Raw genomic sequence first — 57,671 nt, forward strand, 5'->3', positions numbered from 1 at the left:
GACCAACGTTCAAGTAAGGTAAAGTAACGCTATCGATACGCCCCTTATTCAAACCAGGGTGTGTTTTTTCTAAGCCTGGATTACGTGGAAGACGCCCAACTAAAGCCGCAAATCCAGGAATCTTATCTTCATTATCCACTAAATACTGTGCATCTAAAGATTGAATCGTATCTCTTTGCTTAATGCCGAACCAGTCAATCGACGCGGTTAAATCTTTAATTGGTTGCAGAACCAATCCAAAAGAGTAGTTGTTTGCTTTTTCAGCTTTCAGATTTGGATTGCCTTGCAAATACGCTTTCGGGCCATATGAGCACTGCGCACCAACATAACCGAGAGGTCCGCAACGTGCCCAGTCTGCTACGGTTACATACGCTGTCGTAGTAGCGCCAATCTCAGGCAAGGTAGGTGCTTTGAATGAAGTCGTGGCAGAACCACGCACCAATATCTTATCTGAAGGACGCCATGCAAATGCGAGCTTAGGATTGACTGAGTTACCAAAATCACTGTAATGATCACCGCGTAATGCCGCCTGCATTTCTACATCTTTCAACACAGGAACATTGAATTCGCCATAAGCGGAGAACACAGAACGGCTAGCCTTGGCGGCCGTAGCTCCGTAGTTTGCAATATTTCCCGCTGCCATTACCGGATCTGGTACATCATCAATCGACTCATGGCTAAATTGCGTTCCCCAAGCGAAACCGACTGGTCCGTTTGCAATAGAAAATACATCCGCCTTAGACATTTTCCATTCTGCAGTTTCCAGTCGCGAAGTAGCGCGACGCAATGTAGTGGTCAACATAGGGTTAACTACGCTGGCAGGATTTTGGTATATGAAAGGATCATAACCAGTTTTGCCTAACAAACCGGCTTGCAAAGAAGCAGAGGAGACGTCTTTTAATACTTGATTCGTCGTAAAGTCATCAATGTGGTTTTGATTCAGGCTAATTGCCGCTTCACTATCCCATTGACCAACCGTACCGCGCCAGCCACCGACAAGGCGAATCGTGTCACTATTGATGGTCTCGATTTTGTTGCCTGCTTCATAGATAGCGCGGAAGACGCGGAGGCGATCACCAGGTGTAAAGCCTTGCAAGCTACCATCTGCACTTGGACCAGGTAAATTGTTCAAACCTGGATTTGTTGATCCATTGGTGTTACCAATAAAACTGCTAGAGAAACCAGGCAAACCTTGCTGAATTGTAGTTTTGCTGCTGGTAACACCAGCTTCTGCGAATAATTCGTCAGTACTATTCAGTTTTTTCGTAAAAATAGAAGAAACACCAATACGTTCTATTCTTGGAGACTGTTGCGTAGCTGGATTAGTGAAACATACTTGATCTTTCGTGCCATCACTAATTCCAATAGTTCCACGGCAGCCTGGTATTGCATAGCCTGGTTCGCCATTGTCGTAATCTTGTACGCTACCTAAATACAAGTTGGTTTTACGCTGGTCAGTGCCGCCAAAACGACGGTAGTCTGGATTAGCATAGAAGTCGTGTTTATCGCTCCACAACGGATTACGTAAATAGGCGTCCACAGTGAGTAAAATGTTGTGTCCATCAACATCAATGTCACCAAAACCTGCTGTAATACTTGTGTTGTAAGTGCCGCCGTCACCTTTTTGGTTGGAGCCGACATTGGCGGTTGCTTCTACGCCCTGATAATTTTTACGAGTTTTAAAGTTAATTACACCTGCGACCGCATCGGAACCATAGATAGCAGAAGCGCCATCACGTAAAATTTCAACCGAATCAATTGCCGCCAAAGGTAGGCTATTCAAATCAACGAAGGAGTTTTCTGCACCATCGGCAAAACCGTAACTCGCCAAACGTCGACCATTCAATAAAATCAACACATACTTAGCATCCAGTCCACGCAATTGGGCTGAAGCTGCACCACTGGCAAATGAATCTTTCGAGGTTCCATCCAAGGAGATTGCCATAGATGGCAATTTGCTCAGCAATTCAACTACTGTGCTTGCACCGGTTTTTTCAATCGCTTCACGTTTAATTACTTCAACAGGAGTAGGTCCCTCCACATCAATACGTGAAATATTAGAACCAGTGATAACCACACGTTGCGCTTTAGCATCTGATGCTGTGGTCGTTTCCTGTGCATGTGCGACCATCATTGCACTACTTGCCACTACTGTGAGCGCCACGCGTACAGCGTTTACTCCAATCTTTTCTCTAAATTCCATTCCCGCTCCCGGTTTATTTAATCGATTTATTTTTTCGTTTTGAATAGTGGAATATGAACAATGCTTTCAGCAAAAATAAATAATGCATTCAACATTTTCAATAAAATTATTTATATGAAAATTTTCTCCCTATTTATTTAGATTATTAAATAGTTCGTTACAACCGTGTTGCAAGTTGTAGTACCTGACACAACACTTTTCTTATATTTATTTATAAACAGAGAAACTTCGGCTTTAACACTTTTTAACAAAATATTTTTAAAGAAATTGATTTTTTAAACTAATTTTTAATGAAATAAAACTGTGCCCAACCTATTTACCCAGTCATTATCAATGTTGATTTTGAAATATTGTTGTTTTAAATATATTTGTAACAGGCTTTGAAGAGTTTGCGTTATGAGCTTATGAAGAATCAATCTTAATCAAATCAGTTTTGAAACAACCGTGGTGTGGAAAGCCACAATAGCCGTACAGGGCTTAATTTTTGATAATGAATTCACCGACGGAACAATATTCCGCGTCAGGGTTGCCAGAATCAGCTAAGGCGACACCTTCCTACATAACGGAGACAATATGCAGCCGCAACCAATCTACAAATCCCTGTACTTTCAGGTGATCGTCGCCATCATTTTGGGCGTCGCACTTGGCCACTTCTACCCCGAATCTGGCGCCGCCATGAAACCGCTCGGTGATGGCTTCATCAAACTAATCAAAATGATGATTGCACCAATTATTTTTTGTACGGTAGTCATCGGTATTGCGGGTATGGAGGACATGAAAAAAGTCGGAAAAACCGGCGGTATGGCCTTACTGTATTTTGAAATTGTCAGTACCTTAGCGCTGGTTGTGGGCTTATTCATGGTCAACATTCTGCAACCTGGCGTAGGTATGCATATTGATGTGCATTCCCTCGATACCAAAGGCATTACCGCTTATACAGGGCCAGGTAAGATGCAAACCACGGTGGAATTCCTGATGGCGATCATTCCTTCAACTATCGTCGACGCCTTTGCGAAAGGCGAGATCTTGCAGGTATTATTGATCGCGGTTTTCTTCGGCTTCGCCTTGCACCGTTTTGGTGGTCGCGGCACGCTGGTGTTTGATTTCATCGAAAAAATCTCTCAAGTCTTATTTGCGATTGTCGGCTACATCATGAAAGTCGCGCCGATTGGTGCTTTTGGTGCGATGGCATTTACGATTGGTAAGTTTGGTGTCGGCTCCATCGTGAAATTGATTTACCTGATGGGAACCTTTTATGGCACTTGTCTGATTTTTGTTTTCGTCATTCTTGGTGCAATTGCACGCTTCCATGGTTTTAGCATCTGGAAATTTGTCAAATACATCAAAGAAGAACTGCTAATTGTGCTTGGTACGTCTTCTTCCGAATCCGCATTGCCGGGGATCATTGGCAAGTTGGAAAAACTCGGTGTTAAAAAGTCAGTGGTGGGTCTGGTGATCCCAACGGGCTACTCATTTAACCTCGATGGCACTTCGATTTATCTGACGATGGCTGCGGTATTTATTGCACAAGCGACAGATACGCCGATGAGCTTGTTGCAACAACTCACTTTACTCGCGGTCCTGTTGCTGACGTCCAAAGGCGCTGCTGGCATCACGGGAAGCGGCTTTATCGTATTGGCGGCGACCTTGTCAGCTGCCAGTGATGTACCAGTTGCGGGCCTGGCATTGATCCTTGGGATTGATCGCTTTATGTCAGAAGCCCGTGCGTTGACAAATCTGGTCGGCAATGGTGTGGCAACGATCGTGGTTGGTAAATGGGGTAACGATGTTGATATGCAGCGCCTCAATCAGGTCTTAAACAATCAACCAGTCGCTGAACTTGAACATCAGGACGAACACGAAGCGATGATTTCAACGTCCAAGCATATGTAATTCTCTGACGTAATTTTCTGATTATGAGTTGAAAAAAAATAGCGAACTTCGGGTTCGCTATTTTTTTATTCATTAAATTTTCATTCAGTCTTTCAATGTGGACTGCTTCGTTTTTCGCATATGTAGAAAAGCCAAAATTAAAGCCATGAATTGAACTGACGCAGCCATAAAAAACGGTGCTCCGAGAAGAAGGCTACCACGCGGCGCATGACTGACCTGCGCCAGCAAACTGGTACCAGCTAAGGTCGCAGCAACACTCATGATACTTGCCAGCGCACTAAGTGAACCCATCGCAACACCTTGAGAACGCGCATCGACAGCTCGTGAGAAAAACGCCTGCAAAGCCGGTCCTGCAGCAAAGGCCAACACATTACACAAAATCAGCACGTACATCATCCAGCCTTGCGTGGCCAAGCCGTACAAGGTCAATGCGGCGCAAGAAGAAATCAGACCAAACAGGATTGCATTCGCATCACCCACCAATTTGATATAGCGACCAAGGAACACGCCCTGCATCACGACGCTGGAAATACCCACCATAAATAAGGAAAGACCATTCTGCATAGGCGTCCAGCCAAAGCGCAATTCAGTCGATAAAACCCAAGTGGTTTGTAATGTGAATTGGGCAAACATGGTTAAACCGTAGACCCAGACCAAAGAACCTACGCCGCGTAAATGGGCAAGACCACTCAGCCCTGCGAACGGATTCGCTGATCCGATCGAGAAGGTTTTACGATTTTCTAGCGGCAAGGATTCTGGTAAAGAAAAATAACCATAAACCACGTTAGATAAGGACACAGCAGCGGCCAGGTAAAACGGATAATGTATATTCGCCTCACCCAACAGACCACCAGTAACAGGACCACAAATAAATCCTAAGCCAAACATCGCCCCAATTTTACCTAAAGCTTTACTGCGATTTTCAGGACTTGATACATCGGCAATATACGCATTAGCAACGGACAGATTTCCCGCCGTTACGCCGCCTAAAGCACGTATGATTAGTAGCCAATAAATGCTGGTTGCTTGTGTCAACATTAAAAAATTGAGCCCTAGACCAAACACACAAGTCAGTAAGACGGGGCGGCGGCCAAAACGGTCACTCAAGGCGCCAATAACCGGCGCAAAGAAAAATTGCATCACACCGTAAATGGCGACGATCGCTCCATACCAATGCGCTTGCGCATCGGCTTGTTGGGTAAAAGCACCAACCAGACGTGGCAGTACCGGAATAATCAAACCGATTCCTAAAATATCCAGAAATACAGTGATCAGAACAAAACGAACGTTCGTCGGGACTATCGGAGCTTCTGATGCGGCTAAGCTAGAGGGGGAGTGAGGTTGGTCTGGCGTAGTCATCCGTGCGGGCTTTCAGTTGAGGTCAGCGTTTAGTACATAAACGCATAGCATGCAGCAATGAAACAACACTACGGCGGTTTGCTGTCATTTCCATGCAATCGCAATAGTATATGATTCAAATCATAGAACTTACGCAAAATTATTGTTTGCCAAAAAGTCATTACTCTACCCTTGACGCATATTGCACAGGGTAAACCAGCTTATAAGTATTCAGGAGCACTTATGCCCTTATTTGATCACTTTTTGGTGATTGCATTGTTAGTCGCCATCAGTGCGTTTTTTTCAATGTCAGAAATTTCTTTGGCAGCGGCACGTAAGGTGAAATTGCAAGTGTTGGAGTCCGAAGGCGAATTACGCGCTGCCAAAGTATTGGAGTTACAACAAGAGCCCGGACACTTTTTTACGGTAGTCCAAATTGGACTGAATGGTGTAGCGATACTCGGCGGTATCTTGGGTGAGCAAGCTTTAACGCCCTATTTTGCCAAGGCATTTCACACCTTTCTGGGAGACTTCGCGTGGGTTGATACGCTGAGTTTCCTGACTTCATTTTTATTCGTCACCTCAATTTTTATTCTCTTTGCTGATTTGATGCCCAAGAAAATGGCGATGATCGCACCCGAAGCAGTGGCAATTTTTGTTGTCACGCCGATGTTGTTATGCGTTCGTGTGTTTAAGCCTTTAGTGTGGGTGTTTAACGGGCTGTCGAATCTGATTTTCGGGCTATTAAGTTTGCCAACAGAAAGAAACGAGCAGATTACATCTGACGAAATTTATGCAATGGTCGATGCCGGTGCCGAAGCCGGTGTCCTGCAAGCACGTGAACATCACATGATAGGCAATGTGTTTGAACTGGAAAGCCGGACGGTTCCGAGTGCTATGTCGCAACGTGACAGCATCGTCTATTTCAGCTTGCAGGACAGCGATGTCGTCATCAGGCAAAAAATTGCCGAGCATCCACATACCAAATTTTTGGTCTGTGATGGACATATTGACAACGTCGTTGGCTATGTTGAGTCTAAGGATATTTTAAAGAGGGTATTAACCAATCAAGCGTTCTCAAAAGTCCAGGAATTGTCAATACGTACCGCCTTAGCAGTACCGGATTCTTTAACTTTATCTGAGATGCTGGAGCAATTTAAAGGTACGCGTGAAGATTTTGCAGTAATTTTGAATGAATATGCACTGGTGGTCGGTGTGATCACCTTGAATGATGTATTAAGTACCTTGATGGGCAATCTGGTGCATCCTTTCCTTGAAGATCAGATCGTACAGCGCGATAGTAATTCATGGCTCATTGATGGAGCGACAACAATTGAAGATGTCTGCCGGGCGCTTGATATTGATTCCTTGCCCGAGCAGGGCAGCTATGAGACTATTGCAGGCTTCATGATGACGATGCTCAAAAAAATACCGAAACGTACTGACTACGTCATGGTGGGTGCGTACAAATTTGAAGTCGTCGATATTGACCATTATCGTATCGATCAATTGCTGGTGGTTCGTGTCGACGAGGCACCAGCGTCTTAAAAATAATTTGCAGAATTTCAACGCCGCCAGCATCAGGTTGACGGCGTTTTCGTTTTTTATCAGGAAAGTTTCATGTCTCAAGCTTGCGGAGTAGATTTTGGTACCTCAAATTCAACAGTGGGTTGGCATCAAGCCAATCAGCCAGCACTGTTAACACTGGAGCAAGATAAAGTCACCTTGCCATCGGTGGTGTTTTTTAATGCCGAAGATGATGAAGTAAGCTATGGTCGCGCTGCGCTGACGAATTATCTGGCAGGTTATGAAGGGCGCCTGATGCGCTCAATGAAAAGCTTGCTAGGCACCAGTTTGATGGATGGTCAGACCGAGGTACTTGGTAAATCTGTACCTTTCCGTGGTTTATTGGCGCAATTTATCGGTGAATTGAAACGACGCGCAGAAACGTCCGCCGGACTTGCGTTTGACTACGCCGTGTTAGGTCGCCCGGTGCATTTTATTGATGACAACCGAAATGCCGACCGTATTGCGCAAAACACCTTGGAAGATATTGCGCTTGCCGTTGGTTTTAAGGAAGTCCATTTCCAATTTGAGCCAATTGCTGCTGCCTTCGATTACGAGTCGCGTATTGCCAAAGAAGAATTGGTGTTGATTGCCGATATTGGCGGCGGTACCTCGGACTTCTCACTGGTACGTTTGTCACCCGAACGTTCACACGTGCTGGATCGGAGTGCCGATATTTTAGGCAATGGCGGTATCCATATCGGTGGTACAGACTTTGATAAGTATCTGAGCCTGGCGCAAATCATGCCTTTACTTGGACTTGGTGGAAGATTGTCAAATCAGACGGATATCCCATCGAGTTATTACTTTAATCTTGCCACTTGGCATACAATTAATCAGGTATACACGCAAAAAGTAGGACGCGAGTTGTTGGATGTATATCGTGATATTCAGAATCCGGAATACCGCATGCGCTTTGAACGCTTGCTCAATCTGGTCGAAGACCGTGATGGACATTGGTTGGCAATTAAATCTGAAGAAGCCAAGATTTTGCTGTCGGATGTCGATAGCATCGATCTGAGATTAGAACGCTTACGCAGCAAGCAAGCGTCCGCAAGCTGCTCACTGGTCATGGAGCAAAAAGACTTACAATCAGCAGTTGGACATCTGAGCGCAAGTATTGCTGGCGCTGTATCTCAGGTGATACAAGACGCCGGAATACGCGCAGACCAGGTTGATACTGTGTTTTTTACTGGTGGCTCTAGCGGTGTGCGTGGTTTGCGCCAGCAAATCGCCGCAATTGTTCCAGATGCACGTAAAGTGGAAGGTGATTTATTTGGAAGTATTGGTGCCGGGCTAGGCTTGGATGCAGCACGCCGATTTACTTAACCCCGGTCTTTTCGTTTGCAGTCTATAGGATATACTTATCGAAGTAATCCTATCGATTTTCCCAACCCGGGGGTAGCATGCCTATCGACGACGATGCTTTGTTCATTGAAGACGATTCAAATGAAGGCTCATTATCAGGATCTGCCGCACCAGTTCGCAGCTGGAAAATTGCCATTGTCGACGACGACGAAGATGTACACAAAACAACTTGTTTTGCACTGCAATACACACAAATCCTGAATCGCCCCCTGGAATTCATCCATACCTATTCCAAAGAAGAAACCCGTCGGGTCTTTGCCACCGAATCAGATATCGCGGTGATCCTGCTTGATGTCGTCATGGAAACCGAGCAGGCCGGACTGGAGTTGGTCAGCTACATACGGGATGAATTGCAATGGCGTGACACCCGCATTATTTTGCGCACCGGTCAACCTGGCTACGCTCCTGAAGAAGATGCCATCCGCGATTTCGATATTAACGATTACAAGACCAAGAATGAACTGACGCGCAAAAAGCTGCTGACGTCATTGACAGCGGCGATTCGCTCCTACGAGCAAATTTGTACCATTAATGCCAGCCGGCGTGGTTTGCACCAAATCATCCTTTCCAGCGCTTCATTCACGTTTGATCATGGTATCCAGGCATTTGCTGCGGGTGTCATCACGCAAATTGCAGCACTTTGCGGCGTGCCACCAGAAGGTTTGCTGTGCGCGCAAGGTGAATTAAACGAAGGTGAAACTGGCCAGCAATTCAATGTCATTGCCTCGGCTGGTCACTATAGTAATCTCATGAATTGTGCTATCGACGATATCGATAATATGAAGGTCAGGGATGCACTCAAACACGTTCTGACCAACCGTGAATCACTGTTCAGCGAAAATAATATGACCTTGTATTTTGCTGGCAGAGGCAATCGCCCGCTGGCAGCATATATTGATTTGCCCTATGCACTGTCTGAGATCAATCACAATTTATTAGAAGTGTTTTGTTCTAATCTTGGTGTTTGTATCGATAATCTCAGCCTCGTCAATCAACTTAAAAATCATGCGTATCGCGATCAATTACTCAAACTTCCAAATCGTCTGAAGTTTATTGATGAGATCAATGACATTATCAAAAATAAAACTGCGCATCAGGTGCTGGCGTTGATAGACATTGATGACTTCGCAGAAATTAACGATGTACTAGGCCATCACTACGGAGACTTATTACTCAAGGCTGTTGCAGATCGTTTGCGCTCAGATCTTGGCCAAAATATTTTTTTGGCGCGCATTTCAGGTGATGTGTTTGGTCTGCTTGGCCATGAGTCACAATTGCGTCCAGAGTTATTAAAAGCACTGTTTATTTCACCTTTTGTTTTTGATGACACCGCACATGCAGTCTCCACCTCTATTGGCATGGTCGAATTATCCGGTTATGAGAGTGATGGAGCTGAAGCGTTAAAAGATGCCAGCATCGCCTTAAAACGCTGCAAAACCTACCAGCGTGGCAGCTACACCTTATTTACCCGGAAAATGGGACTGGAGATCCGTGAACGTGCAACCCTGATGCAACATCTGCACGAAGCCTTTGATGCCGAGCGCCTCTTTTTAATGTACCAGCCACAAATTGAATTAAGTACCAAGCGTTTTATCGGTCTGGAAGCATTGATACGTTGGCGTACAGATGATGGACAATTGATTCCGCCGACCGAATTTATTCCACTGGCGGAGTATTCTGGTCTGATTGTCAGCCTTGGTGCCTGGGTGTTACGTACTGCCTGTTTTTTAATGGTAAGACTGCAAAAAGCAGGAATAGCACCTGAGCGTATAGCCGTCAATGTCTCAGTAGTGCAATTCCGCCAGGATGATTTTGTCGACAACGTGCGTAAGGCATTGAAGGATAGCGGCTTACCGCCAAATCATTTGGAATTAGAAATTACTGAATCCGTCACAATGGCCAGTGCCAGCATGTTTGAAGCACGTTTGCACGAACTGAAAAACATGGGTATTCATATCGCAATCGATGATTTTGGTACCGGTTTTTCATCCTTAAGTTATCTCGATAAATTACCTGTGGACAGGCTCAAAATTGATCGTGCATTTGTACAGCAAATTGATACCCCCGAAGGTCCAAGGATTGCTGAACTCATCACGCAATTAGGCAAAAAACTAGGATTAACGGTGATTGCCGAAGGTATAGAAACACAAACCCATTGGGACGTTTTGAGTGCGATGGGTTGTCATGAAGGACAAGGTTTTTTAATGGGGCGACCAATGCCAGAAGATTTATTACTGGAATGGATTAAAGAGTTCGGCATGGCGAGTAAATAATTCGCAAAAAAAAATGGGCTGCGGCACCTGCCATAGCCCATTTTTTATAAAAGGATTACACCCTATTTACCATCTCTTTCCATTTGTTTTGCCATACGCTCTTGCATATCTTTTCTCATCCGGCTATGGCTTTCATCGAAGGTTTTTTGCTGTTCCGGCGTTAATATCGCGTATAAGCTTTTTACGGCTTTCAAACGCGTTTGCATCAAGGCCTCGTGCTGCTTCATGCGCTCAAGCGCGAGTGTCATACGATCTGGCGTACTGAGTTTTTCAATATCCTTCTCTTGTGGGCGTTCAGGCATATTGGTCGGTATCATCGCTTGCGTGAAGCTCGCCCAGGCTGGTTCCTGAGCGCTGGTGATTTTTAATTTATCATGCATTTCGGCCTGATGCTTTGCCATATGCTCCTTCATTTTTTCGGCATTTTCAGCCGAATGTGGCCTCATCATATCTGGGTTTGAAGGTCCCATTGAAGCAGATGCAGACATTTGCGCGTATGCCATTGAGGTTGCAGTAGATGCAGAAAAAATCAGACCCATTAACAAAGTTTGCGGAATATTTTTCATCATTTCTCTTTTTCCGATACTAAAAAAGCCCAAACTTTGCAGAAATTCATTGGTAAAAAAATTGACCTGCGATTGAGCAACATGAATTGAGTTGGCCATTTTTAAAGCCACCTCAATTTGGAGGTATAGTGTTCCTTTCTTGTATCCTCACAATATCAATTATGCGCTGGTTTGTATCCCTGAGTAACATATCGGAATTAAATAGCGCTTTTGATGTTTCTAAGTTTCTACACTTGGGTTTATCATAACAAGCTGATACAAAATCACTATTTTTTTCCTGGGAACCGAGCACATAATGGGACATATGGATACATCAAACAAAATTCTTATCGTCGACGATGATCGCGAAATCCGCACTTTACTGGCGGAATATCTTGACCATAATGGCTATTCCACAGTGATGGCTGCTGATGGGCCTGGCATGTGGGCAGCTTTATTAGAACATCAATTTGAGCTAGTCGTACTGGATTTAAATCTTCCCGGTGATGATGGACTCACTTTGTGTCGCAACTTACGCGGCAAATCGAATGTTCCGGTCATCATGCTCACTGCACGCGGCGAACCCTTGGATAGAATTATCGGTCTGGAAATGGGAGCCGATGATTATTTGCCAAAACCTTTTGAACCACGCGAATTATTGGCACGTATTCGCAGCGTACTACGCCGCACTCAACATACGCATTCAAATTCTGGCAATGAGAGTTTGCAAAAAATTAAATTTGCTGGCTGGACGCTGGATATGACAGCACGTCATCTGATCAGCCCCGACGATATGGTGGTTTCTCTGTCAGGCGCAGAATTCCGGATGCTCAATATTTTCCTTGAACACCCGAACCGCATCCTGAATCGTGACCAGTTATTGAACATGACACATGGACGTGATGCCGATCCGTTTGATCGTTCGATTGATATTCAAATTAGCCGGTTACGACAAAAACTGCGTGAAGATGCGCGCACCCCACAAATCATTAAAACCGTTCGCAACGGTGGCTACGTATTAGCGGTCAGCGTAGTTACCGAAAAGAATACATGAAGATCTTGTCGTCAATGTGGGGGCGGGTATTCGCCGTATTGATGATAGGTATGCTTTCATCGACCGCATTGACTGGCTGGCTGGCATTTGGTGAGCGTGAAAAAACGCTCATGGACTATCGGGTCACGCACTATATTGAACGTACCGAACAAATGGCGCGTGCTTTAGATGTATTGCCTACTGCCAGCCGGGAAAGTTTTCTGGCAACCGCACCGCCTATGGGTTTGCAGGTTGCGTCAACGGCAGCGGAAACCAATAATATTTATCCTGAATCCGACTATGCTAAGGCGGTGAGTGAAAAATTAGGTAAGAGTTTTCACGTTACCTCCATACCTACTGATCCCAATAAGTGTCCGCGCCAATCAAAAGACAACAATGTTATTCGTCTGCCTTGTGAGACATTGGGCATTGTGCTGCATGATGGCACCGCTTTACGGCTGGTAGTGACACCGCCAAGATTAGTTCAACCACCTCTAAACAGTGATTTTATCCAGTATATAGCCCTGTTTCTTGTCAGTATTGCGGTGTTGGCATATGCGATCGCCAAAATGGCAATGCGTCCCTTGCAACAAATGGCAGAAGCCGCAACAGCCCTTGGTCAGGACATCAATAGCCCGGCATTGCCAGAAACTGGTACCAGCGAAATTGTGCAGGCCACATGTGCTTTCAACGCAATGCAAGGCCGCATTCGCCACCATATTTCTCAACGCACTCACATGTTGGCTGCAATTACGCATGACTTGCAAACACCGTTGACACGTTTGCGCTTAAGGTTAGAAAAAGTCAACGACTCCGAACTGCGCGATAAATTAATTGGCGATTTGTCAGCCATGCAAATGATGATCAGGGAAGGCTTGGATTTGGCTCGTAGTATGGATAGTAGCGAAGCGCTGCGACCTTTAGATATTGATTCGCTGCTAGACAGTGTTTGTAGCGATGCCATTGAAGCCGGACAAAATGTCACCTTTACGGGTATTCCGGGAATCACCGTTTTGGCGCGACCTCAGGCTTTAAGACGCTGTCTTACCAATTTAATCGACAATGCTGTGAAGTATGGGCAATATGCAAAAGTCAGCATGTCTATGGCAAAAGATGATTCTGAGGATGTCTTAAAGGTATCGATCTGTGATGGTGGTCCGGGAATTCCAGTTGAATTTCAGAAAAAGGTGTTTGAACCATTTTTTCGCATGGAGACTTCACGCTCACGCGAATCAGGCGGCACAGGCCTGGGGCTAACCATTGCGCAAAATATCGCTCAACAGCATGGTGGAAAATTACAACTCGCGAATTTGCCCGAGAGCGGTCTGGAAGTGAGCTTGATACTCCCGATTCAAGCTACCTCATCCAAAGTCTGACATCCATCAGGAATCGATGAGCAGATGATGGCGACCGATACACAAGGCTAAGACACCATCATAGCGGAGCAACGCCGCTACACACACGCCAGATTCCCCCTAAGGACTAACTTACCGCGCTTTCTGCGCGGAAGCTTTTGGCCGCATGCGTGAAAATAATAATGCGATTTTGCGTTAGTTTGTGGTATTGAGTACCATAGCTAAGATTCGGCTTCCGGCTGATAATGAGGCATGTTGCAAGCTCACTCACCCGATGACAATCGGATACCCGAATGGTTTACCATCAACGGTGCTGTCGTATCATTGACAGCGCTGCCTCGCCTCTAAAAATAAGAAAGGAAATTACTATGATCAGTCTGCAACTTGGCGACGTTGGTCACACTATCCAACTTGCAATTGCACCAGTATTTTTATTGACTGGTGTAGGAACCAAATTATCCGTTTTAACCAGCCGTCTGGCCCGTATCATTGATAGGGCAAGAGCGGTCGAACAATTATTGCGTACAGAGGAAGGCAAGCGAATCGAACTGGAGGCAGAATTAGAAGAGGAGCTGGATGAACTTTATCAACGTTCGCATCTGATCAACCGTGCAATCACCCTCAGTACGACAACCGGCTTGCTCATTTGTCTGGTGATTGCGGCTTTATTTCTGGGTGACGCTACTGGGCTTACACTCGACAAATTGATTGCAGCCTTATTCGTCGGTGGGATTTTATCGCTGATTGGTAGTTTTATTTACTTTATGCGGGAAATCTTTGTAGCAACACTGACGCTCTCACGTCAACATCAGCGCGACAAAATTCGACGTTTGCCGCGCTAAATAAAACACAGGTTTTGAATACTTGATTCAAGCTTTTTTACGGGCTGACAGATACAAGTGCGTTCGATGTATAGCTACCCGGACCAGGGCACACAACTGGCGTCTGATAGGAAGCGCACACCGTAAATGTAAAATTCTGCGGGATTGTTCCAGAAGGGAATGACGGCGCAATAAACCCTGTTGAAGCCGAGGAGAGATTAATCAACCCGACATTTGACGGTCCACCGATCTGAATCCAGCTATAGTAAATCGGCGGCAAAGTACCACCGCTCGTCGATGTACCAGATGTATTCGCCGCCAGAGTCACGATAGAACCACTGTTCACCTGCTGAATCGGATTGGTAATCGTCAACACAATAGGCGGCAAAGCGCTGACATAAAACACAACAGGGTATTGTTTCAGTGCACTCAGGTTAGTCGGATCTATCGCTGAACTCGATGCATACAAAGTAAACGTGTAGGTCGTCGGGGTTGTGACCACAGTAGGAAAAACAATGCTGGCAACGGCATTATTTGGATTGATCACGGTAATCGGCGACGACGTCGTGGGATTCGCCGATGTGTATTTCCACAAATAATAAATGGAGCCGGTAGTTACTTTCCCGTTCGCATCATAGAGCTTGCTTGCAGTGCCATCCAGTTGCTGGGTTGCACCTGGTAATACATTGCCACCACTCGTTGAAATTGGCACTGCTGTAGGTAACACGATAGGATTAATCGTCACAGTCTGAATCGCTGTGCCGGTTTTTTGGTTACTGTCTGTCACGCGACATTGCAATTTGACGGTCGTCGCTTGCGTCACGACCGGTGCTACAAAACTACCAGTCGCTGTCGTTGAATTGATCAGATTAAAGGTCAAACCAGCGCCATCATTGATCACCCACTGATAAGCGAAAGTCACACCGCTCGGCGCCGTCGATCCCGCTACAGCAGAGCAAGTTAAAGGCACTGTATCACCCGACGTAACGATGGCATTTGCTCCTGCAGTGACTACTGGGTTACCGGTACTCGATGCCGATTGCAAAACTTTAAGCGTCGTTGAAGAGCTGTTAGTATTGCCTTTTGCATCCGTCGCAAAAAAAGTAATTTGGTAGGTATTATCAGCGGTGAGTAAGGTAGGTGGAGACAAAGTTAAGGTGCAATTGACACCATTGCCACTAGTATCCGCCTGCGTTGTCGCACAGTTGCTGTTACCTACTGCCGTGACGGGATTTGCACCAAGAGTCAGCGTATTGACCTGCCAGTACATATTGGAGATACCTCCAGCACTGCTACTTGCATGTCCAACAAAGCTTAGTGGATCCCCTGTCGAAACTGTCATCGGTGCCGGGACAGAGACAGAGACTACGCCATTGCTTGTAATGGATCCGCTACTGCTACCACCGCTAGTGGCACCACCACCTCCGCATGCTGATAAGACAAATGCTAAGCTGACGATCAGTGCGCGACGAACAAATCTGATGTTGGAATACACTATGGCTCCGGGATGAACAATGGTGAGAAAGAGGTGAATTGATTTCATTGTAGCCTCATCTACCGCCTTCGTACGTTGCCAAAATCATAAAATTCAAGATTTTTATATATTCATTTTTACAAAGACTAGTGCAAATAGATCGCAATTGTGGCAATCTGGAATTTCAGTTTTCCTGCTCTGGAGACGCTTTATGAATACCAAGCATTACGCGCATTGGCCACCTGGTTTGCCGTATCAATTGATCGCCCCGGCGACCAGTGTGTATCAGAACTTACACATATCGACATTGCGTTATCCAGATAAGCCTGCGCTTATTTTTTATGACTCCATTCTCACGTACCGGCAATTAAATGACGAAGTGCTAGCTTTGGCAGGCTACCTGCAACAGGTTTGCGGTGTAAAAAAAGGCGATCGCGTTCTACTCAATATGCAAAATAGCGTGCAATTCGTCATCAGCTTTTATGCCATTCTGAGAGCAGATGCGATGGTAGTTCCTGTCAATCCGATGTTGATGAAGGACGAGTTGGCCCATTATGTGGATGACAGTGGGGCAAAAGCAGCGATCGTGGCACAAGAAGTATTGCCGAGATTGATAGGCTTACTCAAACCGTCACATCTGCAACACATCATTGTCAGTACTTATTCTGATTATCTGATCAGTGAGACCAGCCTCACAGTTCCTGAATTTGTCAGAGCGCCAGCAGATGTTCCTCAGCACGCAGGGGTTGTTGCCTGGAAAAATGCCTTAGCAGCACATTTAGCACCCGCGGAGCATGGCGCTGGACCCGACGATCTGGCGTGTATGCCATACACCTCTGGCACGACAGGCCATCCCAAAGGTTGTATCCATACGCATAGCAGCGTCATGTTCAATATCGCTGCCAGCCCGGTCTGGACCGGTGCCGCCGTTCCGAATCAGGTTGCCCTGGCAGTTTTACCATTCTTTCATGTGACAGGCATGCAGTCAGTGATGAATGTAACAATTTATTGTGGCGGCACATTGGTGATATTGCCACGCTGGGATCGCGACGTTGCCGGTCAGTTGATCACCCGTTATGCAGTCACCAACTGGACTCTGGTGCCATCGATGATGATTGATTTTTTGTCTAATCCAAGATTGGAACAATACAACATTTCCAAACTGACTCGAGTCTCTGGTGGCGGTGCAGCAATGCCTGCCGCTATTGCACAAAAACTTCTCGATTTGACGGGTCAGGTTTATATGGAAGGCTACGGTTTGTCCGAAACCATGGCACCGTCGCACGTCAATCCTCCGCAGCGCATGAAGCAACAATGTCTGGGAATTCCTGTTTTTAACGTCGATGCACGCGTTGTTGATCCTGCGACGGGTAAAGAAGTCGCACAAGGAGAACAAGGGGAAATCTGGATACATGGTCCACAGGTGTTTAAAGGGTATTGGAATGATCCCAAAAAAACCGAAGACGCATTCGCAGAACTCGACGGCAAGCGCTTTTTCCGATCCGGTGACTTGGGTTACATCGATGAAGACGGTTTCTTTTTCTTCACCGACAGGCTCAAACGCATGATCAACGCCAGTGGTTTCAAAGTCTGGCCCGCTGAAGTGGAATCCATGATGTATCAGCACCCAGCGATTCAGGACTGTTGCATCATCGGCACCCATGACGAATACCGTGGAGAGACGGTCAAGGCAGTCATCGTCAAGAAAGCAAATGCCACGCTAACAGACGAAGACATCATGTTTTGGGCACATAGAAAAATGGCCGCGTATAAAGTTCCACGCGTCGTTGAATTTGTCGACGCCTTGCCGAAATCGGCAACCGGAAAAGTGATGTGGCGCACTTTGCAAGAACAGGAATTAAGCAAAAAGAAAATTTAATATCACTGATCCGAGTTCACCGTGACGAGCTTATTGTCGCCACGGAAAGTTTGATCCCTGATGTTCGGCAGGAGTTGTGTTTCGTAATGATTGAAAACAAATGTAAATTCAACTTAAAAGCGAGGTGCCTTAAAAATCAAAATAAGCTACCGAATGAAGGTTGTTGAACAGGGACACTCCTCAATTTGAACAATTTTTTTTTACGAGCTATCAACTAGTTAGCGATTTAATTTTCATTCACAGTAAAAAAAGCTGTATTCGTACAAAAATAATAAAGATTTACGCTAGATCTTAATACCACTCAGAAATTTTCTCGCCCATTATCGTTCTTTTGGGAAGAACCAGAACATTTGATCACGTATTAACGCAACAACAAATCAGGCTTTGCACCTGAGAAATTTTGGCATAGTATTGAACTAGCGCCGCAGCTTGGATCAGTGTTTTTGCGATGTTGCAATTCTCCATACTGAACTGAGAAATAACTGAGCGTCAGATTTGATTTTTCTTAGCATTTTATATGGGCATTATTTGATCAACATGATCGTCAACGATCGAACTGCTTAATACCTCCTCATAATTAATCTGTTTTTGCTCGTTCAAAAATAGATACCGGAGCTAGTTTGCAACAGTTCTATAAGAATTATATATTGGAGGTCACTATGAATTTTCGTCAACTTCGCATTGGAACACGTCTTGCTGTCGGGTTTGGGGTTATTTTAATTTCTTTAATTTTGATACTGATTGCCGGTAGCGTGCTCAGCGCAAGAAATCGCCAGGCAATGATGAAAGGAATTGAACTTTCTCATAGTAAAACGGCGCTTGCCGCAAACATGAAAAGCAGCATGCTCGAAGGTGGCTTAGCCATCCGAAATATTGGCATGCAAACCGATCTCGGCGAAATCGATAAACAAAAAATAGTCATTAAAAATCAGCGCGCCAAATTCAACGACGCACATGACAAATTGCTGGCTTTAGGTTTGAATGACGAAGAGAAAAAAATCGTTGATACGGTCACCAGCATAGACCAACAGGTCGATGCCCCAACCAAAGAAGCATTCAAAATGTTGCTATCATTTAACGGTGAAGAAGCAGTCAAACTGATTTCAACACAAATCGATCCGCTGCAACAAAAAGCCTTACTTGAGATTAATAAACTGGTTGATCTTGAAGATGCCGCGGCTGCCGAATTGTCGAGTCGCGCTGAAAGCAACGCTAGTAAACTGGTGACTGTTCTGCTCGCTATCGGCGGTGTCGTTTTGTTGATGGGTATTTCTTTTTCAATCGTCCTTACACGTAGCATTACCAGACCACTTGATGAAGCAGTACAAATTGCAAAACGCGTAGCGGCGGGTGAATTAACTCACCGTGAAGCAGATACGGGTGACGATGAAATCAGCGAATTATTAAATGCGCTAAAGGAAATGAGCGACAATTTATTTAATATCGTCAGTGAAGTACGGCAAGGAACCGATGCCATTGCGATTGCTTCTGGCGAAATCTCGACCGGCAATTCCGATTTGTCTTCACGCACCGAAACGCAAGCTGGCGCACTCGAAGAAACCGCGAGCTCCATGGAAGAAATTACTGCCACGGTGCGACACAACGCAGATAATGCACGGCAAGCAAACGGGTTGGTAACGTCTGCGTCCAACTTTGCGATTAAAGGTGGTGAAGAAGTCGGTAAAGTGGTCGATACCATGAACTCGATTAAAGAAAGTTCACGCAAAATCGTCGATATCATTAGCGTCATTGATGGCATCGCATTCCAAACCAATATCCTGGCTTTGAATGCAGCCGTCGAAGCTGCACGTGCTGGTGAACAAGGACGTGGTTTTGCGGTGGTCGCATCTGAAGTACGCAATTTGGCACAACGTAGTGCCAGCGCCGCCAAAGAAATTAAAACACTTATCGGTGATTCCGTAGAAAAAGTAGAGTCTGGCGGAAAATTAGTTGATGCAGCCGGCAAAACCATGAATGAAATTGTCACGTCAGTTAAACATGTTGCCGATATCATGTCAGAAATTACTGCCGCCGGTCAGGAACAAAGTGCTGGCATTGAAGAGGTCAATCGTGCCATTACGCAAATGGATGAAATGACGCAACAAAATGCCGCACTGGTAGAACAAGCGGCTGCGGCTGCGGAAAGTATGGAAGAACAAGCCGAAAATCTCGCGCGTGCAGTCTCTGCTTTTAAACTTGGAACGCCACCGACCGCAAACACAGGGAACCGTATTAATATTCACAAAGTCGAACCAGCAGCGGAAAATGGCTTGTCTGCCGCAAAAGGAAAATTAATTAAAGTACTGGGACTTCATGTTAACTAATTAATTCGGTTTTTGTGCGGCCTTGCTCATCAGCCGATATACATCTATGAAAAAATCGGAAGCATTAAAAAAAATTGTTGAGCAAGCACGTACGGGAGACTTAACTTTCCCTGCGAATATACAGGCCACGCTTGAGATTCAAGAGGCTTTAAATTGTCCTGACTGCGGAATTGAAACCGCAGCCAAACTGGTCACTAAAGAGCCAATGATTGCCGTACGAGTTGTTGCTATCGCCAATTCGGTAGCCTACAGCCGGTTTGGTGGTGGCGTTACGAATATCAGAACCGCAATTACGATTCTTGGCTTCAATACATTGCGCTCAGTTGTCGTTGCAGTCGCCATGCGACAATTGAGCCAAATGAGCAAAAATCCTCAAATCAAAGCCATGATAGAAAAATTGTGGTTACACTCTGCACATGTCGCGGCGCTTGCGCATTTACTGGCCAGAAAGGTCAGCAAAATTGACCCGGAGACAGCATTATTTGCAGGTGTTGTTCACGAAGTCAGTAGTTTTTACCTCCTATCCCGCGCCGAAGAATTTCCGTCGCTGCTTGAGCCCCATCAGACCGACAAAGACGATATTCTCGATGAAGATCACGAAATCTATATCGGAAGATCAGTTTTGCATCAATTGCTTGCACCCAAACGAATTGTCAGCGCGATAGAAACGCTCTGGTATGGAGCGCGGGCGACACCGCCAGAAACGCTGGGCGAGACCTTGCTGCTGGCCAATGATTTGGCGAGTTGCTCCTCACCGCTTGATCATCGCGATGTGGTGATGGTTGAGCAAACCGCTGCTACCATCGACTTTCCATTTAAAGAGACCTCATTGCGTCAAATTCTTACCGAATCTGATGACGATTTGCAGTCACTGATTGCCAGTCTGGCCAATTAAAATAAATAGACAAGAACGAAGCTGCGGCGTTTTTGCGCTCCGTCGAGGACTTTCGCAAAAGCGTTCCAGCAAGGAATGACGACGCGGGCAGTACATGCGTACGACAAGGCGCCATAACGTAGCTGGGGCGTTTTTGCCGAAGTCCTTTTTAATAGTGAGGTGGACGCTCGTCTACTACCGCAGTCCTTTGGCTAGCCGTTACCGCCAATTCCCGCATTCTGCCCGCCATGGCAGTCAGCAAAGCTTCTAGTTCATCAATTTTTTTCTGTTGGCGATAGACTTGGGTGTTTAAAGTATCGACCAGATCATCCTGGCGCGACAAACGAATTTCCAGATCAACCAGGCGTTCTTCTGTGTTCATAGGTGGGTACTTTCTTTGGACTAACGCAAAATGCGTGCACAGTATGCCATATCCGGAAACCCACAGAATATAGGCGTAACCTTGTGTAAGGCTGATGATATCGGATACCATAAACATATATTTTTATCTAAAATACATGAATGGCGTGGCGATCCTTTCCAGATCGGGCCGTGTTCGTTTTTTCTTGTCTTCCGTTCTTCAAGCTGTGATAGGAATTGGTAGTGATAGATATTTTTCGACGCCTTTTTGGAAAGACTACGCAACCGGCAACATTTCAACCGCCAGTTGCTGTCGTCGCGAAAATCGAACCGGCGACGGTACCAGTACCTGAAATCATCGAAAAACCACCAGAAGTATGGAATCCAGATAAAAAGTTTGATCATTTATATTTAAAATGGATGATGTCAAACCACCTTGGTGCAGCCAGCCCTTATGTGGAAAAAACCATACTCTCAGGGCTAGAAAAACTACGCCAATCCGATCTTGCCGCTTCTCAGTTATTGCCCAGGGTTCCCACCGTTTTATTACAGGTATTAAAAAGCCTGCGTGAAAGCAATGTGTCTGCTAGCGACCTGGCACATCAAATTTCTAAAGATGTGGCACTGGTCGCGGAACTGTTGCATGAGGTTAACGGTGCTTATTACAGTCCGATCAACCGCGTGACCAGCCTTGATAGTGCAATACAGTTACTTGGTTTTAATGGCTTGCGTATGCTGATTGCGCGTACCGCATTTCGCCCGATTATCCAGACGCAAAGTGGGAAACTTGCCAAAGAACTCGCACCAGTTATCTGGGAGCACTCTGAAAAGAGCTCACTAGCATGTCAATTGCTCGCGCAGCAAAGACAACTCGATAGTTTCCAAGCATTCCTCGCAGGCTTATTACAAAACGTTGGATTAGTGATTGCATTCAGGCTGGTCGATAGAACCGGCGTCACAGAAAAATTGCCGATGTCTGCCGGTTTTCAGACGGCATTTTTTAAACAGGCTGAACTACTCACTTTACATGTCGGCGAACAATGGGAATTCCCTGAACCAGTATTACGCGCGATTGCCAGAAAACATGGGACAACTGAGCAAGCTTCCGAGCTGGCCGATTGTTTGCAACAAGCTGACCAGCTTGCCCGCTTGCGCTTACTGGTCAATCATGGCGTGATGACAGAATCAGATGCGGCAGCCTTATTGTCAGCTAGCTCCGGTTTGCTTGAGTGCTTTCAACAACTGAATCAGGCCCAGGCTTAAAGAATTATCAAAGCAAAAGAATTTGTATGAGTTTGGCTGGAACGGACAAATCATTTTGCTTTGATAATTCGTGATTTAAACTGGGGCGTGGCGATAAGCACGAATTACCGTTTGAATAAGGGTTTGCAAGTACTGGATTCTATTTTTTAGCATTTGATATTCACTCATCAGATTGCAGCACGGCGGTTATTTCTGGTCGCAATTTGAGACGCGTATTGTGGGTCCTGATCCATTGCTAATTTTTGTTCGTCAGTTAAACGTTTAGCACTGATGATTACGGTTTGCACGTCTGATTGTTTAGTATCAAACGCGATTTTTTGATCTTCAGTCATGCGTTGAGCGGTGATAACAACAGTAGGAATCTCTGCTTTTTGGCTCAGGGTTGGGTTGGTTTGAGCAGTAAAAGCATTCCCGACGGCGAGTACGCTAGCAAACAATGCGGTTGCTAATACGGCGCTGGTTTTGATTGATGTTTTCATTTTATTTCTCCTGAGGTGGTTGGTTGATGTCTCCACTTTAGGCGGATGCTCGTCAAGCCACCAGCAGGATGTGACGAACTGCAAAATTCAGGGGGTGAAACATTAAAAGTAAGGAGTAAAGCACGCTGGCTTCAGATTGGATTTGCCATAGAACACCTTCAATTTGTTGGATTTTTGATCTTCGTGATACAAAAATAATTCGGCTTTATTAGATGAAAAAGTTATTGCTGGAAAATGAAACCGCATTGCACTACTATGAAATGCAGAGCATTTTGCGCGGTACAATCCTGTCTGCTCACAGGCAAATATGAGAAAACAGCGTCAATCAGATAAATACGACCAATGCGTAGACCTACAAGGATTACGCCCCAACGAGGAAACTAATTATGTCGAACGACAGCGGTTCTCAAGCTAGTACGATGGGCGGACAGCAAATGGATGGTTCCGGCCATCATGCGCCGCTGGAATTTCTTTCATTTACCCTAGGTAATGAAGAATATGGGATTGATATCCAGCGCGTACAGGAATTACGTGGCTATGAAGCGGTTACCCGTATTGCGAATGCCCCGGATTTCATGAAAGGTGTGATGAATTTACGCGGTGTTATCGTACCTATCATCGATTTACGCATGAAATTTGCGCTTGGCGTAGCAGACTATGATCAATTTACGGTCGTGGTCATCCTCAATATTTCGGGTCAAACCATAGGCATCGTGGTCGATAGTGTTTCTGACGTTATCACCCTCACCCAAGATCAGATTAAGCCAACACCGGAAATAGGCTCAACGATAGAAGCAGATTTTCTAATCGGACTGGCGCCACTCGAAGAGCGCATGCTGATATTGATGGATATTCAGAAACTGATGTCCTCTGACGATATGGGCTTACAGTTCGCGGTTACCATGTAATTAACCCTGTGCAAAAAGGCCCGAATTCAAAAAATTAATACATTTAAAACCATTTAAACGACTTTAAAGACATTTTTTAAGATTTTTAGCCCTGTTTGTTATCAAACAGGGCTTTTTTTACGGCCATCATGCTGTGAATTTCGAGGCAGGGTTCGCGCGGGCTGTACAATAGCGGCTTATTCCTTGTATTTTCTGCTCCATGACTATCCTGCTCACCACTCTCAACGCCCGCTATGCCCATGCTTCACTGGGTTTACGCTATTTGCTCGCGAACATGGGAGAATTGCAATCGCAAACCCAGATTCATGAATTTGTGATCGGTGCGCGTAGTACGGATATTGTGGAAAAAATTCTCGCCTATCGCCAGCCTGATCAAAAATTTATTGTCGGATTTGGCGTCTATATCTGGAACATTGTCGAAATTACTCAGGTCGTTGCTGTTCTAAAACGAGTTGCACCAGAGATTGTGATCGTGCTGGGTGGGCCTGAGGTATCACATGAAACCAACGATCAGGAAATTATCCGGCTGGCAGATTACGTCATTACTGGCTGGGGTGACGTCAGCTTCCCTGATTTATGTCAGCAAATCATCAAAGGCCCACAACCTTTAATGAAGGTGCATGCCGGTTTGCAGCCACCGATGAACGAAATCAAACTGCCGTACGCGTTATACACAGATCAGGATATCCGCCACCGCACGCTGTATGTGGAAGCCTCACGCGGCTGTCCATTCAAATGCGAATTCTGTTTGTCTGCACTGGATAAAACTGCATGGCCGTTCGATATTGACGCCTTTCTGGCAGAAATGGAAAGCCTGTATCAGCGCGGTGCACGTTTGTTTAAATTTGTTGATCGCACCTTTAACCTGAATGTCAAAACCAGCCTGAAGATCATGCAGTTCTTCCTGGATAAACTCGCAGCAGCACCGCATGATCCGGTGTTTGCCCACTTTGAAGTGGTACCCGACCATTTGCCTGATGCGCTGAAAGAAGGAATACAAAAATTCCCTGACGGTACGCTGCAATTTGAAATCGGCATTCAGAGTTTTAACCCGGAAGTGCAAAGCCTGATCAGCCGCAAGCAAAACAATGATAAAGCCGCTGAAAACATCCGCTGGTTATGCGAACACTCGCACGCCCATTTGCATGTGGATCTGATTGCAGGACTGCCAGGCGAGACTATGGAAAGCTTTGCTGAAGGTTTCAACAAATTAGTCGCTTTAGGCCCACATGAGATTCAATTTGGTATTCTGAAACGCTTGCGTGGCACGCCTATCATCCGCCACACCGAAGCTTTTCAGCTGGCTTTTGATCCAATGCCACCGTACACCATCCTTGCCAATAAAGACGTCCCCTTTGCGGCGATGCAAAGACTGGTTCGCTTTGCCCGCTATTGGGATATGGTCGCTAACTCAGGACGTTTTGCGAATACCTTGCCGGTCATTCTCAGCGAATCGCCATTTGAAAACTTTATGGCATTTTCTGATTGGGTGTATGCCAATACCGATGCGACGCACAGGATTGCTTTAGATCGTCTGGCTGGTCTGGTAACGACCTGGTTGGTAGAACAACGTGGCATGAATAAAGAAACCGTGATGGCACTGGTTTCCAGCGATTACGCTGGCAATGCAAAACATAAGCAGGGTAACTCCAGTGCTGGCGAACAAAAGGCGCCTGCCGTGGCAAAGGCTACCCCACAAAGACAAAGCCGCCATCTGGCGGCCTGATATAGTGTCGGTTATTTGTTCATTGTATTTATCAAACGGGCGATTTCACCAGATTTTTTTCCACTGATAATCGCCTGATTTAACTTGTTGATCCAAACTTCACCCGCACCGGGAGCTGTCGCGAAATGCAAGTCGTCACTCATCAGAGGTTTATTCAACACAACAAATCCGGATTGCATGTTCTGCTCATCTGTTTGCCCTTCTACACGAAAGCCCTGCCGCAGATAATTTTCAACATCTACGGCTTGTGTAAAAGATGTACTCAATAACATGACATCCATGCGTTTATTCAATAATTTTTTCAGCCGTGATGAATTCGAACTGACATCATCTTCAACTTTGAATAAAACATTACTCTGTTTATCGAAATCATCACCATAACTAGCGCCGCGAACAATCCCTATTGTTCTGCCTTTCAGATCTGCAATACTGTCGAATTTGAACGTGTTATCACTACGCGCGATCATCCAGACTGTATTGGCGTAAACAGCCTCAGAAAACACTAATTGAGATAAACGTTCACGGTTCTTTGAAAGACCAAACACGATACCTTCGCCATTTTTTGCGTAAGCCAAAATACGCGGCAAAGGATAGCGATGAATCTCAAACTGGATATGTAATTGTCGTTCGAAGTAAGTCAGTACGGCTCGGACATTGTCGCGCAGCGGTAAAATTTCACCCGATTCGCTCCTCAATTCACGTACGAACAACACCACTTTTTGCGGCTCAGCTGCGGGGGCTTCCGAGACAAAAAACATCCCTGAAATAAGAATTAAATAGGCAAGACTAAGCGACAAAAAACTAGCGCATTTCCAGATGCCGGACCGACTCATACGACAGAACATAAGGTGATCGTTTTGTCCTGTGCGGAAAATATTCATAAATTATGATGCACTTTGTCGCGTTATATTAAATAAACTTATCGAGTAAAGCGGCGGCACGTTGACTCGCTTCGCGCGCTTCTTCTATGGTCGTTGCTTTATCAGTATGGCTGACAAGAGAATTGGTCAACAAAGTGACAAACGAACGATCGAGGGCTTTACGCGCTGCGGACATTTGTTGTGCAATGCCCTCGCAATCTTCTGGATTTTCTGCCTTGGCGATCAGCTTTTGCACTCCGCGCAATTGCCCTTCGATTCGAGCCAATCGGTGGAGCAAATCCTTTTTCTGTGTATCACTTAAGGCGTTCCCTTGAACAATTTTGAGGGGGGGAGTATCTGCCATTTTTTATCTCCTGTGCATTATCTATAAGGACAAAATCAGCATGCAAATTGATACTCTACTGAGTATGCTCAAAGCATACAAGCGTTACGTTGTAAATGCCTGGAAGTTCGTAAGCGCTAAACAACAATATGGCAAACTTTACTTGTAAATGATGAACAACACGATTTGATTACAGATATCACTCCAATAAGTAAACAAAATCAAACTTTTTTCTTTGCAAGAAATAAGTTACCCCATAAAGAGATTTTTCTACTATCCATAGGTCGTCCAACATCGCGAGGACGGATGCGAGACGCTCACTGAATTACTTTTTTCACTGCACTCCCATCGACTCACTGAAGAAATGAAAACAAATTATTTCATTATTGCGAATCATTCTCATTTGCATTACTATAAGAACATCTTTGAGGAAGACGACTATGAACGCAATTCTGAATTTACCGGTTAAAAGCAATGGTTTGGCAGGCGACAAAAGCAACGGATGGATGAGTGAAAAGGCACGCAAAAAAAGCCTGCACAGATTATTACAGGCCTTATTGCGCGAGGGTTTCTTGAACCGCCAGGATTTAGTTACAGCTGGCGACACCAGTTGGCTCCCCTTATGGTCAAAGAAGCGGATGTTACGAATAGAAGGGCTGCAGCTTGGTCGCGCCGGACATTGCCATATCGGTGGTGCGATTGCCGTGCATCAAAGCGGAAAAATTCCACATATCATCGATACCTCATCAGAATTGCTCAGCGTTCTCAATACCGAAAGCACTGAGTATAGTGCGCAAGCTCAACAACGATTCCAGACCGAGCTGGAAAATAGCGTTGAAAATGATATTTTGTGCCACCAATACCGACAAGAGTGGTCGGCAAGTCTGCTCAACCAGATTTTACAAGCTCGACAAACAAGCTTATGGACGACGATGGTCAATGACAGCAATGCCATTACCAACCATTCAGCGCTTTTCTTTGAACAATGGGGCTGTATAGGGCATCCGTTTCATCCAGGCCACAAAAGCAAAACGGGTTTAAATGAGGAACAGGTTTTCGCCTATTCGCCAGAATTTCAACCACAGCTTGATTTAGTGATCGGTGCGATCAAAGCCAGCGTTGCCAGAATCAGCAGCGTACAACCAGACTTAACGTATACGCAATGGATGGCAATACAATATCCAACGGAAATGTCCATTTGGTTTGAAAGCTTAATAAAGCGTGGTCTGCCAACTGATGCATGGTTGCCTTTACCGATACATCCTTATCAGGCAGAGCACGTTTTGCCTGAAAAATTTGCCGCTGAAATCCGCGCTGGTTTGCTATTAATCGACACCGATTTTCCGCGCCTGCGAACCTCACCAACCATGTCATTCAGAACTGTCGCGAGTAGTAACAACCATCTCGCGCCGCATTTAAAGCTTCCCTTGTCTTTGCAACTCACCAGTGCACAAAGAACGGTTTCGCCCAAAGCTACCATCATGGGTCCGCGCGTCAGTCGTTTATTACGTGAACTGATCCGCCGGGAAAACGGATTTGATGACTCCCTCGACATTTTAGCCGAAGAGGTCGGATTGCATTTTATCGATCCTAACGACGACGCAGACCGCGCACGTCATTTATCCATACTCTTTCGGGAAAATCCAATGACACGAATTCAGCCAGGTCATCTGTCTGTTCCCGTTGCAGCTTTGTTTGCGGATTCCCCGATCAACGGCAAAGCATTCGTCACTGAACTAGTGGCGTCTGCATTTGGTGATGATGGGAACGGTGCGTTGAGCTACTTCCGTGACTATAGCAATATCGTGCTACAAGCGAGCCTGAGTGCATATCTCATTTATGGCATTGCCTTCGAGGCTCATCAGCAAAACAGTCTGGTTCTCTTAAACAAAAACGGAACAGTCGCGCAATTGCTATTGCGGGATTTTGGCGACATACGCATCTATACGCCAACGCTACATTCGCAAGGCCTACGACTAGAGAATCACCAAGCCGGTCATATTTTGTTTGATGACCCCAACATCGTCCGCGAAAAATTTTTGCATACAACCATGCTTTGCCATCTCGCGGAATTAGCAGTGCTATTGGCGCGCTGTTATAGCCAACATGAAGATGCTTATTGGCAGATTTTATACGACAACAGCGCGAAAATTTTTGAACACGTTCGTCATCGTTGTGATCCTCAACGATGGGAAAAAGAACGTCAGGCGGTGATGTTTGAAGATTGGCCAGTCAAGTCTTTATTACGTATGCGCCTCAATGATACGGTCGATGATATTTGCTTGTCCATGCCAAATCCTTTAGCACCATTTTCGGTCAATTGACAATGTTCATCGATCAGACGAAAAAATCGCTGCACTGTTTATTTTTGATTCAATTTTTAGCGATGGGGTCAATGGAAATGAGTGCCCCTTTTTGGGCGCAACATCTGCATCAGATGACGTCCATGTCAACAATGGCTTTAGCATGGGCCAGCGGAATGGCCTATGCTGGTCCAATGATCATGACGATGTTATGCAGCCCAATATGGGGAAAAATTGGAGATCGTACCGGTCATAAAATGATGTTGGTACGCGCCTTGCTGGCGTTAACCGTTACGCAATTCTGGATTGCATTCAGTGACGACGTCTTTAGCATACTGATAGCCCGATTATTACAAGGCGCACTTGCTGGCTTTATTGCGACGGCACAAGCGTATGGCAGTAGTCTAATTCAGCGCGACCAGCGAGGAACTTTGATGGCACATTTGCAGATGGCAACGGCTATCGGATCAGTATCGGGACCTATGGTGGGGGGATATATTTATGGGTCACTTGGTTTCAATCAAATTAATTTGATCGCAGCACTCATCTGCGGTACTTGCACTCTCGCTACCCTATTTTGTCTGCAACCTGTCAATGGCACAAAAAAATCTGTCTTTGTCAACGCTGAAGAAAATCAAATTCACAGCAATAGCGCACATTCTCTTTCTCCTTTACTTGGAATGTTATTCGCTATCGTTTTGATTCAAAGTGCCAAAATGATGCCCCAAGTTTTTTTTGCTATTTATGCAGACCAGGTTTTACATGCGCCACCGTGGCTCACCGGTGCCTGTTACGGCGCGTTAGCAGTGGGACTTTGCGTCGCCGCGCCGTTTTGGGCAAAACGCTTTGCGCACAAGTCAAGGTCAGCGGTGTTGCGTGAGATAGAATACTGTTGTTGGGCTTGTGCCATCATCTTAGGTTTTCAGGCACTCAGTCATCAATGGTGGCAAATCGTGTTCAGTCGTATTGTTTGGGGTGTTTTTCTGGCAGCATTGCTTCCGGTGTTTTACAGCTTGCTATCAAAGGAGAGCAGTGATGCACAACAAGGATGGGTGCTGGGTTTGGGCAACAGTGCGGCAAAAGCCGGAGCACTCGCTGGTATTGCAATTGGCTCGTTGGGTATGGCTTATTTGCCTGTGGCACAGCTGTTTTGGCCGATCTGTTTTATTTACGTTCTGACTGCATTCGTGCTGCGATACCAGCGCCAGCAACGGGTATCCCTGACACTGATGAGTAAATCTATTTGACGCACTAAAACGCACAATAATAATTCATTGCCATTTTTCTTTGTACCTGTATTGACTCCCACAATAACAGGTACATTTTTTTATTCTTCTATGCCATCGTTCAGATACCAATTTTTACGTCTCCTCCATTGTTGGCTCGCATTGCCATTCGCTTTGCTTCTCATTTTGCAAGGACTGACTGGAACAATCATTACCTGGAAACATGAAGTCGATGCTTTTCTTAATCCCGGATTGTTACGGGTTACCGCACCAGAAAACGGAAATGCCGTCGCGAGAGAACGATTAACATTATCAATACTCGTCGAACAGGCAAAACAACATCATCCGACCGGCAAACTGACAATGCTGGAACTGCCAGAAAAAGAAAATGAAGCACTTGTTGCATGGTTTAAAGAAGCCAGCGATCAGAATAAAAAACCTGGTACTAAACAGATGATGATAAATCCCTATACGGGAACAATGATTGGTGAAAGAGTGCCAGATAAAATCAGTTTTTCACGATCGCAATTTGTCCCGAGCCTGATGTCGTGGCATAGAAATTTTTTGGGCAGCGATAATGGTAAATTGCTGGTCAGCATCAACGGCATCGTATTGTCAATAATCGCCTTGAGCGGTATCTATTTGTGGTGGCCAGTGTGGCGATTAAAAGCGTGGTGGCAGGCAATAACAATATCCCATCAAGGTTCGTGGAAACGCTTTAATTTTCGATTACACAGAGCAGCAGGTTTTTATTCAGCCCCCTTATTGCTCATGTTGGCGATCACTGGCATTTATTTTAATCAACCTGATTGGATCACACCGATAGTCAAACAAGTTGTCTCGGTTACCGCAGATTCAAAGGAAGTAAAAGCCTCAACTGAAAATAATTTCACTGACAGCGAAATCAAAAACCTCAACCCCGATCAGATCATCGATCTGGCACAAAAAGAATTTCTAATGGCGAGAGTCACGCGCATCAGCTTTCCGGAAAAAATAGACGGCAAGTTTGAAGTAAGGCTGCATCAGCCTGGAGAGTTAAGAGAAGGAAGCGGTGCCACGCGTGTGACTGTGGATGCGCTTCATGGCAAGATCATTAAAATCCGCGATCCTTTAAAGGCAAGTAAAGAGGCACTGTTCTATAGTTATTTTTTCCCGCTGCATAGCGGTGAAATTTTCGGCATCATCGGCAAGATAATCATCAGCTTCGTAGGATTATTGCCCTTGCTGTTCGCCATCAGCGGCACCTTGATCTGGTTAAGACGCCGCTGATATTTGAACGTCAGACAAGCAACCAATCAAGTGACAACTGTTTTTCCTTCATTGGTGGGCACCAGAAATATGATGTGGTGAGTGGTTGTGTGAATTTAAACAGCGCATCGGTAATCCCATCTTCGGCACCAGACATACGACGCAGTTGCGCTTCAAATGCTTGAAATGAAGTAGCAAAAGCCACAAAGTAAAATCCAGCATCCTTGCCAGCAGACCACGGCATAGAGCGGCGCAACACAAACGCTTCAGGTTCAAAATTTTCCTGCGCAGTGCGTTTCACATGAGCCGATTCAGGCGCATCGTCTAATTCTTCATTATCCGATTGGCGGCGACCTACCATGTCGTCTTGTTCGCCACGTGACATGTGTGCGAGGCGGTCAAAATGATGTAGCCATTTTTGCGTTGCCACGTAACTTCCACCATCGACATCAATGGCCACGGCGATGGCGTGTTCATCCTGCGGATTTTCTGTTCCATCTTCATAGCCGCTTAAGTCACGACCATTGTCGAATTTAAACCCGTCTATTTGTTGCTGCAATACGAAGGCTGGCGCTAATGCTTGTTGAATGCGAAGTTGTTGATGTACCAGTTGTCCGCGATCAGATTCGCGCAACCACAACCATAGTGCGGTGGGCGTCGCGGGTAGTTCTACTTTGCTTTCTGGGATGCCAGTAAAATCACGCAAACCAATGATATTTAATTTCAATAATGTCGCCAGACTAGCGCCAACGCCCAGCACGATGCGTTCACCATCGACCAGACGCTGTACGTTTTGCAAAGCTTGGTGTACAGCATCTTTGTTGACGTTGTTGTTCAGATCAAAATGCAAATAAGTTGCATGGGCAGGCAAAGGCTGCGAAATACCGACTTGGCTTTGTGACATAAAACTCTCCTGGGTTGCAATGGATGAAAACGGGTCATGCTGCGCGGATATGGCACTACATGCGTGAGTTTACCGGATTGCGTAAGAATATTGTTGGTGAGAGTTTTTTCACACTAAACAAGGGACTGCCGCGTCAATTGTAGAGACGCGGCGATCAAATGTAGAACAAATCAGAATTTGCTGCGGAATTGCAAGTAGGTCATGCGAGGCGCACCGATAAGTTTGCCTGCATTGGTATCCGTAGTACGAGTGAAATATCGCACATTTGTCAGGTTATTGATCCCCAAAGAAACTTCCCATTGGGATTTTGACGAAGCTTTCCAATCGATCTGTGCATTCCAGAGGCGATACGCAGGCGTCCAACCATTGGTACCATCGGCGCTCTCTTTCACCGTATTGGCATTGTCGGCAAACTGACCGGATTGATGCGTGCTATTGAAATTGAGCGTCCAGTTTTGACGCTGATAGCGCACACCCTGAGTATCGACATGACGTGCAAAAAAGGGTAAGTCATTACCAATCTTAGCACCGGACTCCGCTGATTCCAAAGTGGCATTGGTGTAAGCGTAGGTCGCATAGGCAGATAATCCCGATAACAAGGGATTGATTTTTTCGAATGCATATTCAACACTGGTTTCTACACCACGATGGTGAGTTTTGCCTTGGTTGAGGAAATAGGTGTTGACGTATTCGATTTGATTATTGAAACGCAGGTCAAAGACCGTGGCATCTAATTTTAGGCCATCACGATTCCAACGCGCGCCAAGTTCTGCGGTCTTGGCCACTTCTGCCTGCAATTGGTTGCCGTAGTTTTGCAAATTTAACTGCAAAAATTGCACGCTGCCAAACGAGGTGTTGTAGTTGGCAAACAGCGTCAATGCAGGCGAGGCGATATATGCAATACCCAAAGCAGGTAAGGGCTGGCGGTAGTTTTCAGTGTCGCTATAACCGTTCAGATTATTGTATCGGCTGACATTGACCGATTCGTAGCGCAAGCCCGGTGTAATACGCCATTGTTGCCATGCAATCTGGTCGTCGATATACACCGCGTTGACATCGCTACTATTCTGCGAAGATCGCTTGATAACACTCTGCGCATTATTCAGATTTTGGTCGTAGCTATTTTCACTTGAGCCTTCGTGCAAGTAGCGGTAACCAACGGTAATGTCATGACGCCAATCCCCACTTTGCAAACGTTGAGTAAAACGTGGCTCTATGCCGAAGACATTATAATTTCGCGGCTGTAAATTGATTTTGGTCGCTTTACTGTCAAAATTATTCGCCATTGCACTAGTGCGGAAACTGCTATTGAAATAGGTCTTGACCTCTACTTCCTGATTTATGGATAAGGTATTGAGATAATCCAATGCGATGCTGCTGCGACGGCCCTGCCAATAATCACGATTGCGTTGTGATTGATAGGGGTCAGCAGCATACTGCGCGCTGGTCAAACCACCCGGCACATTCGACGTCGCCTCGTAGTAACCGACTTTAGCGTTGAATTCTGAGTGCGAGTTAATTTCATGGCGCGTCTTCAATGACAGGTCGCTGCTATGCTCTTCGCTGTGTCGACGCCAACCACTTCCGTCTGCGCCGGAATAGAGCAAAGCCATGCCCAAACCATTGTCGCGCTGACCACCGAGAAAGGCGCTGTATTGTTTGCTATTTCCACCCTGGCTGTAGCTGTTATAGCGAACGCTGGCGTCTCCGGTAAATGGCACATCTGGGATTGCACGGGTATTAAAGTTAATGATGCCACCGACATTTTGAGGGCCATAGCGTACCGCGCCACCACCGCGCACCACATCAACGGATTCGATACTGTTGAGGGAAACCGGTGCAAACGAGAGTTGCGGCTGACCGTAAGGAGCGACTGCTAAGGGTATCCCGTCCAACAAAATCGTAGAACGTGGAGAGAATCGTCCATCCAATCCACGGACGCCGATGTTGAGCGACATATTGCTGCCACCGCTGGAAGAATTATCGGTGACCTGTATGCCTGGAATGCGGCGCATGACTTCTTCGATACTCGCCGCACCACTGTCCTGGATTGCCGCCATCGACATCTGAGTGCGGCTACCGGCAAATTTTTGCACATTGTTTTGTAATCCCGTACCTAACCAACTTCCAGAGACGCTCACCGTTTCTATTTCTGGCTGCTTTTCACCAGACTTGGAACTGTCTGCGTCAATTGCTTGCGCATAGCCTATGAGAGGAAATGCGCATGCCGCGCTCACAGCTAATGCGCATAAACGACGCGTTGAGGAAATACGAACGATGGAATTTTTAAAGGACGTGGTCGGGGAAGGGGTGTGGCGCACAATATTCCTGAAATAAAATGATACAAGCCATAATTATAAATACGAATCATTATCATTAACAAGTTATATTTTGATTATCCCCGTTTTTAAGGTTCAGGTGCGCCATTCGGTGCACCAAAACACTGCTATGTTGTTGGCATCTGGTTCGATAAATAATCACTTGTCTATCCTGCGCTTTGCCGCTTAGAATCAATAGGTCCTCACCATACTTGGTAAGGATGCGTCGCTCGGACGGTTCCGGGCGTTACGTCATAACAGGACAATTTAATCATGACCAATACATTAACTCCGCCGGGTCGGGGTTCAGTCGGTGAGGGCAGCGCTACGTCCACACCTGACTTTTCCTTCGCTCGCATCAATCGCCTTCCTCCTTACGTTTTCAATATTACTGCCGAGCTTAAAATGGCGGCGCGTCGTCGTGGTGAAGACATCATCGACATGTCCATGGGCAACCCTGACGGGGCGACACCAAAACACATTGTGGATAAGTTAGTCGAAGTCGCACAACGTCCCGATACGCATGGTTATTCCGCTTCCAAAGGCATACCGCGTTTGCGCCGTGCGATATCGCGTTGGTACAAAGATCGCTATGAAGTCGAGATTAATCCCGACAATGAAGCGATCGTCACCATTGGCTCGAAAGAAGGCCTCGCGCATCTGATGCTGGCGACACTGGATAAAGGTGATACGGTATTAGTGCCCAATCCCAGTTACCCGATTCATATCTACGGCGCCGTGATCGCTGGTGCCGATATACGTTCGATACGCATGAGTCCTGGCGTGGATTTCTTTGCGGAATTAGAACGGGCAATACGCGAAACTTATCCAAAACCAAAGATGATGATTTTTGGTTTTCCATCGAACCCGACTGCGCAATGTGTAGAACTGGAATTTTTCGAACGCGTCATCAAACTGGCGAAAGAGCACAAAATTTTAGTGGTACATGATCTGGCCTATGCCGATATTGTGTACGACGGCTGGAAAGCACCATCGATCATGCAAGTGCCGGGCGCGCGCGATGTGGCGGTCGAATTTTTTACCATGTCTAAGAGCTACAACATGGCGGGCTGGCGCATTGGTTTTATGGTCGGCAATAAAGAATTGGTCGCAGCTTTAGCGCGGATTAAAAGCTATCACGATTATGGTAGTTTTACGCCAGTGCAGGTCGCTGCGATTGCGGCACTGGAAGGTGATCAAAGCTGCGTCCATCAGATCCGCGATACTTATCAGGCGCGTCGTGACGTGCTGGTCAAAGGCTTACACGAGCTAGGCTGGATGGTTAAAAAACCGAAGGCATCGATGTACATCTGGGCGCATATCCCAGAACAATATCGTCATCTTGGTTCTTTAGAATTTGCAAAACAAGTATTAGAAAAAGCCAGACTGTGTATCTCGCCGGGCATCGGTTTTGGTGAATACGGCGATGAGTATGTGCGTTTTGCGTTGATCGAAAATGAAGCGCGTATCCGACAGGCTTTACGCGGTTTAAAGACCATGTTTAAGAATGATGGTTTGATCACTTAGGAACAATAAGCTGTCAAAAAAAGCGCCAACAAATATTAATGTGTCGGCGCTTTTTTTATCTCAATTAGCGGTCAATCCCAGCCTGACCACTTCTAGCGGTGGCGCTTCATTGGGTTGCCATTTTTGGTAAATTTTTTGGAAGCTGCCGTCTTTTTTCATTTGTCGTAATGCGTCTTCCCACTGCTTGATGGTTGCCAACGGTGTTCTCGAAGAAAATGCCAGATACAATTCCAGACTATCGAGCACCATGACTTTTTCGACTTCATCCACCGAGTGACCGATTTCTTTCAAGACGGAAGGCACCACGATGCTTCCTTCGGACCACAAATCAAAGCGCCCCATCATCAACATCTTTGCCACGACTTGAGGCGTGGAAGCCAAATCCAAGGTCTTAAAACCTTTTTTGACTGCCGTATCTGCGAATATACTCCCGCGATAAGCGCCAACGGCCACCTCGTGAATATCGTCACCGAGTGACAATAATTTGGCGGCATTACCTTTACGGGTGTACAGCACCGTGCGAGAAACCGCCACGGGTCCAACGAGCGTCATGAGTTTTTCTCTTTCCTCAGAACGTCCTACGGTGAATAGCATGACGTTTGGCTCTTCGAGCAAGGCCTTGTAACCACGATTCCAGGGAACTAGCTGTATCTGCGCATTGCTACCTACCCGCTTCTTCAGTGCCTCGACCACATCCACCGCCATGCCGTCGGTTTTATCACCGTTTTTAAAACTCACGGGAGGCCAGTCTTCGGTATATATCGTCAATTCCACCGCATAGGCGGAATGCATGCCAATCACCAGGAGAGCAAAAAACAGATAAAAAATCCATTGGTGTAATTTGAACGTCCACGGACGTAGTGCTTGATCGTGTTCCGGAATTGCGTATGCGTGATGAGCTTGCATCATTCACCTCTTCCTTGCGACTTGTGTTTATCAACAAATCAAACGAAAAATTTCTTTTTGGCACTATTTGGAAAAAATACTAATGCTGACTTTGTATATTAATCCGCAAATGAGAAAAAATTGGAAAAGATTGTAACGCTATGCAGTTTGCGAGGCGGTCGTTAGATTTGGCCGGTTGCACCGTCCCCACATCATGAACGCTTACTCAGGCCAAACGGAAAAAACCAGTTGCTCTATGTCGTTCGGATTGTTCAGCTTCTTCTTTGTATCAACCCAATCGGCGGGTTCCGGTACAGGCTTTTTGGTGAATACAGGTGTTTCTAGCGACATCTTGATAGCGAATACAAAGATGCCAGTTTTAACGTCCATTACTGGTAATTTCTGGACGACATCGTAGATCTGATTATCGTAAAATTCATGCACGGCTGGCTTCATATCCAGCCATGACGTGACCGCGCCGTCAGAACGTATAGCAACGATCAGATAGCCAGAGGTCGGCGGCAACTTTGCAGCTTTAAGTGAACGATATATCGCGGATTGCAATTTACGTGAATAACGACCGAGATTCTCTATCGTTATGCCTTTGGCCTGCATGGTTTCTTCTGACTGAAAAAAATACAGCGAATCAAACCGGGTTTCTGCTGCGGAAACCAGCGTAGAAAAACAAAACAACAGGGTGGCAAGCAGCAGTCTCATTGTGATTGTCCTTATTTGTTCACAAATACGCCGGCACTACGATTTTTCTGTACGTCGTTCCACGGGAAGATTTTGCCATTCATCGCCACATGCACGCCAGCAGGCAACAACTGCGCAGCGGCACAAGCAAATCCAAGGTTAAAAAAAGCATCTGAATTGGCGATGTCGTAAGGAATCATGGCACCAGTAAACACGATAGTTTTACCGAGATTGGCGGCACCTAAGACCTCGGCGGTTTCACGCATGGTATCAGTGCCATGAATAATGACGATGGCTTTCTCTGCGGATTGCTGGCAGGCTTGCAAGATCGTCTGGCGATGACTATCGTCCATATCCAAAGAGTCCATCAACATGCAAATTTCTAATTCGACTGGCACAGTCAAACGCGCACGTTGTATCACTTCTGGTAAGTGGCTCTCAGAAAAACTCAGTTTGCCAGCGATTTCATCATAGTGTTTATCAAAAGTGCCGCCAGTGGCGAGGATGCGCAGTGTCATGATCTGGTTATAAGTTGGTGATGGAATAGGCACATTGTAGCGCGGCTATGCCATTGCTGAAAACTGCTACACTACCAGGCTACGTATAAACACTAGCGCATTGGCAATATCAAGGTAGGCGCAGGAACAACAACATGAAAGTCATCGCACCCGGTACCGTTATTTTTCACCGCCATCGTGGTTATGGCGTGCTGACCTCGGTCAATTTATTGACGGGGTGGGTATCTGCGCGTTTTGGTGATGAAAAACGGGTGCTGGATCTGAACTTATCCACAGATGAGATTCAGCATGCAGACGGCGAGGCGATTTTATTCCGCCGCCATCCACCTGAGCGCATGCCACATGCACGCCTGATGGCAATGGTACGTGCTTTGCATGCGGCTGGTTACCAAAAATTGTATATGTATAGCTGGCCAAAACCATCTGGCTTACATTGGCGCTGGCAGTTATTCACAGGCACACGCAATTGGATGCAGCGACCTTGTCGCGAAGGATGGTATGGTTCCGGCGCTGAATACAACTTCAATCCTGTGATGGGCTGGGGGGATGCACCCGGTGCCAGTACAGAGGAATTGGTACACGCTTTAGCGCAATTTGATCCTGCGGGTCTGGCGCAAGCGATCGGAAAAGACGAAGACCACACGGCGTGGTTTGCAGATATCTGCGACAAACTTTTACCCAACTTTGCCTACAGTCTGGGAGCAGATACACCGAACAGCCCGCTACCTTTACATTTGCCACTCATCAGTGTGCGTCAGCGTATGGTTGTTCCGGCTGAATTACAATTGAGTTATCCACCGGGTTGGGAACACACCTGGAGCCCGGATAGCCGCGCTCAGCATTATCAACAGCGTGCTGTAGTACGACACGATGTGATTCCGAATGCCTGGAGCTTACCGCTGGAATGGTAGAAAAATATACTCCCCCGTTATTTTAAAAAAATTGACTTGTCCACAAGGAACTGCAATGGCGTTTTAAAGTACTGTCGGGGAGTATATCTAAGTGATCAAGTACCCAATGATTCCCACAAGTTGTCCCAATCATTCGGCTGGAACGTGCCTTCACGCTTCAATACCAATTGCCCTTTGGGATTAATCACAAAGTGGGTAGGTTGATTCACAATTGTGCCAAAATTGTCTTTATGCCCATTAGCGTTGCGCCAAATGATAGGGAAACGCTGTTCTTTCGGTACCGCAAGGTTAATCAGTTGCAGATAAGTATCAAAATCTTGTTTGTTCTGGTCGATGTTGATGGCGAGCAAAACAAAGTTGCGCTTGGCATTGCCGACGTAAAACTCACGCATCAATTTCAAATCGTGGGCACAAAGGTTGCAACCTGCGGTAAAGAAACTGACTAACAAAGTTTTGCCAGCATAATCGCTCAAAGCAACTTTTTTCCCGTTAGGGTCAACACCGACAAAGCTCATTTGTTGCGGCGTAGTGGCTTCTTTCGTCTCTTTTACTTCCTTGCTTTCTTTGGCTTCTTTGCTTTGCTGCGCCATGGCTGGCAAACTCAAACTGGACACCGTTACTATGGCAACCAAGGCAAGCAAGCGACACAAAAGCGGAGTTTTGACCATACTACTTTCCTTTAAAAAAATGGTAAGACCTATTCCAGGACGACACTAAAGCAATGGTGCATCAGTCCTGACGATAATACGTTAAATTATTGATATGTCGACAGATGTGAGGAAAACTTACGACAATTTGGTCAGATTTTTTTATTTAAATGATTACATTCAAAATTCGATGAAATAATGCGCCATTCCTACTTAGCCGTTTTTTAACCAGTCAATCATTACTTATTTCGACTCACCAACAATGACTATAAAGCCTCAACATGGGTATCACTTGCGTGATTCCCGACCTGAAGACGCAACCCAACTTAGCGTGCTGGCGTTACAAGTCTGGTTGCACACTTATGCCTGGAACGGCATTTCGGGAATCATTGCTGATTATGTTCTGGCAGAACTGACACCCGCCAAATTTGCCACTATGTTGGAAGATCCACGACAACACGTGTTCGTTGCTCAGCGGGATGAGAATTTACTGGGCTTCGCGGTGATCAATTCTGCGGCACCATGTCCTTGCGGTGACACCAAAGCGATAGAATTGGCGACTCTTTACGTACAAGAGCACTTTATCGGCACAGGTCTTGGTACCGCATTGATACAGGCGGCGCAACACTGGGCGTACGATCAGCACCAATGCCCGCTATGGCTCAAAGTCAATGCACAAAATCACCGGGCAATCGGCTTTTATGAAAGCCACAACTACAGCAAAACGGGTAGCATTGATTTCGTATTAGGTGGCCAGCGGCATGAGAATTATGTGATGCTTGGTTCTCCAGTTTTTGTCGACGACACTCAAAGAAAATAGCGTTTGTGAACTTCAGTCAATTTCACGCCAAACAAGCCCGCCATAATTTGTATCAATTCGCGGCCAGTCTGAAAAGCTCTGTGGAGGTGCTGTTGCTCGCTGCGGGGCAGATTATCCTGATGGCAATTGCTTTGCTATCCTGGCCAGTGTGGCAAAGCGCGACCTGGATGTACGAGCAACTATCTTGGTTCAACGCGATTGCACTCTTCATTGGCTATTCCGCGCTGTTGAGCAGCCCCGTCTTCTTGTTGCGGCAGCGCCTGCTTCCGACGGAATTGATGGCCTGGGCTCGAACCTTACCATTGCCACCGCATGCCCACGTCTTAGCGCATATCGCCGTCGTAAAGCTATTTCTGTTGCCGCTTACTGCCGGATTTGTACTCTCTAGTATTTGCTATTGGACACAGATAGCCATCAACTACCGCGTGATGGCGATAGGCAGCGTGCTGCTATTGCTATCGCTGGCGCTGATTTTACTGTTTGGATGCTTGATACTTCAGATACGGTATCAGCATTACGAATCGCAGTTAAAAAGAAATACTCTGACCGAATACCACTCGCCGCCTGCGCAGCCTTTTCTACAACAACATCGTCATACCTCTTTGCTGTCGCAATGGTACAAATTATTTTTCTTGCCGTTCTGGCGTCTTGAAAATGGCATCGGTGTTCAACAATGCTTCTTATTCGGTGCAGCCGGTTTGGCTCAATGGCTATGGTTAGAGCAAAATTCTCCGTTTATCCGATTTTTGTTTTGCATTGGCGCCAGCAGTTTGTGCTTATTATTGACTGATCGCGGCAGCAAAGCGGTACAAGAACAGATGCTACGTTTACGACCTCATTTGCGTGCATTGCCTTTGCATCTCGTCAGGCTTGAAATTATGAGTCAATTCATGTGTCTGATCCCTGGTCTTGCTTTGGTAGCCTTGTTTGCGATCTTACTGTCCAATAAGGTCAACATCCATACAGGCGTTGTACATTGGTATATCGGCGCACTTGGCATTGCACATTTGTGCATTGTCGCTTGCAGCCACAGCGCCGCTGCCACCCGCGCTCGTATCCTGATTTTATTTTTGGCGATTCTCACTGCCATCGGAAGTGAATTATGGATTTAAGTATTAACAAGCTCTGCTTCGCCTACCCGCATCGCAGTATGTTCTGGGATTTTTCTTTCACTGCGACCAAAGGCATCACCTGGGTACGCGGCAACAATGGGGCGGGTAAGACGACCTTGTTGAAACTGCTGGCGGGATCACTGGCGGTTTCCAAGGGGGATATTCATTTCAACGGCATCAATTTGCGCCAGCAGGGCTTTATCTGGCGTCAACAATGTTTTTGGTGCAGTAGCGAAACACCTGAATTTAACTGGCTTACTCTGCAGGAATTCTTTGATCTCCACTTAAATCTGTACCCCGCCGCCAAAGCAATAGACTTAAATACGCAATTAAATGCGTTTGGTTTGCTACCTATGCTCAATCAAACGATAGACACGCTATCGCTGGGACAACACAAAAAAATGTATTTAGCTCTGGCGTTATCCTTACCGGTAAAGCTATTGTTAATCGATGAACCATTTAATGCGCTTGACCTCGATGCAGTTCATTATTTGCGAACGCAATTAAGTGATTCCAAACGACTTGATCAACAATGCATTTTGATGACTAGCCACCTTGATCCTGATTTGCCGTTGGTGGGCGAAATCCACATCGGCAACTAAGGGGACTTGTTGTGCTGCAAATTGCCGCCAGACAATCGCGTGGTTGCCAGCGGCGCTTTGTGCGCTTCGTAGGTGTTGTGATTTACACCGCTAAGATATTTTTCGGCGTTCCGTTGGCGAAATCGACAATATTTTGAAAAGCGGCCGAAAAATACAATTCATAACTGTCTTTTTCAACATAACCCAGATGCGGCGTTGCTAAGACGTTTTCACGGCGTAGCAGCGGATGATCGGGCGCTACGGGTTCGGACTCAAATACGTCGATGGCAGCAAAGCCCGGGCGACCCTGATCTAAAGCCTTGAGCAACGCATCTGGCTCAACCAGCTCAGCGCGACTGGTATTGACGAACAAGGCGTCAGTCTTCATGGCTTCCAGATGAGCCTGTTTCACTATGCCGCGGGTTGCATCGTTTAGACGTAGATGCATGGAAATAATGTCGGATTCGGCGAAAAAGGCTTCTTTTGAGCTTGCCGCGTGATAACCATCTGCCACCGCCTGCGCCAGACTGGCTGGACGTCCCCATATAACAACTTGCATGCCAAACGCTTTGCCGTAGCCTGCGATCAGCTTACCAATTTTGCCGTAGCCCCAGATACCCAAGGTACGCTTTTTAAGCACCCGACCTAATTGATTGTGTTCCGGGCGTATCGACGTTGCCTGCCAGGTTCCTTGCTGCAACAGACTGGCGTAGTTAGTCAAACGTCTGGAGGCAGCCATAATGAGCACCCAGGTTAATTCTGCCGGTGCAGTCGGATCGCCAATCCCTTCAGCGATCGCGATCCCCAATTCTTTGGTCGCTTCGACATCAATATTGCCGGAAACTTTACCGGTTTGGGAAATCAGTTTCAGGTTGGGCAATTTTTGCAGCAATTGGCGCGTCAGACGCGTTCTTTCGCGTATCAATACCATTGCATCAAATTGGGCGAGACGAATTGCCAATTGTCCGGCACCCACTGCACGGTTATTAAATACTTTGACCTCGTGGTCCTTCAACAGCTGGAAACAGTCCAGTTGCCGCACGACATCCTGGTAATCATCCAAAATGGCAATCTTCATGAAATTTTTCCTTGATCCGGGATGAATAGGTGAAACAGATTCACTTTCACAAATCGTAATACTATGTTAATCATTTTGACGCAAAATTAGCTCGAATCATCACTCGCGTGTACAATTATCTGTTAAGTAGCTTTTTGATTCTTCCGCTTGTTTATCTGACAGGCGCTAGTTGGTATCGGGATCACCGTCCTGATGTCCTATTATCCGACAGAACCGCCGCGATGGTGTAAGCCTTGCTAGAGCTGGGAAATTTTCCACTGTGCTCGCAAATCTACAGCATGCTAACGACGATCCTGCCGTGCCGCTACACCGGTTTTTTTATTGAAATGGCATTGGAGGCAGTATGAATCAACCCATCATGCAGGGCGTGGCAGCATTAAATGCACCCGCTTACGTGAAGCATCAGAAACTGATCAACTGGATCGCGGAAATTGCGGCCCTGACCAAACCTGCAAATATCGTCTGGTGCGACGGTTCGCAAGAAGAATACGATCGTTTATGCGCACAAATGGTCGCCGCTGGCACCATGAAAAAACTCAACGAAGCGAAGCGTCCAAACAGCTATCTGGCATGTTCCGATCCTAGCGACGTGGCGCGTGTTGAAGACCGTACTTACATCTGTTCTGAAAAGAAAGAAGATGCTGGTCCAACCAACAACTGGATGGCGCCTGCAGAAATGCGCGCGACATTAAACCCATTGTTCGACGGCTGCATGCAAGGCCGTACCATGTACGTTGTCCCATTCTCCATGGGTCCACTGGGTTCACCTATCGCGCACATTGGCGTTGAATTGTCTGACTCACCTTACGTGGCTGTCAATATGCGCATCATGACGCGCATGGGCAAAGCTGTGTATGACGTACTGGGCACAGACGGTGACTTCGTTCCTTGCGTACACACTGTTGGCGCACCGCTGGCAGCCGGTCAGGCTGACGTTGCATGGCCATGCAACAGTACCAAATACATTGTTCACTACCCAGAAAGCCGCGAAATCTGGTCGTTTGGTTCCGGCTACGGCGGCAACGCTTTGCTCGGTAAAAAATGCTTTGCATTGCGTATCGCGTCCACGATGGGTCGCGACCAAGGCTGGTTGGCTGAACACATGCTGATTCTGGGCGTTGAGTCGCCAGAAGGCAAAAAACACTATGTCGCAGCGGCCTTCCCATCGGCGTGCGGCAAAACTAACTTTGCCATGTTGATTCCGGCGATCAAAGGCTGGAAAGTCACCACCATTGGTGACGATATTGCCTGGATCAAACCAGGTGCTGACGGTCGTTTGTATGCGATCAACCCAGAAGCGGGTTATTTTGGTGTCGCACCAGGTACCAATACCGCAACCAATTCCAACTGCATGGCATCATTGACCTCCAACACCATTTTCACTAACGTCGGTCTGACTGATGATGGTGATGTGTGGTGGGAAGGCATGAGCAAAGAAGCGCCAGCACATCTGATCGACTGGCAAGGTAAAGACTGGACGCCAGAAATCGCTAAAGAAACTGGCCGCAAAGCTGCCCATCCAAACGCGCGTTTCACCGTTGCAGCGACACAAAATCCGGTCATCGACGCGGCATGGGATGATCCTGCTGGCGTACCTATTTCTGCATTCATTTTCGGCGGTCGTCGTTCAACCACTGTGCCATTGGTTACCGAAGCGCGGAACTGGGTCGAAGGCGTGTACATGGCAGCGACCATGGGTTCTGAAACCACTGCGGCGGCGGTCGGTCAACAGGGCGTTGTTCGCCGCGATCCATTCGCGATGTTGCCGTTCATGGGTTACAACATGAGCGACTACTTCCAGCATTGGTTAAACATGGGTAAGAAGATTGAATCCATGGGCGCGAAATTGCCCGCCATCTACTGCGTGAACTGGTTCCGTACCGATGACAATGGCAAATTTGTCTGGCCAGGTTTTGGCGACAATATGCGCGTGTTGAAATGGATGCTGGAGCGCATTGAAGGTTCAGCCAACGGCGTTGAAAACGTCTTTGGTGTGACACCGACATTTGCGGATTTGAATTGGGAAGGACTGAACTTCACCGAAGAACAATTCCACACCATCACATCCATCGATAAAGCCGCTTGGCAAACCGAATTGGGCTTGCATACCGAGTTGTTTGAAAAACTCGCGTATCACTTGCCACAAGAACTGGAAGCGACCCGCGTCGCCTTGGAAAAACGCCTGTTGGCTTAATTTCCTTATTCTCTCAAAAAAGCGCGATTCAATCGCGCTTTTTTTATGCCCGAATGAAAACTTCAGTCATTTTTTGCAAGGCGGGTGCAACCAAAAATCCCAGCGCGTGTTGCACCTGCCCGATACTTCGTTTTTGCGCAACGCCTATTGTTAGTATATGATGCAAATATGACACCTGACGACTCTGAAAGGACGTATGCCGGCACTGTTAAACAACTTGCGACGACGGTTTTTTTTTCTTGTTTTCGGATTTCAGATCGGGATGTCTTACGCTGCTGACAGCTTGCAATTACAAGTCGCAGATGTTGAGCGTCCATCGAAATTAATGGCTGAAAAAATCCTGACGCAAGCTTTTAATACCATGCATGTCAATGTCAATTTCATCCCTCTCCCAGGCATGCGCATGCAAGTGATGTGGAAAGAAGGGAGACTAGATGGAATTGCAGGCAGAGCCCTATCGAGCGATCTTGCTAATGGTGTCAGGATCGATTTTCCTGTTGCTTATGAAGAAGCGGTAGTCTATACCATCAAGAAAAACTTCATTCCGAATGGCTACGAGAGTTTGCAGCCCTACAGTGTTGGTTTTCTTGCGGGAATACCATATTTCGATGAGCGCCTTAAAAACGTTCCGGAACGCGAGTCAGCACCTTCGATTGAATCCTTATTTAAAAAGCTCGAAGTGGGTCGTTCAGACATCGTCGTTGAGTCACGCTTTAGTGCTTGTGTACTGAAAAAATTAGGAATACAGGATGTGGTGATCTTAGAGCCAGCCTTGGAACGTCGACCCATTTATGTTTATCTGCATGTTCGTCATAAAGATTTGGTACGAGAACTGGAAAGCGTCTTAAAAGCAATGGAAGTCGATGGCAGCGTCAAGAAGCTTCAGGAGCAGGCTATTGCTGAATATCGCCAAAAATGTCCTGCTTAGTAAGTGATCTGGTTGAATCAAATCGCTACTGACTTGTTTTCAACGAATACAGATATAAAAAAACCGCGAACCTGAGCAGGGCGCGGTTTTTTTATGAGTGACAAACAAATCAGCGGAAATACGGTGCATGCGGTGGCGCACGTTTCGCCAGACTACTATTGAGGGTGACGACAGCTATATCTCCTGATTTAGCATCTACTTTAACGCTTCGCTTACTGAATAACTTAAACGCTGGCTTGCTTAAATAAGCGAGAGGAAACGCGATTGGCCATGTCGTCAGCCACGCTTCCATCCAAGTGGCAAAAAATTCATTGTCAAAGCCTATCCACACTAAGCGCAAAAAGGCCGTCACAAACAAAGTAATCAGACCGGTACTCAACAAACTCGGCATCATCGACGCCAGGCTGCGGGAACCGGCGATCAAACGTGGAGTTTTGTCAAATTGACGCGCGGAATACGCAGAGGGTGTTTTATCGCTGTACACTGATAAATGCTGCATTGCAAAATCCTCTTTTTTGGACTGATAAATGTTGTTACTTAATTTTTGCTTCGTGTTGGCTTCGTGGGGGCTTAACCGCGAGCAGCTAAAGCGCGCAGTTCAGCAGCCATATTTGGCGAACTACGGTCAAAATCGTTGGCGATACGGCGAATGGTCAGCGCATTACGCAAGTTACGGATGGCAGTTTTTTCTTCGCGTGTTTTCTTTGGTGCGACGATCAGCTTCAATGCTTGTGCAATACCGGTCAGCAACGGTTTAAACACAACAAACATGGAGGCAAACAGGCCAAGGCCGAGTAATGGACGAACTGAGGCCACGATAGAACTGATCGCGACTTCTGCCATAGGGACAGCTGCGGTAGCTGGAAAAGCAATATTGAGGAAACTCATGATGATCTCTACGATGATTTTTGGTTGATGAGAGCATCATATTGCATTGCAACATATAATTCTAATTTCCATTTCCTATAATTAATATATCGTTTGTGAATAATTGCTCTTAACAATATCAACGGAGACAAGCAATATGAATTTTCTGACTCTGGATTTGAATTTATTACGGGTCTTTGATGCCGTAATGATTGAACAAAATCTCACACGGGCTGCGGATAAACTCGCCATGACCCAACCAGCGGTCTCGAATGCTTTAAAACGCTTGCGTTATTCACTCGATGACGAATTATTAATACGTACGGCGTATGGAGTAAAACCGACGCCACGTGCGGAAATTTTATGGCCAACGATACGTGAGGCACTCGCCAAGCTCGAGGCCGCAATGGCCCCTGGCACGTTTGATGTTTCGAAAGCACAAGTAACCTTCCGCATGGCCATGGCAGATGCTACCGCGGCATTATGGATGCCAACGTTGGTTGGTGCGATTCAAAATGAAGCACCAGGCGTCAATGTACGCATGGTGCCCCTGACGACGCGCGAGCCACGTCCTATGCTATTGCGCGGCGATATCGATATTGCCGTGGGGTTTTTTCCCGGGGTGGTGGCGCAATTGTCTGGCGGACAAGCTGCAGGTACCAGTGCGATCCGGCATGAACGTTTATACACAGGTCATTATGTGTGCGTGATGCGGCAGGGTCATCCTCTCGCCAGCTCCAAACTCAGTCTTGATGACTATTGCTCGGCCAAACATTTGCTGGTCAGTTTTTCCGGCCGGGCACACGGGCTAATCGACGAAGTTTTGGAAAAAATGGGACGTGAACGCCATATTCTGCTGACGATTAATCAGTTCTTTACTGCCGGTAGGGTGGTAGCACATTCCGATTTGTTGACGGTATTACCACGCCACCTTATTTCAGCCACGGGCATGACCGACGCACTGGTTTGGAAAGAATTACCTTTCGATACACCTGAAGTGCATGTAGATATGCTGTGGCATGAACGCGATAGCCGCAATCCCGCGCATCAATGGTTGCGTAACAATTTGACCAATATGACACATTCAGACCTGGTGCCGGAGCTTGAACGGGAAGTGGAAATCGGTCATTAAGGCTATTTCCGATATCGCCCAAATTGCTTTGTGTCAATCCAGAGCTATTTTGTTACAAGAATATATATTTGCATTGTTGCTATACAAAAAGAAAATTGATAATCTGTCTGTAAATTTAACAATTTATTACAATTTTCTTTTTTTTCACGACTGATGCGAAATCTTCAGGACTAGCGACAAGGTCCTTAATGCATCTTTGCGTCAGTTTGTTTCTTGTGATTTCAACACCATCGCGGGCGACGAGCGTCCTTGATTGACACAAAAAAGATGCATTTTTCCTCTTCACGGCATTGGCTAATTTGCATATTAAGTCTGTCATTTTTCCTGTTCAAAGGAATGACAGCGCAAGCTGCTGCGTTACAGATTGGTCAGGATACAGGCAAGCTTGCGCTGCAATCACGATTTGAGGTATTCGAAGATAAGTCTGGAAAGCTAGAACTATCGGACCTGCTGCAACCAGCTATCAAACAACAATTTACGCCGTTAGCAGGTAATCTCAGTGCTGAATACTCGCCTTCGGCGTATTGGCTAAAGTTAGAATTGCAGAGAGAGAATAGCACTGCGCAAAAAGACTGGCTGGTTGAAATGACACCGGTCATGCTTGATGATATTCGTATGTTTCAACTGCATGCGAATGGAGAAGTTGAGGTACACAAAGCTGGTGACCATCTTCCGTTTTCACAACTAGAAATCCAACATCATTATCCACTGTTTCAAATTCACATCGACGATACTGCAATTCATACCTTGTACTTTCGCATACAAAGTACCAGCTCCGTATTCTTTCGCGCAACTTTATACGATCAAAAAACCTTCAGCGAAGCATCCAATTTTCTGTCTGGTCTGATTGGTATTTTTTACGGCATTATGTTGGCGATGATCATCTACAACAGCTTGTTAATGGTCAGCTATCGCGATATCTCTATGTTCCATTATCTGATGTTATCGATCAGTACGCTGATTGCGAGCATGAGCGTCAATGGGCACATAGGTTTGTACTTCGCACCGGATTGGCCATGGCTGGTTGATATTTTGCCGAACGTGATGCCAAGACTCATCGTGCTGAGTTCGTCGATGTTTATGTGCAGTTTTTTGAAGCTGAAAACGACGTTCTCACTTGCCAATAAAGTGTTCCGGTTTGTGCAACTGAATATTGTGTTATTTCTGGTGTTAACGTTAGCTGGACATCAGCCAGAGCTGGCGCGTGTTGGTCAATATTTGGGTTTAGTTCAAATATGTTTGTTTTTTCCAGTTTCTCTGGTGGTTGCCCTACGTGGATATACACCAGGATATATTGTGCTATTAGCCTCCACGGCATGGATCTCAGGCACGGTACTGATACCTTTACGCAATTTAGGCTTCATTGAATCGAGCTGGCTAAGCGACTTTGGATTTCAAATCGGCGCTGCAATTGAAGTGATTTTGTTAGCCCTGGCGCAGGCCTACAAAATCAGCCTGATCAGATCAGAAAATGTTCGCGTTCAAAAGCAATTGCTCAAAGTCTCGCAACAAGCAGAATATGAACTGGAGGCCAAAGTCAGATTGCGCACCAATGAACTAAATGAGGTTGTTCAACGTTTAAAGAAAACCGATAAAGAGAAAAACGACTTTCTCAGCATCGCTGCGCACGATTTAAAAAGCCCATTAACCAGCATCATCGGTATGACTGAGTTATTGCTGCAAATGTATCACCGTATTCCCAAAGAGCAGCAGCAAAATTATCTGAGCCGAATTAATGCCAGTGGCAAACGCATGATGCATATTGTCACCAATTTACTCGATGTCAATGCGATGGAAAGTGGCGATCTGCATTTACAAAAAACCGAACTTGATCTGGGAAAATTACTGAACGACATCGCGCTACAGTACGAAGAAATGCTCAAAGCCAAGGACCTGACAGCAATTATTCATGTTGAAGAATTAGTGATCGTTTCAGCTGATATCAATGCCATGACGCGTATTATGGATAACTTGATTTCTAATGCGATCAAATTTTCCCCGGTAGGAAGATTTATCTGGCTTACCGTCAGTCAACATGAGGGAATGGGGCGATTTGAAGTGCGCGACCAAGGACCAGGTTTATCGGTCAAGGATCAACAGTCGCTGTTCACCAAATTCTCAAAACTATCTGCAGTGCCAACGGCGGGTGAACATTCCAGCGGTCTTGGTTTATCGATCGTCAAAAAGTTAATCGAAGCACAAAATGGTGTAGTCAATTGCGTCAGTGAAGTGGGGGAAGGGGCGAGTTTCAGCATCGATTTACCTCTGGATATGCACGCCAGACAGCAGCCCATCGCTGTGGCTGCTTAGGGCAGATAATGATTAAGAAAATTCAACACATACATCGGTATATCGATTTAGATTTACAATCACACCTCATCCCAAACAAACCTTCATTTAATTATGTTCACAGGCATCGTACAAGGTGTGGCTCGCATTGCTGAAATCAGCGATAAACCGGGCTTACGCACATTCAATATCGCGTTTCCAGAGGGCTTCTGTAAAGACCTTGAAATCGGCGCCAGTGTTGCCGTCGACGGCGTATGTCTCACAGTGACGCAGTTGCATGGCGACGATGCAGCTGACTTCGATGTCATGCAGCAAAGCCTCAATATCACTACTTTGGGTAAGTACAAAGTCGATAGTAATATCAACGTCGAACGTGCCGCAAAAGATGGTGCAGAAATCGGCGGCCACCCCTTATCCGGCCATGTTGACTTCACTGCCCATCTGGGAGCAATACGTGAGCTCGAAAACAATTACGTGTTGCGCATTCAGGTTCCGCCAGAATGGCTGCGTTATATTTTTGCCAAAGGCTACATTGCAATCAATGGTGCGAGCCTGACAGTGGCGGAAGTCAATCGGGAAGAAAACTGGTTTGAAGTCTGGCTAATTCCTGAAACTTTACGCATGACAGTATTTGCAGAAAAAACCGTCGGTTCTGCGCTGAATATTGAAATCGAACGCAGCACACAAGTAATCGTTGATACGGTGCGCAATATGTTGAGTGAAACCTTAGGACCTTTATTGCCGGCCCTTGATGCGCTACTCAAACAACAAGGTATATCCAGCGATAATTTGTTGTCAGCTGCAAATTCTGTTTTAAAGAAATAAGCTACTTGTAAAGTATATAAAGTATAAAAAAGGGTGGGTACAACCCGCCAAATCATACTTCCCTCGCTGTGATTGTGATCGTGATTGCTGAAATTTTGCGGTTTTCATCCGCCCAAGGCAATCACGTCAACTTCATTTTTTCTTCATAATTCTCATGCAAAATTTGTCTGCTCGTTTTCAACCATAGAATGAAGAGGATAATGATGAACAGCAAATCTTTGATCAGAATGATGTGGGCGTGTTGCTTAATCACTGGCACTATCACCAATAGCGCCAGTGCTCAATCCACCGACCAAAAACCACCTGCACAGCAAGAGGGTCAGCATGGCCCAAGGCGTGAACCACCGCCGCAAGCCTATGAGGATTGCAAAGGAAAAAAAGAAGGTGATATCGTGCAGATCACTACGCCTCGTGAAGGAAAAATTTCGGCAACTTGCACAGCATCTGCGAAAGGCTTATTTGCGCGTCCTGAACGACCTCCGCGTCGCGATGGCGAACCGCAAGATGGCCCACCACCAAAAAAATAAGAGCATAAATCAAGTCTTGCTGCATTTCGCGGTAAGACTTGATTGCCAACATCACTGAACCGGTATGGCGCGAATTAATCCTCGCAGTAATCTTCATTAATAATTCTATTGCGCTGGTACCTGACCAAGCTCAATTAAAACTTCATGGGCTGAACGAAACGCATCAATCGCTAACGGCATACCGCAATAGACGCTTGCATGCAACAAAACTTCTTGTATCTCTTTCATACTGGCGCCATTATTAATTGCGCCACGAACATGACCTTTGATTTCATGGGCGCGGCCAAGTGCTGTGAGCATAGAAATTGTAATCAGGCTGCGTGTTTTTAATTCCAGTTCGCCGCGACACCACACTGTACCCCAGGCATTACGCGTTACAAATTCTTGTAATGGCGCAGTGAATGCATCGACGTTGCTGAAAGCCTTCTCAACAAAAGCATCACCCATGACTTTGGTGCGGATTTGCAAACCATTTTTAAACTGTTGATCCATTTATTCCTGCTTTCAATGAGATTTATAGAATGAGAAAAGAATCTGAGCAAAAAATTTATACCAGATATCTATTGACATATAAAGTTACATAAAGATATATTCAATTCTGCGTGCTCTTAGTAGTTCTGGTAGTTCTAGTACTTTTGGTTTTTTTATTTTATATGTGGCGAGACTGAATTCAGCAAACTGGTAGTTAGATTACGTTAGAAAAGGGAACAACAATGTCTTTTCTTGAATCAAGCGACACACAGTTACCATCTTGGAAGGTGCTCATCGTCGACGATGAGCCTGATATCCATGCCGTTACCAAATTGACGCTCAGCCGATTTAAACTCGACCAACGTTCATTAGCATTTTTACATGCCTATAGCGGCGCCGAGGCCAAGCAAATTCTTGGTTCAGAAAGTGATATTGCTTTGGTCTTTCTTGACGTTGTCATGGAGACCGATGATGCGGGTTTGGAAGTAGCACGTTGGATGCGCCAAGATGCGGGCAATCATTTCACTCGGATAGTCTTACGCACAGGTCAACCTGGACAAGCACCCGAAGAAAGCGTGATCGTTGAATACGATATTAACGATTACAAAGAAAAAACGGAACTCGATCGCAAAAAATTATTTACCACTACATTTGCATCGCTGCGAGCGTACCGCGACATTATGCAGGTCGAAGAAGCACGACGCTTTCAGGCGAGTTATCGCGCTGGTCTCGAACGCGTCATTGATGCGTCAAGCCACATTTTTAAACTAAGAAATTTAACTGACTTTGCCAATGGATTATTGCAACAAGTGGTTGCTTTATTACAGTTAGAAAATAGCATGTTAGTGCGTCTGCGCGGAGCGTCAGGTATTTCTGACGAAAACAAATATGAAGTGCTGGCGAAGATCGGTGATTTAAACAACGAAGATCAAATATTCACTCCGGCATTACTTGAGAAATTAAATCAGACTTGCGCCAATCGTATCTCTCATTTGTTTGGTGATACCTACGTGGGATATTTTCCAAACAGTAGCGGAAAAACCTCCTTATTTATCCTGCAAGGCGTCCAAAATGTTTCTGATATTGACATCAAATTATTGGAAGTTTTTTCCTCAGGTGTTGCTATTGCTTTTGACAATATATTGCTCAATCAGGAGATCACCGATACCCAAAGCGAATTGATTATGCGGCTGGGTGACGTGGTGGAATCTCGCTCCCATGAAGCAGGAAACCATGTGCGCCGGATGTCTGAAATATGCTATTTAATTGCGATCGCTTCTGGGATGAATAAGGCTGAAGCCGACATACTTAAACAAGCTGCGCCTATGCATGACATAGGAAAAATTGCGACGCCTGATTCCGTATTACTCAAACCAGGAAAACTCGATAGCGATGAATGGGAAATAATGAAACAACACCCTGGTGTGGGCATGTCTATATTGGATGGTTCACAAAGACCGATATTGCGTGCCTCGGCCATTATCTCCCATCAGCATCACGAAAAATTTGATGGTAGTGGTTATCCACAGGGTTTAAAAGGTGAAGAAATTCATCCGTTTGCACGGATCGTCGCCGTGGCAGATGTCTTCGATGCGCTCATACAAAAACGTTGCTACAAACCTGCATGGCCGGTCGAAGAGGTACTGGCACATTTGCGGCAAATCGCTGGAGCGCATCTGGATCCGAGGTTTGTCGACACGCTGATTAACAATGTTGATCAGGCACTTATTTTTAACGAACGTTACCCAGGTTAAACACAGTGTGTCAATTCAGTCAGAATTTATAGTAGCGATATTAGGGTGAATAATTCGATGTAGCGGAAACTTCATGTGATACTGCAATCCTTGACCTGGCTCACTCTTTACTTTGACCTGACCAGCAAGTGGCCCGGTTACGAGATTATAAACAATATGTGCGCCTAAGCCACTTCCCCCGTTGCCCCGCTTAGTCGTATAAAAAGGCTCAAAAAGCTTTTCCAGTTCAGCACTCGTCATCCCTTTTCCATCGTCGCGATAATGCAACACGACGTGTCCTTGACTCTCGTCGTCGAGCTCAACATGAATTTGCATTTTCCCTTTATCTGCGCCCTCAAAACCATGTAATAAAGAATTGGTGATCAGATTGGTGATGATTTGAGAAATAGCACCGGGATAGGTTTTCATTTTGATGCCCTTCGGGCATTCCAAACTGACTTCGAATTTTTTACCCTTTAATTTTGGTTGAAGAGAAAATAAGACTTCCTCCAGGTATTGATGCATATCGAACTCGCGTATGCTTTCCGAAGACTGATCTACGGCGACTTGCTTAAAGCTTTTCACCAAATCCGCACCACGCTGAATGTTGGTAGTGGTGATACGTAAAGCCTGATCGAGAACACTTAAAAAGTCGGTTAGTCCATCTTTTTTTAAATTACCCTCCGCAAAATCTTTTTTGATGCAACTCAATTCTTCCACCATGTGACTAGTGGCGGTAACACATATACCTAAAGGAGTATTAATTTCATGCGCAACGCCGGCGACAAGACGCCCTAATGACGCTAGTTTTTCCTGACCAATTAATTCTGCTTGCGCGGTTTTGAGGTTCTCCAGCGCCAAATTAAGTTTATTGTTTTTTTGTTCCAGTTCTAATTTAGCCTGGCGCACTTCTTCATCTGCCGTAATACGCGCAAAAGCGGCAGCTACGTGATTAGCAACAAAGGCAATCAACTCCAGATCAGCCTGTGTATAAGTCAAAGTAGGTTGATAACTTTGAATAATGATCACACCATATAAACGGTCATCAGCAAACAAAGGGGCGCCGATCCAGCTATAGGCTGATACATTTCCTAAAACTTGAATCTCGCCACGTTGAATTAACTCACTCAGCGTAGTTTGATTAATGAGCTGCGCTTGTTTCTTACGAACGACATAAGAGGTCATTCCAGCACCAAGTGGAAAACGGCTACCTGTCGCATCATCATCAATTTCATCGACAAAATATTCAACACTAAATTCCTGCGTGTCTTCATGAAAAAGAGCGACGACGAAATTGGGAACTGCCATCAGCTCCTGGAGAATTTGGTGTAGGCGCGAAAATTTTCTGTCTTCAGCGGAAGCAAAGACCGATAATTCAGCAATTTGATACAGTGCTCTTTGCAAAGATTCTGCTTTGCGACGTTCCTCAACCTGATGCTCTAACATAGCCGTACGTTGCTTCACCGCTTGCTCTAAGCGATCAACACTCATTAGGTTTTGCAGAGCGGTGGATACGTGTCCGGCAATCAATCCAAACAGATCCTGATCTTCTTCAGTATAGATATGATGTTTATCATAAATTTGAATCGCCATGGCGCCAAGTGCCCTGCGCTGTTGATCCAATAAGGGATGACCCATCCAATATTGAGCGCGCGTGCCATTTCCCCATTCCCGGTTTTCTCGTTCACGGGCTTCATCGTCAGCAGCGGTCATAAACAGTGGCTGACGATTTAAAATGACCCAGGCAGTAGGAGACTCTTCAGGACTGGCTAAAGTGAAGCTTTGCGAGGCGTCAGGAAAGGTGTCAACTTCGTCCACACGATATACAAAACGCAAACTGTTTTGCGCCTCATCGTAGATTGCAACATAAAAATTAGCCGCATACATGAGGCGGCTAATTGATTGATGAACAGATTGCAGAAAATCACCGATGTCGTTGCAGGACGCAGATATCCGGCTGATTTCTAACACAACATCTTGCACAGCTTCTAATCTCTTCAGGCGTTCCATAGGAGATTCCTATCTGAATTTGCTGACAAATTTTCTGCTCTACGTGTTCTCGATTTAATGCTATGTTTGTGTACTTTAGCCTATTTTTTTACTTAATAGGCAGGCAACTAGTATTTTTGACTTCTTCCATTACAGCATAAGTGTGTGTTTCACGCACACCATTAAGCTGCAATAAAGACTTACCCAAGAAATCGCGATAAGCATTCATGTCTTTGACACGTGCTTTGACCAGATAATCAAAGCCACCAGCAACCATATGGCATTCCAGAACCTCTGGAATGGCTTGCACTCCGCGGCGGAACGCATCGAAGACGTCTGGCGTGGTGCGATCTAAAACTACTTCGATAAACACTAACAAAGCCACATCAAGCAAATGTGGGTTAAGTTGCGCTGTATAACCAAGAATGTAACCTGACTCTTGCAGCTTACGCACGCGTTCGAGACAGGCGGCTGGCGACAAGTTAACGCGGGTCGCCAGTTCTACATTGCTGATACGGCCATCATTTTGTAATTCGGCCAGAATTCTTTTACTGATTTTGTCGAGCATAAGAAGTCAAAAATCGTCAAGTGAGGGGTTAATAATATTCGGTATTATTTTCTCACAAAAAAGAAAATTTCGATATATGTTCTCAATACCAGAATTAATCCTCAAAGAGCATCTATACAATGAAATCATATTTGTTTTGATTATTTTTATATGATTGCGACCACTGTGCCTACTACTTCCACCCCATTTTCCGCGCTCCAATCTGAGCTTTTACCACCTGCGAGCCCATTGAGAGCAGCTATTACGCAAGTTTACCGCCGAAATGAAGTTGACGCAGTGCAATGGTTACTTTCGCAAGTCGACCCGCATGACAATTTACAGAAAGATGTTGCACAACTCGCACACCAATTAGTCAGTGCGGTACGTGAGCAGCGTACTCGCGCCTCCGGTGTGGATGCCTTAATGCACGAGTTTTCGCTTTCTTCAGAAGAAGGTGTCGCGTTAATGTGTCTGGCAGAAGCCTTGCTGCGCATTCCGGATCATCAAACA

At 45.9% G+C, this 57,671-nt stretch carries 49 protein-coding genes (1 of these 49 running past the window's edge); 29 read left to right on the plus strand and 20 right to left on the minus strand.

Annotated elements, in window-relative coordinates; all coding sequences use genetic code 11:
* Positions 1 to 2,203 (minus strand): TonB-dependent receptor plug domain-containing protein (locus tag ACO0KY_RS16035; protein ID WP_423047717.1); only part of this gene is annotated, 2,203 nt, incomplete at its 3' end.
* 573 nt (positions 2,204 to 2,776) lie between these two features.
* Here ACO0KY_RS16035 and ACO0KY_RS16040 point away from each other — a divergent pair.
* Positions 2,777 to 4,096, plus strand: a complete 1,320-nt coding sequence (locus ACO0KY_RS16040; protein WP_186912057.1) for a dicarboxylate/amino acid:cation symporter — start codon at positions 2,777 to 2,779, stop codon at positions 4,094 to 4,096.
* 84 nt (positions 4,097 to 4,180) lie between these two features.
* Here the strand turns inward: ACO0KY_RS16040 and ACO0KY_RS16045 are convergent, their stop codons facing one another.
* On the minus strand, positions 4,181 to 5,455 hold the full coding sequence (locus ACO0KY_RS16045; RefSeq protein ID WP_423047719.1) for a TCR/Tet family MFS transporter: 1,275 nt from the start codon (positions 5,453 to 5,455) through the stop codon (positions 4,181 to 4,183).
* A gap of 222 nt (positions 5,456 to 5,677) precedes the next feature.
* On the opposite strand from ACO0KY_RS16045, the gene ACO0KY_RS16050 reads away from it, so the two are divergent.
* The 3 genes from ACO0KY_RS16050 (at position 5,678) to ACO0KY_RS16060 (ending at position 10,641) form a co-directional block, all read left to right on the plus strand.
* Positions 5,678 to 6,982: a hemolysin family protein gene (locus ACO0KY_RS16050; protein WP_423047721.1), complete on the plus strand. Its 1,305-nt coding sequence runs from the start codon at positions 5,678 to 5,680 to the stop codon at positions 6,980 to 6,982.
* 72 nt (positions 6,983 to 7,054) lie between these two features.
* Positions 7,055 to 8,329, plus strand: coding sequence for an Hsp70 family protein (locus ACO0KY_RS16055; protein ID WP_186912054.1), 1,275 nt, complete (start codon positions 7,055 to 7,057; stop codon positions 8,327 to 8,329).
* A gap of 77 nt (positions 8,330 to 8,406) precedes the next feature.
* Entirely contained in the window at positions 8,407 to 10,641 is a 2,235-nt protein-coding gene (locus tag ACO0KY_RS16060) for a bifunctional diguanylate cyclase/phosphodiesterase (RefSeq protein WP_423047723.1), read from the plus strand.
* 62 nt (positions 10,642 to 10,703) lie between these two features.
* On the opposite strand, the gene ACO0KY_RS16065 is transcribed toward ACO0KY_RS16060, so the two are convergent.
* Positions 10,704 to 11,207 (minus strand): Spy/CpxP family protein refolding chaperone, encoded by a 504-nt coding sequence (locus ACO0KY_RS16065; RefSeq protein ID WP_423047725.1) that lies wholly within the window; start codon positions 11,205 to 11,207, stop codon positions 10,704 to 10,706.
* A gap of 304 nt (positions 11,208 to 11,511) precedes the next feature.
* On the opposite strand from ACO0KY_RS16065, the gene ACO0KY_RS16070 reads away from it, so the two are divergent.
* The 3 genes from ACO0KY_RS16070 (at position 11,512) to ACO0KY_RS16080 (ending at position 14,416) form a co-directional block, all read left to right on the plus strand.
* Positions 11,512 to 12,240: a response regulator gene (locus ACO0KY_RS16070; RefSeq protein ID WP_186912101.1), complete on the plus strand. Its 729-nt coding sequence runs from the start codon at positions 11,512 to 11,514 to the stop codon at positions 12,238 to 12,240.
* A complete protein-coding gene (locus ACO0KY_RS16075; protein ID WP_423047727.1) occupies positions 12,237 to 13,595 on the plus strand; it encodes an ATP-binding protein in 1,359 nt (452 codons plus the stop codon). Before ACO0KY_RS16070 ends, ACO0KY_RS16075 begins: the two co-directional genes overlap by 4 nt.
* Before the next feature lie 350 nt (positions 13,596 to 13,945).
* The gene (locus ACO0KY_RS16080; RefSeq protein WP_186912100.1) at positions 13,946 to 14,416 is read left to right on the plus strand and encodes a DUF2721 domain-containing protein; all 471 of its coding nucleotides are present in this window, start codon (positions 13,946 to 13,948) and stop codon (positions 14,414 to 14,416) included.
* Between the two features lie 37 nt (positions 14,417 to 14,453).
* Here ACO0KY_RS16080 and ACO0KY_RS16085 read toward each other — a convergent pair whose 3' ends face one another.
* Positions 14,454 to 15,938 (minus strand): hypothetical protein, encoded by a 1,485-nt coding sequence (locus tag ACO0KY_RS16085; RefSeq protein WP_423047729.1) that lies wholly within the window; start codon positions 15,936 to 15,938, stop codon positions 14,454 to 14,456.
* A 142-nt stretch (positions 15,939 to 16,080) separates the two neighbouring features.
* Here ACO0KY_RS16085 and ACO0KY_RS16090 point away from each other — a divergent pair, with 142 nt between their 5' ends.
* From ACO0KY_RS16090 to ACO0KY_RS16100, 3 genes are all read left to right on the plus strand, one after another.
* A complete protein-coding gene (locus ACO0KY_RS16090) occupies positions 16,081 to 17,748 on the plus strand; it encodes a long-chain fatty acid--CoA ligase (RefSeq protein ID WP_423047731.1) in 1,668 nt (555 codons plus the stop codon).
* A gap of 659 nt (positions 17,749 to 18,407) precedes the next feature.
* Positions 18,408 to 20,072: a methyl-accepting chemotaxis protein gene (locus ACO0KY_RS16095; protein ID WP_423047733.1), complete on the plus strand. Its 1,665-nt coding sequence runs from the start codon at positions 18,408 to 18,410 to the stop codon at positions 20,070 to 20,072.
* 46 nt (positions 20,073 to 20,118) lie between these two features.
* The gene (locus ACO0KY_RS16100; RefSeq protein WP_423047735.1) at positions 20,119 to 20,967 is read left to right on the plus strand and encodes an HDOD domain-containing protein; all 849 of its coding nucleotides are present in this window, start codon (positions 20,119 to 20,121) and stop codon (positions 20,965 to 20,967) included.
* A 148-nt stretch (positions 20,968 to 21,115) separates the two neighbouring features.
* Here the strand turns inward: ACO0KY_RS16100 and ACO0KY_RS16105 are convergent, their stop codons facing one another.
* Positions 21,116 to 21,328 carry a SlyX family protein gene (locus tag ACO0KY_RS16105; RefSeq protein ID WP_186912099.1) on the minus strand — a complete coding sequence of 71 codons (213 nt, stop codon included), beginning with the start codon at positions 21,326 to 21,328 and terminating at the stop codon, positions 21,116 to 21,118.
* Between the two features lie 221 nt (positions 21,329 to 21,549).
* Between ACO0KY_RS16105 and ACO0KY_RS16110 the strand changes: the two genes are divergently transcribed.
* A complete protein-coding gene (locus ACO0KY_RS16110; protein ID WP_423047737.1) occupies positions 21,550 to 22,569 on the plus strand; it encodes an HDOD domain-containing protein in 1,020 nt (339 codons plus the stop codon).
* Between the two features lie 167 nt (positions 22,570 to 22,736).
* Here ACO0KY_RS16110 and ACO0KY_RS16115 read toward each other — a convergent pair whose 3' ends face one another.
* Positions 22,737 to 23,048: a hypothetical protein gene (locus ACO0KY_RS16115; protein ID WP_423047739.1), complete on the minus strand. Its 312-nt coding sequence runs from the start codon at positions 23,046 to 23,048 to the stop codon at positions 22,737 to 22,739.
* A gap of 419 nt (positions 23,049 to 23,467) precedes the next feature.
* Here ACO0KY_RS16115 and ACO0KY_RS16120 point away from each other — a divergent pair, with 419 nt between their 5' ends.
* Both ACO0KY_RS16120 and ACO0KY_RS16125 read left to right on the plus strand, forming a co-directional pair.
* Positions 23,468 to 23,956, plus strand: coding sequence for a chemotaxis protein CheW (locus tag ACO0KY_RS16120; RefSeq protein ID WP_423047804.1), 489 nt, complete (start codon positions 23,468 to 23,470; stop codon positions 23,954 to 23,956).
* A 199-nt stretch (positions 23,957 to 24,155) separates the two neighbouring features.
* Positions 24,156 to 25,682, plus strand: coding sequence for a DUF4080 domain-containing protein (locus tag ACO0KY_RS16125; RefSeq protein WP_423047741.1), 1,527 nt, complete (start codon positions 24,156 to 24,158; stop codon positions 25,680 to 25,682).
* 11 nt (positions 25,683 to 25,693) lie between these two features.
* Here the strand turns inward: ACO0KY_RS16125 and ACO0KY_RS16130 are convergent, their stop codons facing one another.
* Both ACO0KY_RS16130 and ACO0KY_RS16135 read right to left on the minus strand, forming a co-directional pair.
* Positions 25,694 to 26,440 carry a substrate-binding periplasmic protein gene (locus ACO0KY_RS16130; protein WP_423047743.1) on the minus strand — a complete coding sequence of 249 codons (747 nt, stop codon included), beginning with the start codon at positions 26,438 to 26,440 and terminating at the stop codon, positions 25,694 to 25,696.
* Positions 26,441 to 26,591: 151 nt separating this feature from the next.
* On the minus strand, positions 26,592 to 26,906 hold the full coding sequence (locus tag ACO0KY_RS16135) for a metal-sensitive transcriptional regulator (RefSeq protein WP_186912041.1): 315 nt from the start codon (positions 26,904 to 26,906) through the stop codon (positions 26,592 to 26,594).
* 419 nt (positions 26,907 to 27,325) lie between these two features.
* Here ACO0KY_RS16135 and ACO0KY_RS16140 point away from each other — a divergent pair, with 419 nt between their 5' ends.
* The 3 genes from ACO0KY_RS16140 (at position 27,326) to ACO0KY_RS16150 (ending at position 31,683) form a co-directional block, all read left to right on the plus strand.
* Complete coding sequence (locus ACO0KY_RS16140) at positions 27,326 to 29,209, plus strand: IucA/IucC family protein (protein ID WP_423047746.1); 1,884 nt, start codon at positions 27,326 to 27,328, stop codon at positions 29,207 to 29,209.
* A gap of 2 nt (positions 29,210 to 29,211) precedes the next feature.
* On the plus strand, positions 29,212 to 30,435 hold the full coding sequence (locus ACO0KY_RS16145; protein ID WP_423047748.1) for an MFS transporter: 1,224 nt from the start codon (positions 29,212 to 29,214) through the stop codon (positions 30,433 to 30,435).
* A 90-nt stretch (positions 30,436 to 30,525) separates the two neighbouring features.
* Complete coding sequence (locus tag ACO0KY_RS16150) at positions 30,526 to 31,683, plus strand: PepSY-associated TM helix domain-containing protein (protein WP_423047750.1); 1,158 nt, start codon at positions 30,526 to 30,528, stop codon at positions 31,681 to 31,683.
* Positions 31,684 to 31,693: 10 nt separating this feature from the next.
* Here ACO0KY_RS16150 and ACO0KY_RS16155 read toward each other — a convergent pair whose 3' ends face one another.
* Positions 31,694 to 32,566: a Dyp-type peroxidase gene (locus tag ACO0KY_RS16155; protein WP_423047752.1), complete on the minus strand. Its 873-nt coding sequence runs from the start codon at positions 32,564 to 32,566 to the stop codon at positions 31,694 to 31,696.
* A gap of 170 nt (positions 32,567 to 32,736) precedes the next feature.
* Positions 32,737 to 34,887, minus strand: coding sequence for a TonB-dependent receptor family protein (locus tag ACO0KY_RS16160; protein WP_423047754.1), 2,151 nt, complete (start codon positions 34,885 to 34,887; stop codon positions 32,737 to 32,739).
* Positions 34,888 to 35,157: 270 nt separating this feature from the next.
* Here ACO0KY_RS16160 and alaC point away from each other — a divergent pair, with 270 nt between their 5' ends.
* The gene (alaC, locus tag ACO0KY_RS16165; RefSeq protein ID WP_423047756.1) at positions 35,158 to 36,411 is read left to right on the plus strand and encodes an alanine transaminase; all 1,254 of its coding nucleotides are present in this window, start codon (positions 35,158 to 35,160) and stop codon (positions 36,409 to 36,411) included.
* Positions 36,412 to 36,471: 60 nt separating this feature from the next.
* Here alaC and ACO0KY_RS16170 read toward each other — a convergent pair whose 3' ends face one another.
* From ACO0KY_RS16170 to ACO0KY_RS16180, 3 genes are all read right to left on the minus strand, one after another.
* Positions 36,472 to 37,317 (minus strand): substrate-binding periplasmic protein, encoded by an 846-nt coding sequence (locus tag ACO0KY_RS16170; protein WP_423047758.1) that lies wholly within the window; start codon positions 37,315 to 37,317, stop codon positions 36,472 to 36,474.
* Positions 37,318 to 37,518: 201 nt separating this feature from the next.
* Positions 37,519 to 38,013, minus strand: coding sequence for a hypothetical protein (locus tag ACO0KY_RS16175; protein ID WP_423047760.1), 495 nt, complete (start codon positions 38,011 to 38,013; stop codon positions 37,519 to 37,521).
* Positions 38,014 to 38,024: 11 nt separating this feature from the next.
* Positions 38,025 to 38,510 carry an asparaginase domain-containing protein gene (locus tag ACO0KY_RS16180; protein WP_422992507.1) on the minus strand — a complete coding sequence of 162 codons (486 nt, stop codon included), beginning with the start codon at positions 38,508 to 38,510 and terminating at the stop codon, positions 38,025 to 38,027.
* A gap of 134 nt (positions 38,511 to 38,644) precedes the next feature.
* Here ACO0KY_RS16180 and ACO0KY_RS16185 point away from each other — a divergent pair, with 134 nt between their 5' ends.
* Positions 38,645 to 39,421, plus strand: coding sequence for an L-asparaginase (locus tag ACO0KY_RS16185; RefSeq protein WP_423047762.1), 777 nt, complete (start codon positions 38,645 to 38,647; stop codon positions 39,419 to 39,421).
* A 95-nt stretch (positions 39,422 to 39,516) separates the two neighbouring features.
* Here the strand turns inward: ACO0KY_RS16185 and ACO0KY_RS16190 are convergent, their stop codons facing one another.
* Positions 39,517 to 40,089 carry a peroxiredoxin family protein gene (locus ACO0KY_RS16190; protein ID WP_186912034.1) on the minus strand — a complete coding sequence of 191 codons (573 nt, stop codon included), beginning with the start codon at positions 40,087 to 40,089 and terminating at the stop codon, positions 39,517 to 39,519.
* Between the two features lie 241 nt (positions 40,090 to 40,330).
* Between ACO0KY_RS16190 and ACO0KY_RS16195 the strand changes: the two genes are divergently transcribed.
* From ACO0KY_RS16195 to ACO0KY_RS16205, 3 genes are read left to right on the plus strand one after another with little or no spacing between them, the layout of a single operon-like run.
* Positions 40,331 to 40,888: a GNAT family N-acetyltransferase gene (locus tag ACO0KY_RS16195; protein WP_423047764.1), complete on the plus strand. Its 558-nt coding sequence runs from the start codon at positions 40,331 to 40,333 to the stop codon at positions 40,886 to 40,888.
* Positions 40,889 to 40,893: 5 nt separating this feature from the next.
* Entirely contained in the window at positions 40,894 to 42,000 is a 1,107-nt protein-coding gene (locus tag ACO0KY_RS16200; RefSeq protein WP_423047766.1) for a hypothetical protein, read from the plus strand.
* Entirely contained in the window at positions 41,991 to 42,602 is a 612-nt protein-coding gene (locus ACO0KY_RS16205) for an ABC transporter ATP-binding protein (protein ID WP_423047767.1), read from the plus strand. The genes ACO0KY_RS16200 and ACO0KY_RS16205 overlap by 10 nt, the downstream gene beginning before the upstream one ends.
* A gap of 82 nt (positions 42,603 to 42,684) precedes the next feature.
* On the opposite strand, the gene ACO0KY_RS16210 is transcribed toward ACO0KY_RS16205, so the two are convergent.
* A complete protein-coding gene (locus ACO0KY_RS16210; RefSeq protein ID WP_423047769.1) occupies positions 42,685 to 43,659 on the minus strand; it encodes a D-2-hydroxyacid dehydrogenase family protein in 975 nt (324 codons plus the stop codon).
* A gap of 343 nt (positions 43,660 to 44,002) precedes the next feature.
* Here ACO0KY_RS16210 and ACO0KY_RS16215 point away from each other — a divergent pair, with 343 nt between their 5' ends.
* Entirely contained in the window at positions 44,003 to 45,853 is a 1,851-nt protein-coding gene (locus tag ACO0KY_RS16215) for a phosphoenolpyruvate carboxykinase (GTP) (protein WP_422996997.1), read from the plus strand.
* Between the two features lie 262 nt (positions 45,854 to 46,115).
* Positions 46,116 to 46,781 (plus strand): substrate-binding periplasmic protein, encoded by a 666-nt coding sequence (locus ACO0KY_RS16220; RefSeq protein ID WP_423047771.1) that lies wholly within the window; start codon positions 46,116 to 46,118, stop codon positions 46,779 to 46,781.
* Positions 46,782 to 46,890: 109 nt separating this feature from the next.
* Here the strand turns inward: ACO0KY_RS16220 and ACO0KY_RS16225 are convergent, their stop codons facing one another.
* On the minus strand, positions 46,891 to 47,280 hold the full coding sequence (locus ACO0KY_RS16225; protein ID WP_186912027.1) for a DUF2798 domain-containing protein: 390 nt from the start codon (positions 47,278 to 47,280) through the stop codon (positions 46,891 to 46,893).
* Positions 47,281 to 47,351: 71 nt separating this feature from the next.
* On the minus strand, positions 47,352 to 47,669 hold the full coding sequence (locus ACO0KY_RS16230) for a hypothetical protein (RefSeq protein ID WP_186912026.1): 318 nt from the start codon (positions 47,667 to 47,669) through the stop codon (positions 47,352 to 47,354).
* Between the two features lie 136 nt (positions 47,670 to 47,805).
* On the opposite strand from ACO0KY_RS16230, the gene ACO0KY_RS16235 reads away from it, so the two are divergent.
* From ACO0KY_RS16235 to ACO0KY_RS16250, 4 genes are all read left to right on the plus strand, one after another.
* Entirely contained in the window at positions 47,806 to 48,780 is a 975-nt protein-coding gene (locus tag ACO0KY_RS16235; protein WP_423047774.1) for a LysR family transcriptional regulator, read from the plus strand.
* Between the two features lie 336 nt (positions 48,781 to 49,116).
* Positions 49,117 to 51,090 carry a sensor histidine kinase gene (locus ACO0KY_RS16240; RefSeq protein ID WP_423047776.1) on the plus strand — a complete coding sequence of 658 codons (1,974 nt, stop codon included), beginning with the start codon at positions 49,117 to 49,119 and terminating at the stop codon, positions 51,088 to 51,090.
* 93 nt (positions 51,091 to 51,183) lie between these two features.
* On the plus strand, positions 51,184 to 51,894 hold the full coding sequence (locus ACO0KY_RS16245) for a riboflavin synthase subunit alpha (RefSeq protein WP_423047778.1): 711 nt from the start codon (positions 51,184 to 51,186) through the stop codon (positions 51,892 to 51,894).
* A gap of 203 nt (positions 51,895 to 52,097) precedes the next feature.
* Positions 52,098 to 52,421 (plus strand): hypothetical protein, encoded by a 324-nt coding sequence (locus ACO0KY_RS16250; RefSeq protein WP_423047779.1) that lies wholly within the window; start codon positions 52,098 to 52,100, stop codon positions 52,419 to 52,421.
* Positions 52,422 to 52,526: 105 nt separating this feature from the next.
* Here the strand turns inward: ACO0KY_RS16250 and ACO0KY_RS16255 are convergent, their stop codons facing one another.
* Positions 52,527 to 52,913 (minus strand): carboxymuconolactone decarboxylase family protein, encoded by a 387-nt coding sequence (locus ACO0KY_RS16255; RefSeq protein ID WP_423047781.1) that lies wholly within the window; start codon positions 52,911 to 52,913, stop codon positions 52,527 to 52,529.
* Positions 52,914 to 53,134: 221 nt separating this feature from the next.
* Here ACO0KY_RS16255 and ACO0KY_RS16260 point away from each other — a divergent pair, with 221 nt between their 5' ends.
* Positions 53,135 to 54,646 (plus strand): DUF3369 domain-containing protein, encoded by a 1,512-nt coding sequence (locus ACO0KY_RS16260; RefSeq protein WP_423047783.1) that lies wholly within the window; start codon positions 53,135 to 53,137, stop codon positions 54,644 to 54,646.
* A 15-nt stretch (positions 54,647 to 54,661) separates the two neighbouring features.
* On the opposite strand, the gene ACO0KY_RS16265 is transcribed toward ACO0KY_RS16260, so the two are convergent.
* Positions 54,662 to 56,635, minus strand: a complete 1,974-nt coding sequence (locus tag ACO0KY_RS16265; protein WP_423047785.1) for a GAF domain-containing sensor histidine kinase — start codon at positions 56,633 to 56,635, stop codon at positions 54,662 to 54,664.
* A gap of 88 nt (positions 56,636 to 56,723) precedes the next feature.
* Entirely contained in the window at positions 56,724 to 57,182 is a 459-nt protein-coding gene (locus tag ACO0KY_RS16270) for an Lrp/AsnC ligand binding domain-containing protein (protein ID WP_110254407.1), read from the minus strand.
* Positions 57,183 to 57,332: 150 nt separating this feature from the next.
* Between ACO0KY_RS16270 and putA the strand changes: the two genes are divergently transcribed.
* On the plus strand, positions 57,333 to 57,671 hold the beginning of the coding sequence (gene putA / locus ACO0KY_RS16275) for a trifunctional transcriptional regulator/proline dehydrogenase/L-glutamate gamma-semialdehyde dehydrogenase (protein ID WP_423047787.1). Its footprint extends 3,321 nt past the window's final position; the window shows 339 of its 3,660 coding nt (coding positions 1-339); the start codon lies at positions 57,333 to 57,335; its stop codon lies off the right edge, out of view.

This window comes from Undibacterium sp. Dicai25W (assembly GCF_049340505.1).
GTDB classification, from domain to species: Bacteria; Pseudomonadota; Gammaproteobacteria; order Burkholderiales; family Burkholderiaceae_D; genus Undibacterium; species Undibacterium jejuense.

Coding starts and splice junctions, on each gene's coding strand:
- ACO0KY_RS16090 (WP_423047731.1), top strand. CDS start 16,081: ATGAATACCAAGCATTACGCGCATTGGCCACCTGGTTTGCCGTATCAA.
- ACO0KY_RS16175 (WP_423047760.1), bottom strand. CDS start 38,013: ATGAGACTGCTGCTTGCCACCCTGTTGTTTTGTTTTTCTACGCTGGTT.
- ACO0KY_RS16120 (WP_423047804.1), top strand. CDS start 23,468: ATGGGCGGACAGCAAATGGATGGTTCCGGCCATCATGCGCCGCTGGAA.
- ACO0KY_RS16125 (WP_423047741.1), top strand. CDS start 24,156: ATGACTATCCTGCTCACCACTCTCAACGCCCGCTATGCCCATGCTTCA.
- ACO0KY_RS16235 (WP_423047774.1), top strand. CDS start 47,806: ATGAATTTTCTGACTCTGGATTTGAATTTATTACGGGTCTTTGATGCC.
- ACO0KY_RS16240 (WP_423047776.1), top strand. CDS start 49,117: ATGACAGCGCAAGCTGCTGCGTTACAGATTGGTCAGGATACAGGCAAG.
- ACO0KY_RS16085 (WP_423047729.1), bottom strand. CDS start 15,938: ATGAAATCAATTCACCTCTTTCTCACCATTGTTCATCCCGGAGCCATA.
- ACO0KY_RS16150 (WP_423047750.1), top strand. CDS start 30,526: ATGCCATCGTTCAGATACCAATTTTTACGTCTCCTCCATTGTTGGCTC.
- ACO0KY_RS16210 (WP_423047769.1), bottom strand. CDS start 43,659: ATGAAGATTGCCATTTTGGATGATTACCAGGATGTCGTGCGGCAACTG.
- ACO0KY_RS16255 (WP_423047781.1), bottom strand. CDS start 52,913: ATGGATCAACAGTTTAAAAATGGTTTGCAAATCCGCACCAAAGTCATG.
- ACO0KY_RS16185 (WP_423047762.1), top strand. CDS start 38,645: ATGAAAGTCATCGCACCCGGTACCGTTATTTTTCACCGCCATCGTGGT.
- ACO0KY_RS16195 (WP_423047764.1), top strand. CDS start 40,331: ATGACTATAAAGCCTCAACATGGGTATCACTTGCGTGATTCCCGACCT.
- ACO0KY_RS16270 (WP_110254407.1), bottom strand. CDS start 57,182: ATGCTCGACAAAATCAGTAAAAGAATTCTGGCCGAATTACAAAATGAT.
- ACO0KY_RS16050 (WP_423047721.1), top strand. CDS start 5,678: ATGCCCTTATTTGATCACTTTTTGGTGATTGCATTGTTAGTCGCCATC.
- ACO0KY_RS16265 (WP_423047785.1), bottom strand. CDS start 56,635: ATGGAACGCCTGAAGAGATTAGAAGCTGTGCAAGATGTTGTGTTAGAA.
- ACO0KY_RS16075 (WP_423047727.1), top strand. CDS start 12,237: ATGAAGATCTTGTCGTCAATGTGGGGGCGGGTATTCGCCGTATTGATG.
- ACO0KY_RS16230 (WP_186912026.1), bottom strand. CDS start 47,669: ATGAGTTTCCTCAATATTGCTTTTCCAGCTACCGCAGCTGTCCCTATG.
- ACO0KY_RS16145 (WP_423047748.1), top strand. CDS start 29,212: ATGTTCATCGATCAGACGAAAAAATCGCTGCACTGTTTATTTTTGATT.
- ACO0KY_RS16045 (WP_423047719.1), bottom strand. CDS start 5,455: ATGACTACGCCAGACCAACCTCACTCCCCCTCTAGCTTAGCCGCATCA.
- ACO0KY_RS16060 (WP_423047723.1), top strand. CDS start 8,407: ATGCCTATCGACGACGATGCTTTGTTCATTGAAGACGATTCAAATGAA.
- ACO0KY_RS16130 (WP_423047743.1), bottom strand. CDS start 26,440: ATGTTTTTTGTCTCGGAAGCCCCCGCAGCTGAGCCGCAAAAAGTGGTG.
- ACO0KY_RS16140 (WP_423047746.1), top strand. CDS start 27,326: ATGAACGCAATTCTGAATTTACCGGTTAAAAGCAATGGTTTGGCAGGC.
- ACO0KY_RS16180 (WP_422992507.1), bottom strand. CDS start 38,510: ATGACACTGCGCATCCTCGCCACTGGCGGCACTTTTGATAAACACTAT.
- ACO0KY_RS16170 (WP_423047758.1), bottom strand. CDS start 37,317: ATGCAAGCTCATCACGCATACGCAATTCCGGAACACGATCAAGCACTA.
- ACO0KY_RS16135 (WP_186912041.1), bottom strand. CDS start 26,906: ATGGCAGATACTCCCCCCCTCAAAATTGTTCAAGGGAACGCCTTAAGT.
- ACO0KY_RS16215 (WP_422996997.1), top strand. CDS start 44,003: ATGAATCAACCCATCATGCAGGGCGTGGCAGCATTAAATGCACCCGCT.
- ACO0KY_RS16155 (WP_423047752.1), bottom strand. CDS start 32,566: ATGTCACAAAGCCAAGTCGGTATTTCGCAGCCTTTGCCTGCCCATGCA.
- ACO0KY_RS16190 (WP_186912034.1), bottom strand. CDS start 40,089: ATGGTCAAAACTCCGCTTTTGTGTCGCTTGCTTGCCTTGGTTGCCATA.
- ACO0KY_RS16105 (WP_186912099.1), bottom strand. CDS start 21,328: ATGAACACAGAAGAACGCCTGGTTGATCTGGAAATTCGTTTGTCGCGC.
- ACO0KY_RS16055 (WP_186912054.1), top strand. CDS start 7,055: ATGTCTCAAGCTTGCGGAGTAGATTTTGGTACCTCAAATTCAACAGTG.
- ACO0KY_RS16260 (WP_423047783.1), top strand. CDS start 53,135: ATGTCTTTTCTTGAATCAAGCGACACACAGTTACCATCTTGGAAGGTG.
- ACO0KY_RS16250 (WP_423047779.1), top strand. CDS start 52,098: ATGAACAGCAAATCTTTGATCAGAATGATGTGGGCGTGTTGCTTAATC.
- ACO0KY_RS16100 (WP_423047735.1), top strand. CDS start 20,119: ATGAAAAAATCGGAAGCATTAAAAAAAATTGTTGAGCAAGCACGTACG.
- ACO0KY_RS16115 (WP_423047739.1), bottom strand. CDS start 23,048: ATGAAAACATCAATCAAAACCAGCGCCGTATTAGCAACCGCATTGTTT.
- ACO0KY_RS16065 (WP_423047725.1), bottom strand. CDS start 11,207: ATGAAAAATATTCCGCAAACTTTGTTAATGGGTCTGATTTTTTCTGCA.
- ACO0KY_RS16220 (WP_423047771.1), top strand. CDS start 46,116: ATGTCTTACGCTGCTGACAGCTTGCAATTACAAGTCGCAGATGTTGAG.
- ACO0KY_RS16040 (WP_186912057.1), top strand. CDS start 2,777: ATGCAGCCGCAACCAATCTACAAATCCCTGTACTTTCAGGTGATCGTC.
- ACO0KY_RS16225 (WP_186912027.1), bottom strand. CDS start 47,280: ATGCAGCATTTATCAGTGTACAGCGATAAAACACCCTCTGCGTATTCC.
- ACO0KY_RS16070 (WP_186912101.1), top strand. CDS start 11,512: ATGGATACATCAAACAAAATTCTTATCGTCGACGATGATCGCGAAATC.
- alaC (WP_423047756.1), top strand. CDS start 35,158: ATGACCAATACATTAACTCCGCCGGGTCGGGGTTCAGTCGGTGAGGGC.
- ACO0KY_RS16205 (WP_423047767.1), top strand. CDS start 41,991: ATGGATTTAAGTATTAACAAGCTCTGCTTCGCCTACCCGCATCGCAGT.
- ACO0KY_RS16095 (WP_423047733.1), top strand. CDS start 18,408: ATGAATTTTCGTCAACTTCGCATTGGAACACGTCTTGCTGTCGGGTTT.
- ACO0KY_RS16245 (WP_423047778.1), top strand. CDS start 51,184: ATGTTCACAGGCATCGTACAAGGTGTGGCTCGCATTGCTGAAATCAGC.